The organism is Streptomyces sp. NRRL S-337, assembly GCF_000720175.1.
GTDB lineage: Bacteria > Actinomycetota > Actinomycetes > Streptomycetales > Streptomycetaceae > Streptomyces > Streptomyces siderophoricus.
This window is the reverse complement of the sequence record NZ_JOIX01000050.1, coordinates 1-53,608: the sequence shown is the minus strand read 5'-3', so window position 1 is coordinate 53,608 and position 53,608 is coordinate 1. Positions and strand designations below refer to the sequence as shown.

General features: G+C 73.3%; 44 protein-coding genes and 1 pseudogene. 28 read left to right on the top strand and 17 right to left on the bottom strand.

The features are described from left to right. The first annotated feature begins 50 nt into the window (after positions 1–50). The 7 genes from IG62_RS0128225 to IG62_RS0128195 all read left to right on the top strand — a co-directional run bounded on the left by IG62_RS0128225 (position 51) and on the right by IG62_RS0128195 (position 7,395). Positions 51–842, top strand: coding sequence for a CoA-transferase subunit beta (locus IG62_RS0128225; RefSeq protein WP_078872291.1), 792 nt, complete (start codon positions 51–53; stop codon positions 840–842). Further along, positions 839–2,068: a thiolase family protein gene (locus tag IG62_RS0128220; protein ID WP_030809235.1), complete on the top strand. Its 1,230-nt coding sequence runs from the start codon at positions 839–841 to the stop codon at positions 2,066–2,068. The genes IG62_RS0128225 and IG62_RS0128220 overlap by 4 nt, the downstream gene beginning before the upstream one ends. 196 nt (positions 2,069–2,264) lie before the next feature. Further along, the gene (gene pcaH / locus IG62_RS0128215; protein WP_078872290.1) at positions 2,265–3,128 is read left to right on the top strand and encodes a protocatechuate 3,4-dioxygenase subunit beta; all 864 of its coding nucleotides are present in this window, start codon (positions 2,265–2,267) and stop codon (positions 3,126–3,128) included. Further along, positions 3,128–3,805: a protocatechuate 3,4-dioxygenase subunit alpha gene (pcaG, locus tag IG62_RS0128210; RefSeq protein ID WP_078872289.1), complete on the top strand. Its 678-nt coding sequence runs from the start codon at positions 3,128–3,130 to the stop codon at positions 3,803–3,805. Before pcaH ends, pcaG begins: the two co-directional genes overlap by 1 nt. Positions 3,806–3,905: 100 nt before the next feature. Further along, entirely contained in the window at positions 3,906–5,327 is a 1,422-nt protein-coding gene (gene pcaB / locus IG62_RS0128205) for a 3-carboxy-cis,cis-muconate cycloisomerase (protein ID WP_030809226.1), read from the top strand. After that, positions 5,324–6,160: a 3-oxoadipate enol-lactonase gene (gene pcaD / locus IG62_RS0128200; protein WP_030809223.1), complete on the top strand. Its 837-nt coding sequence runs from the start codon at positions 5,324–5,326 to the stop codon at positions 6,158–6,160. Before pcaB ends, pcaD begins: the two co-directional genes overlap by 4 nt. Further along, the gene (locus IG62_RS0128195) at positions 6,157–7,395 is read left to right on the top strand and encodes a 4-hydroxybenzoate 3-monooxygenase (protein WP_030809220.1); all 1,239 of its coding nucleotides are present in this window, start codon (positions 6,157–6,159) and stop codon (positions 7,393–7,395) included. Before pcaD ends, IG62_RS0128195 begins: the two co-directional genes overlap by 4 nt. Here the strand turns inward: IG62_RS0128195 and IG62_RS0128190 are convergent. After that, the gene (locus IG62_RS0128190; protein ID WP_051798711.1) at positions 7,344–8,381 is read right to left on the bottom strand and encodes a PP2C family protein-serine/threonine phosphatase; all 1,038 of its coding nucleotides are present in this window, start codon (positions 8,379–8,381) and stop codon (positions 7,344–7,346) included. The two genes, IG62_RS0128195 and IG62_RS0128190, sit on opposite strands and share 52 nt — an antisense overlap. A gap of 318 nt (positions 8,382–8,699) precedes the next feature. On the opposite strand from IG62_RS0128190, the pseudogene IG62_RS49130 reads away from it, so the two are divergent. From IG62_RS49130 to IG62_RS0128175, 4 genes and pseudogenes are all read left to right on the top strand, one after another. Beyond that, a pseudogene (locus tag IG62_RS49130) lies at positions 8,700–9,752 on the top strand (NAD-dependent epimerase/dehydratase family protein); the annotation flags it as partial. Further along, positions 9,738–10,481: a glycosyltransferase family 2 protein gene (locus IG62_RS49125; protein ID WP_234326786.1), complete on the top strand. Its 744-nt coding sequence runs from the start codon at positions 9,738–9,740 to the stop codon at positions 10,479–10,481. The pseudogene IG62_RS49130 and the gene IG62_RS49125, both read left to right, overlap by 15 nt. Then, positions 10,478–11,149 carry a TIGR04282 family arsenosugar biosynthesis glycosyltransferase gene (locus IG62_RS0128180; protein WP_030809211.1) on the top strand — a complete coding sequence of 224 codons (672 nt, stop codon included), beginning with the start codon at positions 10,478–10,480 and terminating at the stop codon, positions 11,147–11,149. The genes IG62_RS49125 and IG62_RS0128180 overlap by 4 nt, the downstream gene beginning before the upstream one ends. After that, positions 11,146–11,877, top strand: a complete 732-nt coding sequence (locus tag IG62_RS0128175) for a class I SAM-dependent methyltransferase (protein WP_030809208.1) — start codon at positions 11,146–11,148, stop codon at positions 11,875–11,877. Before IG62_RS0128180 ends, IG62_RS0128175 begins: the two co-directional genes overlap by 4 nt. On the opposite strand, the gene IG62_RS0128170 is transcribed toward IG62_RS0128175, so the two are convergent. Then, a complete protein-coding gene (locus IG62_RS0128170; protein ID WP_051798706.1) occupies positions 11,802–12,359 on the bottom strand; it encodes a hypothetical protein in 558 nt (185 codons plus the stop codon). The genes IG62_RS0128175 and IG62_RS0128170 overlap by 76 nt on opposite strands. Positions 12,360–12,379: 20 nt before the next feature. Next, on the bottom strand, positions 12,380–13,630 hold the full coding sequence (locus IG62_RS0128165) for a molybdopterin-dependent oxidoreductase (RefSeq protein ID WP_030809201.1): 1,251 nt from the start codon (positions 13,628–13,630) through the stop codon (positions 12,380–12,382). A gap of 113 nt (positions 13,631–13,743) precedes the next feature. Between IG62_RS0128165 and IG62_RS0128160 the strand changes: the two genes are divergently transcribed. After that, positions 13,744–15,219, top strand: a complete 1,476-nt coding sequence (locus IG62_RS0128160; RefSeq protein ID WP_107053073.1) for a hypothetical protein — start codon at positions 13,744–13,746, stop codon at positions 15,217–15,219. Between the two features lie 134 nt (positions 15,220–15,353). On the opposite strand, the gene IG62_RS0128155 is transcribed toward IG62_RS0128160, so the two are convergent. Beyond that, on the bottom strand, positions 15,354–15,671 hold the full coding sequence (locus IG62_RS0128155) for a hypothetical protein (RefSeq protein WP_234326783.1): 318 nt from the start codon (positions 15,669–15,671) through the stop codon (positions 15,354–15,356). A 142-nt stretch (positions 15,672–15,813) separates the two neighbouring features. On the opposite strand from IG62_RS0128155, the gene IG62_RS0128150 reads away from it, so the two are divergent. Next, positions 15,814–16,377 (top strand): MarR family winged helix-turn-helix transcriptional regulator, encoded by a 564-nt coding sequence (locus tag IG62_RS0128150; RefSeq protein WP_030809195.1) that lies wholly within the window; start codon positions 15,814–15,816, stop codon positions 16,375–16,377. Positions 16,378–16,431: 54 nt separating this feature from the next. Here the strand turns inward: IG62_RS0128150 and IG62_RS0128145 are convergent, their stop codons facing one another. After that, positions 16,432–17,631: a serine hydrolase domain-containing protein gene (locus tag IG62_RS0128145; protein WP_030809192.1), complete on the bottom strand. Its 1,200-nt coding sequence runs from the start codon at positions 17,629–17,631 to the stop codon at positions 16,432–16,434. 338 nt (positions 17,632–17,969) lie between these two features. Between IG62_RS0128145 and IG62_RS0128140 the strand changes: the two genes are divergently transcribed. Then, on the top strand, positions 17,970–18,608 hold the full coding sequence (locus IG62_RS0128140) for an isochorismatase family protein (RefSeq protein WP_078872293.1): 639 nt from the start codon (positions 17,970–17,972) through the stop codon (positions 18,606–18,608). Between the two features lie 160 nt (positions 18,609–18,768). Here IG62_RS0128140 and IG62_RS0128135 read toward each other — a convergent pair whose 3' ends face one another. Continuing rightward, positions 18,769–19,587 (bottom strand): lipase family protein, encoded by an 819-nt coding sequence (locus IG62_RS0128135; protein ID WP_030809187.1) that lies wholly within the window; start codon positions 19,585–19,587, stop codon positions 18,769–18,771. 270 nt (positions 19,588–19,857) lie between these two features. Between IG62_RS0128135 and IG62_RS0128130 the strand changes: the two genes are divergently transcribed. From IG62_RS0128130 to IG62_RS0128100, 7 genes are all read left to right on the top strand, one after another. Then, complete coding sequence (locus IG62_RS0128130) at positions 19,858–20,244, top strand: hypothetical protein (protein ID WP_030809184.1); 387 nt, start codon at positions 19,858–19,860, stop codon at positions 20,242–20,244. A 271-nt stretch (positions 20,245–20,515) separates the two neighbouring features. After that, positions 20,516–21,181, top strand: a complete 666-nt coding sequence (locus IG62_RS0128125; protein WP_324604653.1) for a (2Fe-2S)-binding protein — start codon at positions 20,516–20,518, stop codon at positions 21,179–21,181. Further along, on the top strand, positions 21,178–22,173 hold the full coding sequence (locus IG62_RS0128120; RefSeq protein WP_030809180.1) for an FAD binding domain-containing protein: 996 nt from the start codon (positions 21,178–21,180) through the stop codon (positions 22,171–22,173). The genes IG62_RS0128125 and IG62_RS0128120 overlap by 4 nt, the downstream gene beginning before the upstream one ends. A gap of 55 nt (positions 22,174–22,228) precedes the next feature. Beyond that, positions 22,229–24,346, top strand: coding sequence for a xanthine dehydrogenase family protein molybdopterin-binding subunit (locus IG62_RS0128115; protein WP_030809177.1), 2,118 nt, complete (start codon positions 22,229–22,231; stop codon positions 24,344–24,346). A gap of 177 nt (positions 24,347–24,523) precedes the next feature. After that, a complete protein-coding gene (locus IG62_RS42420; RefSeq protein WP_030809174.1) occupies positions 24,524–25,024 on the top strand; it encodes an ATP-binding protein in 501 nt (166 codons plus the stop codon). 878 nt (positions 25,025–25,902) lie between these two features. Next, on the top strand, positions 25,903–27,960 hold the full coding sequence (locus IG62_RS0128105; protein ID WP_030809171.1) for a phosphocholine-specific phospholipase C: 2,058 nt from the start codon (positions 25,903–25,905) through the stop codon (positions 27,958–27,960). A 172-nt stretch (positions 27,961–28,132) separates the two neighbouring features. Then, on the top strand, positions 28,133–29,191 hold the full coding sequence (locus IG62_RS0128100; protein WP_030809168.1) for an aldo/keto reductase: 1,059 nt from the start codon (positions 28,133–28,135) through the stop codon (positions 29,189–29,191). 70 nt (positions 29,192–29,261) lie between these two features. On the opposite strand, the gene IG62_RS0128095 is transcribed toward IG62_RS0128100, so the two are convergent. Together IG62_RS0128095 and IG62_RS42415 are read right to left on the bottom strand one after the other, a co-directional pair. Continuing rightward, positions 29,262–30,443 (bottom strand): L,D-transpeptidase family protein, encoded by a 1,182-nt coding sequence (locus tag IG62_RS0128095; RefSeq protein ID WP_234326782.1) that lies wholly within the window; start codon positions 30,441–30,443, stop codon positions 29,262–29,264. 177 nt (positions 30,444–30,620) lie between these two features. Then, the gene (locus IG62_RS42415; protein ID WP_063755405.1) at positions 30,621–31,685 is read right to left on the bottom strand and encodes a DUF6777 domain-containing protein; all 1,065 of its coding nucleotides are present in this window, start codon (positions 31,683–31,685) and stop codon (positions 30,621–30,623) included. A 510-nt stretch (positions 31,686–32,195) separates the two neighbouring features. Between IG62_RS42415 and IG62_RS0128085 the strand changes: the two genes are divergently transcribed. Continuing rightward, positions 32,196–33,524: a streptophobe family protein gene (locus IG62_RS0128085; protein ID WP_030809160.1), complete on the top strand. Its 1,329-nt coding sequence runs from the start codon at positions 32,196–32,198 to the stop codon at positions 33,522–33,524. A 57-nt stretch (positions 33,525–33,581) separates the two neighbouring features. Here IG62_RS0128085 and IG62_RS0128080 read toward each other — a convergent pair whose 3' ends face one another. The 3 genes from IG62_RS0128080 to IG62_RS0128070 are packed head-to-tail and all read right to left on the bottom strand — an operon-like array spanning position 33,582 to position 37,565. Then, positions 33,582–34,640: a serine/threonine-protein kinase gene (locus IG62_RS0128080; RefSeq protein WP_030809157.1), complete on the bottom strand. Its 1,059-nt coding sequence runs from the start codon at positions 34,638–34,640 to the stop codon at positions 33,582–33,584. Then, entirely contained in the window at positions 34,637–35,197 is a 561-nt protein-coding gene (locus IG62_RS0128075; RefSeq protein ID WP_234326781.1) for a hypothetical protein, read from the bottom strand. The genes IG62_RS0128080 and IG62_RS0128075 overlap by 4 nt, the downstream gene beginning before the upstream one ends. Positions 35,198–35,213: 16 nt before the next feature. Next, a complete protein-coding gene (locus IG62_RS0128070) occupies positions 35,214–37,565 on the bottom strand; it encodes an FHA domain-containing protein (protein WP_030809151.1) in 2,352 nt (783 codons plus the stop codon). A gap of 453 nt (positions 37,566–38,018) precedes the next feature. Here IG62_RS0128070 and IG62_RS0128065 point away from each other — a divergent pair, with 453 nt between their 5' ends. After that, the gene (locus IG62_RS0128065) at positions 38,019–39,617 is read left to right on the top strand and encodes a nucleobase:cation symporter-2 family protein (RefSeq protein WP_030809147.1); all 1,599 of its coding nucleotides are present in this window, start codon (positions 38,019–38,021) and stop codon (positions 39,615–39,617) included. 72 nt (positions 39,618–39,689) lie between these two features. Here IG62_RS0128065 and IG62_RS0128060 read toward each other — a convergent pair whose 3' ends face one another. After that, positions 39,690–40,415 carry a transcriptional regulator gene (locus IG62_RS0128060; protein WP_234326780.1) on the bottom strand — a complete coding sequence of 242 codons (726 nt, stop codon included), beginning with the start codon at positions 40,413–40,415 and terminating at the stop codon, positions 39,690–39,692. 655 nt (positions 40,416–41,070) lie between these two features. On the opposite strand from IG62_RS0128060, the gene IG62_RS0128055 reads away from it, so the two are divergent. Then, positions 41,071–43,440 (top strand): glycosyltransferase, encoded by a 2,370-nt coding sequence (locus IG62_RS0128055; RefSeq protein ID WP_030809141.1) that lies wholly within the window; start codon positions 41,071–41,073, stop codon positions 43,438–43,440. Next, entirely contained in the window at positions 43,437–44,630 is a 1,194-nt protein-coding gene (locus IG62_RS0128050) for an acyltransferase family protein (protein WP_199812537.1), read from the top strand. The genes IG62_RS0128055 and IG62_RS0128050 overlap by 4 nt, the downstream gene beginning before the upstream one ends. On the opposite strand, the gene IG62_RS0128045 is transcribed toward IG62_RS0128050, so the two are convergent. After that, complete coding sequence (locus IG62_RS0128045) at positions 44,603–45,433, bottom strand: TetR/AcrR family transcriptional regulator (protein WP_234326779.1); 831 nt, start codon at positions 45,431–45,433, stop codon at positions 44,603–44,605. The two genes, IG62_RS0128050 and IG62_RS0128045, sit on opposite strands and share 28 nt — an antisense overlap. Positions 45,434–45,586: 153 nt before the next feature. On the opposite strand from IG62_RS0128045, the gene IG62_RS0128040 reads away from it, so the two are divergent. Beyond that, a complete protein-coding gene (locus IG62_RS0128040) occupies positions 45,587–45,808 on the top strand; it encodes a hypothetical protein (RefSeq protein WP_030809131.1) in 222 nt (73 codons plus the stop codon). Positions 45,809–45,885: 77 nt separating this feature from the next. On the opposite strand, the gene IG62_RS0128035 is transcribed toward IG62_RS0128040, so the two are convergent. Continuing rightward, a complete protein-coding gene (locus IG62_RS0128035; RefSeq protein WP_030809128.1) occupies positions 45,886–47,868 on the bottom strand; it encodes a hypothetical protein in 1,983 nt (660 codons plus the stop codon). Positions 47,869–48,113: 245 nt separating this feature from the next. Here IG62_RS0128035 and IG62_RS49120 point away from each other — a divergent pair, with 245 nt between their 5' ends. Together IG62_RS49120 and IG62_RS49665 are read left to right on the top strand one after the other, a co-directional pair. Continuing rightward, positions 48,114–48,434, top strand: a complete 321-nt coding sequence (locus IG62_RS49120) for a hypothetical protein (protein ID WP_234326778.1) — start codon at positions 48,114–48,116, stop codon at positions 48,432–48,434. Between the two features lie 18 nt (positions 48,435–48,452). Then, entirely contained in the window at positions 48,453–48,581 is a 129-nt protein-coding gene (locus tag IG62_RS49665) for a hypothetical protein (RefSeq protein WP_267887921.1), read from the top strand. Between the two features lie 34 nt (positions 48,582–48,615). Here the strand turns inward: IG62_RS49665 and IG62_RS0128025 are convergent, their stop codons facing one another. The 3 genes from IG62_RS0128025 to IG62_RS0128015 all read right to left on the bottom strand — a co-directional run bounded on the left by IG62_RS0128025 (position 48,616) and on the right by IG62_RS0128015 (position 53,513). Next, positions 48,616–49,122 carry a hypothetical protein gene (locus IG62_RS0128025; RefSeq protein WP_051798703.1) on the bottom strand — a complete coding sequence of 169 codons (507 nt, stop codon included), beginning with the start codon at positions 49,120–49,122 and terminating at the stop codon, positions 48,616–48,618. Between the two features lie 156 nt (positions 49,123–49,278). Beyond that, positions 49,279–52,143: a SpoIIE family protein phosphatase gene (locus tag IG62_RS0128020; protein WP_078872286.1), complete on the bottom strand. Its 2,865-nt coding sequence runs from the start codon at positions 52,141–52,143 to the stop codon at positions 49,279–49,281. A gap of 149 nt (positions 52,144–52,292) precedes the next feature. Then, on the bottom strand, positions 52,293–53,513 hold the full coding sequence (locus IG62_RS0128015) for an agmatine deiminase family protein (RefSeq protein WP_234326777.1): 1,221 nt from the start codon (positions 53,511–53,513) through the stop codon (positions 52,293–52,295). Positions 53,514–53,608: the final 95 nt, after the last annotated feature.

Genomic DNA, 53,608 nt, shown 5'->3' with positions numbered 1-53,608 from the left:
CCGCCACCACCGTGCCCGCCCCCGCCCCGCCCTGCACCCCCGATGAGCTCATGGAGGTCAACGCGGCCCGGGCGCTGGCCGGAGCGCGGACCTGTTTCGTCGGGATCGGGCTGCCCAGCACGGCCGCCAACCTCGCCCGCCGCACGGTCAATCCGGACCTGGTGCTGATCTACGAGTCCGGCACCCTCGGCTCCAAACCGACCCGGCTGCCGCTGTCCATCGGGGACGGCGAACTGGCCGATACCGCCGACGCGGTGGTGTCCGTGCCCGAGATGTTCAACTACTGGCTGCAGGGCGGCCGGATCGACGTCGGCTTCCTCGGCGCCGCGCAGGTCGACCGGTTCGCCAACATCAACACCACCGTCGTCGACCGCGGCCCCGGCAAACCGGAGGGCCGGCTGCCGGGCGCCGGCGGCGCGCCCGAGATCGCCGCCAACTGCGGGCAGGTGCTGATGGTCCTGCGGCACAGCCGCCGCAACTTCGTCGGCTCACTGGACTTCGTGACCACCCTCGGCCACGGCAGCGGCCCCCGGGACCGGACCGCGCTCGGCCTGCCCGGCGCCGGCCCGACCGCCGTCATCACCGACCTCGGCGTCCTCCGCCCCGACCCCGACACCGCCGAGCTCGTCCTGACCGACCTGCACCCGGGAGTGACGGTCGAGCAGGTACGGGCGGCCACCGGCTGGGACCTCAAGGAGGCGGCCCGGATCGGCGTCACCGACCCGCCCACCGCCGCCGAACTCGCCGCCCTGCGCGCCCTGAAGGCCGCCACCCCCCAGGGCACCCCCGCATCCGGTACGCGCGAGGCGGCCGGCGCACGGAAGGAATCCGCCACCCGATGATCACCGACCGGCCCCGGGACGTATACGTCGTCGACGCCGTCCGCACCCCCTTCGGCAAATACGGCGGCGCGCTGTCCGGCGCCCGCCCCGACGACCTCGCCGCTCACGTCGTCAACGCCCTGGTGGACCGCGCGCCCGGACTGGATCCGGCCACGATCGACGACGTCTGGCTCGGCAACGCCAACGGCGCGGGCGAGGAGAACCGCGACGTGGCCCGGATGGCGGTGCTGCTCGCCGGGCTGCCGGTGTCCGTACCCGGCGTCACCGTCAACCGCCTCTGCGGCTCCGGCATGGAGGCCGTCATCCAGGCCGCCCGGGCCGTCGCGCTGGGCGACGCCTCGGTGGCCGTCGCCGGCGGCGTGGAGTCGATGAGCCGGGCGCCCTGGGTCCTGCCCAAGCCGGACCGCGCCTTCCCCGCGGGGCCGCAGACCCTGCACTCCACCACCCTGGGCTGGCGGCTGACCAACCCCGAGATGCCCGGCGAGTGGACCGTGGCCCTGGGCGAGGGCGCGGAACTGATCGCCGACCGCGACCGGATCACCCGCGACCGGCAGGACGCCTTCGCGCTGGCCAGCCACGAGAAGGCGGCCCGGGCCCGGAAGGACGGCGCCTTCGCCGCGGAGATCGTGCCGTACGGGGACGTGGCCGAGGACGAGGGCATCCGTGCGGACACCTCGTTGGCGGCGCTGGGCAGGTTGCGGCCGGCCTTCCGTACGGGGGGCGAGGCGGTGCCCGGGGCCACCGGGCCGTCGGCCGGCGCGGGCACCGTCACGGCCGGCAACTCCTCACCGCTCAGCGACGGTGCGGCCGCGCTGCTGCTGATGGACGAGCGGGGGCTGCGCGCCTCCGGCTGCACGCCGCTCGCCCGGATCCGCAGCAGTGCGGTCACCGGCATCGAGCCGCAGTACTTCGGGCTCGGCCCGGTGGAGGCGGCCACTCGGGCCCTGGAGAAGGCCGGACGCGGATTCGACGCCCTGCACACCGTCGAGCTCAACGAGGCGTTCGCCGCCCAGGCGCTCGGCTGTCTGTCCCGCTGGCCCGAGCTCGACCCGGGCCTCGTCAATCCGCGCGGCGGTGCGATCGCTCTCGGCCACCCGCTCGGCGCCTCCGGGGCACGGCTCGTCGGCGCGGTCGCCCACCAACTGGCGGCCGCCGGCGCCGGAACGGGCCTCGCGACGCTGTGCATCGGCGTCGGGCAGGGGCTGGCGATGGTGCTCGAAAGGTAGTTACCCGCCCGGCGCCGGGAGCCGCATCCTGCAGGGGCGCCGCGCCACGGACGTGCCGGCGCGCGGCCTCGTCACCGCTCGATGCTCCCGCACCCGTAACCTCCCGCACCGCCCCGGCCCCCGGCCACCCGCACGGAACCGACCACCGGCCGCGACCACCCGCACCGCCCCGACCACCCGCACGGAGAGGGCACCCATGACCCTGACCCCGTTCACCCCGGCGACTCCCACCTTCCTGCCCGGCGCCCCGCTTCGCGGCCCCCGGCCGCTCGTCGCGCCCGCGCCGCCCCTGCCCACCCAGGCCGACATCAGCCGGGAGATCGCCGCGCGGTCCGCCGCCGCCGACCGGGACCGGGTCGGCGGCCTCCCCGCCCCGGCGCACCCCGCGCGGGACTACACCCCGTACCGCAGCAGCACCCCCCGCCACCCCCGGCAGCCGCCGGTCGAGATCGACCACCTGGCCGACCCGGAGGCCGTCGAGCTGACCGGCCCCGCGTTCGGCGTCACGGACGTCACCGACCTCGACGCCGACCTCACCCGGCAGCACCCGGGCGAGCCGCTCGGCGAGCGGATCACCGTCACCGGGCGCATCCTCGACCGCACCGGTCGCCCCGTGCGCGGTCAGCTCGTCGAGATCTGGCAGGCCAACGCCTCCGGCCGGTACGCCCACCAGCGCGACCAGCACCCCGCGCCGCTCGACCCGAACTTCACCGGTGCGGGCCGCTGTCTGACCGACGATCAGGGCCGTTACACCTTCACCACCATCAGGCCCGGCGCCTACCCCTGGCGCAATCACGACAACGCCTGGCGCCCGGCCCACATCCACTTCTCGCTCTTCGGCACGGCCTTCACCCAGCGGCTGATCACCCAGATGTACTTCCCCGGCGACCCGCTCTTCCCCTACGACCCGATCCTCCAGTCGGTCACCGACCCGGCCGCCCGCGCCCGCCTGGTCGCCACCTACGACCACGAACTCTCCTGCCCCGGGCGGACGTTGGGCTACCGCTGGGACATCGTCCTGGACGGCCCGTCCGCCACCTGGACCGAGGAGGGCCACTGATGCCCCGCGCCACCACCGATCCGGCCGCCACCACCGACCCGGCCACCACCACCGACTCGGCCGGCGCCCCCGCCGCGCCGCTGCCCCCGACGCCCTCGCAGACCATCGGCCCGTTCTACGGCTACGCCCTCCCGTTCCGCGGCGGCGAGCAGATCGCACCGGCCGGCCGGCCCGGCACCATCACCCTCCACGGCCTCGTGCGGGACGGGGACGGCGCCCCGGTGCCGGACGCCCTGCTGGAGTTCTGGCAGGCGGGTCCGGACGGCAGCCTCACCGGCGCGCCCGGCTCGCTGCGCCGCGACCCGGTCACCGGGGCGGTCATCGGCCGCCACGGCCTGGACTTCACGGGATTCGGCCGGGTCCCGACCGACGCCGACGGCCGCTACGTCCTGCACACCCTGCCCGCCACCGCCCCGGCCGGCCACCCCGACGCCGCGCCCTACCTCGCCGTCTGCGTCTTCGCCCGCGGACTGCTGCACCACCTCTTCACTCGCGTCTACTTCCCCGAACACGCCGAGGCCCACGCCGCCGACCCGCTGCTGTCCCGGCTGCCCGACCACCGGGCCCGCACGCTGCTCGCCCACCCGGACGGCCCGGACCGCTACCGCTTCGACGTACAGCTGCAGCAGACCGCCGACGGCACCCACGAGGAGACGGTCTTCCTTGCGTTCCGATGACCGCCCCCGCTCCGACGCCCCGCGCCACCAGGACCACCGTTCCGCCACCCACCCGGCCCCCGCCGCCGCACCGCACCCACCTCCCCACGACGACGCCGACCTGGGGCTGCTCGCGCCGTCCCGGGCCGGCTCCGCCGTGGCCGGCGCCACCGGGGACACCGCCTATCTGCGCGCCCTGCTCGACGCCGAGGTCGCGCTGACCCGCGCCCAGGCCGCCGCCGGGCTCGCGCCGGAGGAGGCGGCCGCCGCGGTCACCGCCGCGGCCGCCGAGCCCGGCCGGTACGACCCCGGCACGCTCGCCCGCCGGGCCCGGGCCGCGGGCAACCCCGTCGTCCCGCTCGTCGCCGACCTGACCGCCGCGGTCGCCGCCCGCGCCCCCGAGGCCGCCGGCTACGTGCACCGCGGCGCCACCAGCCAGGACATCCTCGACACCGCCACCATGCTGGTCTGCACCCGAGCGCTGGAGCCCGTACTGGCGGACCTGGCCCGGACCGCCGAGGCGCTGCGCCGGACCGCCGCGGCGCACCGCGACACCCCGATGGCCGGCCGGACCCTCACCCAGCACGCGGTGCCGACCACCTTCGGCCTCAAGGCCGCGGGCTGGCGCAGCCTGGTGCTCGACGCCCACGCCCGGCTCACGGCCGTCCGCGCCGCGCTGCCCGTCCAACTGGGCGGCGCGGCCGGCACCCTGGCCGCCTTCCACGCGTACGCCGAGGCCGAGGGCACCCCGGCCGTCCTCCATGCGCACGCCGAGGCCGACCGCGCACCGGCCACCGCGGGCCAGGACCCCGGCACCCGGCTGCTCGCCGCGTACGCCGCCGAGACCGGGCTCGCCGAACCCGGCCTGCCCTGGCACACCCTGCGCACCCCGGTCGCCGATCTCGCCGGGGCGCTCGCCTTCACCGCCGGTGCCCTCGGCAAGCTCGCCGCCGATGTCCTGACCCTCTCCCGTACGGAGATCGGCGAGCTGTCGGAGGGCAGCGGCGGCGGATCGTCCGCCATGCCGCACAAGGCCAACCCGGTGCGCGCCACGCTGATCGCGGCCGCCGCCCGCCAGGTCCCGGCGCTCGCCGCGGTGCTGTACGGCGCGCTGGCCGCCGAGGACGAGCGTCCGGCCGGTGCCTGGCACGCCGAATGGCAGCCGCTGCGGGACGCCCTGCGGCTGGTGGGCGGCGCCGCCCGGGACGCCGCCGAGCTCACCGGTGACCTCCGGGTGCATCCGGACCGCATGCGGCAGCACCTCGACGCCACCGGCGGCCTGGTCGTCACCGAACGCCTGGTCGCGGTCCTCGCCGCCCGGACCGGCCGCGCCGAGGCCCGCCGCCTCCTGGATGCCGCGGCCCGCCGCACCGCCGAACAGGGCGTCCCCCTGGCCACGGCACTCCGCGACGCCTTGGGCGAGGACATGCCGCCTGAAGGCCTCGGCCAACTCCTGGACCCCACCGCCTACGTGGGATCCGCCGGTGCCCTGGTGGACCGGGCGCTGGAACGTACCGTGCACACCCCGCAGGAGCCCGTATGACCCGCCCGCCCGCCGGCCCGCCGCCGCACCACGCCCTCGACGGTCCGGACGGCGCCCCACCACTCGTCCTGGGCCCCTCCCTCGGCACCGAACTCTCCGTTTGGGACCCTCAACTCGCCGCGCTGGCAGAGCAGTTCCGCGTCGTGCGCTGGGACCTTCCGGGTCACGGCGGCACCCCCTCCGTCGCCACCACCACCGTCCCGGCCCTCGCCCGCGGGGTCCTCGCGCTCGCCGACGGCCTCGGCATCGACCGTTTCTCCTACGCCGGGATCTCGCTCGGCGGCGCGGTCGGCGCCTGGCTCGCCGCCCACCACCCCGAGCGGATCGCCTCGCTCGTCCTGATCTGCTCCTCCGCGCGGTTCGGTGACCCGGAGGCCTGGCACGAACGGGCCGCCCTGGTACGGAGCTCGGGGCTCGGGCCGGTCGCCGACACCGCCGCCGGCCGCTGGTTCACCCCGGACTTCGCCGCTTCCCCGGCGGCCACCGCGCTGCTCGCCACCCTGCGGCGGCGCATCGCCCCCGCCGGCTACGCGGCCTGCTGCGACGCCCTCGCCGGCTACGACCTGCGCGGCGACCTCGCCCGCATCACCGCACCCACCCTCGTCGTCGCGGGCCGCACCGATCCGGCCACCCCGCCCCCGCACGCCCGCGCACTCGTCGACGGCATCCCCGGCGCCGGCCTCCTCGAACTGCCCGGCGCCGCCCACCTCGCGGGCGTCGAACGCCCCGCCGCCGTCCTGGCCGCCCTCCTCGGCCACCTCGCCGCACCGCCGGACGCCCCCGGGGCGGTCCGCGTCCCCGCCTCGTACCTCTCGGAAGGAACCGCGCCGTGACACCCCCACCGCCCGTCCGCCGCACCACCGTCGGCATCATCGGCGGCGGCCCCGCCGGACTGCTGCTGGCCCGCCTGCTGCACCGGTCCGGCATCGACTGCGCCGTCCTGGAGAGCCGCGACCGCGGTTACGTGGAGCGGCGGCAGCGCGCCGGCCTCCTCGAACAGGGCACCGTCGACGTGCTGCGCGGCTGCGGAGCCGGGGCCCGGCTGGACCGCGAGGGCCTGGTGCACGACGGCATCGAGCTGCGCTTCGCCGGGCGGGCCCACCGCCTCGACCTCCCGGAGCTCACCGGCGGCCGCCGGGTGACGGTCTACGCCCAGACGGAGGTCGTCAAGGACCTCATCGCCCTCCAACTCGCTGACGGTGCACCGCTGTTGTTCGGGGCGGAGGCGCTCACCGTCGAAGGGGCGGACGGGGACCGCCCCGCCGTCCACTACCGGTACCAGGGCCGCGTACACACCCTCCACTGCGACTACGTCGTCGGCTGCGACGGCTTCCACGGCGTGACCCGCCGGGCCGTACCGGAGGACCAACGGCGTACCTACGAGCGCGGCTACCCCTACTCCTGGCTCGGCGTGCTCGCCGACGCCCCGCCCTCCGCGGACGAGTTGGTCTACGCCCACTCCGCGCGCGGCTTCGCCCTGTTCAGCATGCGCAGCCCGACCGTCAGCCGGCTCTACCTCCAGGTCCCCAACGGAACCGACCCGGCGGACTGGCCCGACGACCGGATCTGGAACGAACTGGAGACCCGGGCGGCCGTCGACCCGGCCACCGGCGCCGCCCCCTGGAAGCTGGCGCGCGGCCCGATCACCGCCAAGTCGGTGCTGCCCATGCGCAGTTCCGTCACCGAACCGATGCGCTACGGCCGGGTGCTGCTGGCGGGCGACGCGGCGCACATCGTGCCGCCCACCGGAGCCAAGGGCCTCAACCTCGCCGTCGCCGACGTCACCCTCCTCGCCCGCGCCCTGGACCGTCTGCACACGACCGGCTCGACGGAACTGCTGGACGCCTACTCCGCCACCTGCCTGCGCCGCGTCTGGCGCGCCGAGCACTTCTCGGCCTTCATGACGACGACCTTGCACACCGCCCCGGACCAGTCGCCGTTCGACACCCGGCTGCAACTCGCCCAGCTCGACCGGATCGCCACCGCCCCGCACGCCGCGGCCGAACTCGCCGAGAACTACGCCGGACTGCCGCTCCCCGCGGTACCGGCGGAGTGCTCGTCGCGGTAGCGGACCAGCAGCATCGCGGCGTCGTCGTGCAGCGGGCCCTCGGCATGCTCGACCAGGTCCTCGCGCACCGCGCGCAGGGCGGCCTCCGGGTCGGCCTCCTTGAGCAGCGCCGCCCGGTCGTCGAGCGGATAGAAGCGGCCGGCCGCGTCGCGCGCCTCACTGACCCCGTCGGTGTAGAAGAGCAGCTGGTCGCCGGGGCTGAACGGCACCTCGTAGGGCACCGGGTTGTTCGCGGCGTGCCAGGTGAGGCCGAGCGGAAGCGACCGTTCCGGCGGCGCGGGGAAACCGACCGTGCCGGCGGGGCGGACGACCAGCGGCGCCGGATGGCCGTAGTTGAGCAGAGTGGCGTGCGGACCGTCACCGATCTCGGCGAGCACGGCCGTGACGAAGCGTTCGCCGGACAGATGGCGGTTCAGGGCCCGTTCGACGCGCTCGCCGACGGCCGGCAGATCGGGCTCGTCGTACGCCGCCTCGCGGAACGCGCCGAGCACCACCGCCGCGCTCTCCACGGCCTCCAGCCCCTTGCCCTGGACGTCCCCGACGATGATCCGGACACCGGCGGGCGAGGTCACCACCTCGTACAGGTCCCCGCCGATCCGGGCCTCGGCCACCGCCGACGTGTAGGAGACCGCGATCCGCAGGGGCCCGGCGCTGCGCGGCACCGGCCGCAGCAGCACCCGCTGGGCCACCTCGGCGATCGAGCGGACGCTGGCCAGCTCGGCCTCCCGGCGCTGCCGCATCACCGCGGCGACCACCCCGGCCGCGGTCACCCCGGCCACCGACAGCAGCGCGGTCAGCCCGCGCCGGCTCTCGTACACCCCGTTGTAGACGCCCAGACCGAGGCAGAGGACGAACGCGGTCAGCCCGGCCAGTGCGGTCCGCCGCCAGCCGCCGACCAGTCCGGCGAACGCGGGCCCCAGGGACACCAGCGGCAGGAAACCCACACCGGGCCCCGCGGTCAGGTCGACGGCGGTGACCACGGCCATGACCGTGTAGGGGAGCACGGACAGCACACGGGAGCCGGTGCGGCGCTCCCCGTTCTCCACGGCCAAGGCGGTCTCCGACGGTGTGGTGTGAGGTGATCGGGTGGAGGGGCCTCGGCCGTCGGACTGTCCGAAAACGGCCCCCAGACCCCTGACCTGAGCATATGCAACATATGCCGTATCGAAATACCTCACCGAGGCCCGTTACCGAATCGCAGTGGCGGGAACATCCGCCGGTCACGAACGCCCGGATCTTACGGACCCGTGACACGGCGGCCGTGGCGCGGGGCTTCCGGCCCGGCCGCGCTTAGCGTGACCGGCATGCGCGTACTGGTCACCGGCGGCGCCGGATTCATCGGATCACAGGTCGTCGACGCACTGCTGGCCGACGGCCACGAGCCCGTCGTACTCGACGCCCTGCTGCCCACGGCACACCGCGAACCCCCGCCGGCGCGGCCCGGCACCCGGCGGATCGTCGCCGACGTACGGGACCGGCCGGCCGTCGAGGCCGCCCTGCGCGGTATGGACGCGGTCTGCCACCAGGCCGCCATGGTCGGCCTGGGCAAGGACTTCGCCGACGCCCCCGACTACGTCGGCTGCAACGACCTGGGGACCGCCGTCCTGCTGTCGGCGATGGCCACGGCCGGGGTCCCACACCTGGTGCTCGCCGGATCCATGGTGGTCTACGGGGAGGGCCGCTACACCTGCCCGGCACACGGGGCGGTGCGCCCCGGGCCGCGCGCGGTGGCGGACCTGGACGCCGGCCGGTTCGAACCCCGCTGCCCGCACTGCCGCTCCGAGCTGCTGCCGGGCCTGGTCGACGAGGCCGCGCCCACCGACCCCCGCAACGTCTACGCGACCACCAAGCTCGCCCAGGAACACCTCGCCGCCTCCTGGGCCCGGGCGACCGGCGGCCGGGCCGTCGCACTGCGCTACCACAACGTCTACGGCCCCGGCATGCCGCGGGACACCCCCTACGCCGGGGTGGCCTCGTTCTTCCGCTCCGCCCTCGCCCGCGGCGAGCCCCCGACCGTGTACGAGGACGGCGGCCAGCGGCGGGACTTCGTGCACGTCCGGGACGTCGCGGCCGCCAACGTACGGGCCCTGACCACCTTGCCGGACCGGGCGTCCGCCACCCTGACCGCGTACAACACCGGCAGCGGCGTCCCGCACACCGTGGGCGAGATGGCGCGGGAGCTGGCCGCCGCGTACGGCGGACCGGCGCCGGTGGTGACGGGGGAGTACCGGCTCGGCGACGTGCGCCACATCACCGCGTCGTCGCGGCGGATCGCCGAGGACCTCGGCTGGCGGGCGGCGATCGGATTCGAGGAGGGCATGGCCGAGTTCGCCCGGGAGGAGATGCGGACCGCCGCACCCACCGGCACCGGCCCACCCTTCCCCACCGCCCCCCGGCCCGCCCCCGTGGACGTCGTCCTGCCCTGCCTGGACGAGGCCGCCGCGCTCCCGTGGGTGCTGGCGCGCATCCCGGCCGGCTGGCGCGCGATCGTGGTGGACAACGGCTCCACCGACGGCTCCGCCGAGATCGCCCGTGAACTGGGCGCCACCGTCGTCCGCGAACCGCGCCGCGGCTTCGGCGCCGCCTGCCACGCCGGACTGCTGGCCGCCGAGGCGGACATCGTCTGCTTCTGCGACTGCGACGCCTCCCTGGACCCGTCGCTGCTCGTCCCGTTCGTCCGTGCGGTCCGCGACGGCGACCGCGATCTGGTGCTGGGACGCCGACGCCCCCAGGGACGGGGCGCCTGGCCGCCGCACGCCCGGGCCGGCAACCTCGCCCTGGCCCACCTGCTGCGCCGCCGCACCGGACTGCGGCTGCACGACCTCGGCCCGCTGCGCGCCGCCCGGCGCACCGAACTCCTAGGGCTCGGCCTCACCGACCGCCGCAGCGGCTACCCCCTGCAGATGGTCGTGCGGGCCGCCGACGCCGGCTGGCGGATCGAGGAGCGCCCGGTGCCCTACCGGCCGCGCACCGGCCGTTCGAAGGTCACCGGCACCTGGCGCGGCACCTGGCAGGCGGTCCGCGACATGCGCGCCGTCCTCGGTCAGCCCCCGCTGACCGCCCCGGCGCGGGAGGCGGCCCGATGACCCGCCCCGCGGACCGTACGCCGCCCCCGCACGGGCCGACCGCGGTCCTGGTCATCGCCAAGGAACCGGTGCCCGGCCGGGTCAAGACCCGGCTGACCCCGCCCTACACCCCCGACGAGGCCGCCCGGTTGGCCGCCGCGGCCCTGCACGACACCCTCCTCGCGGTCCGCGCGATGCCCGCCCGGCGGCGGACCGTGGTGCTCGACGGACGGCCCGGGGACTGGCTGCCGGACGGCTTCGAGGTCCGGCCGCAGTGCGCCGGCGGCCTCGACGAACGGCTCGCCGCGGCCTTCGCCGCCAGCCCCGGCCCCACCCTGCTCCTGGGCATGGACACCCCGCAGGTGACCGCCGAACTCCTCGCACCCGCACTGGAGTTGACCGCCTGGGAACACCGTGACGCCTGGTTCGGCCCGGCCGAGGACGGCGGGTTCTGGGCGCTCGGCCTCGCCGACCCCGACCCCCGGTTGCTGCGCGGCGTCCCGATGTCCACCGCGGGCACCGGCGCCGCCCAGCGCGCCCGCCTGACCGCGGCCGGACTCCGGATCGGCGACCTGCCGGTGCTCCGCGACGTCGACACCGCCGCCGACGCCCACCTGGTCGCCGCCCAGGCCCCCACCGGCCGCTTCGCCACCACCCTCGCCCGGCTGACAGCGGTGAGGGGCCGATGAGCACCACCGTTCCTGATGCCCCGCCGCACCCCGCGGTCTGGGGTGCGGACGCCTACGCCGAGGCCCTGCGCAACGGCCGCGGCCCGCTCTATCTGCGCCGCACCGACGGCTGGTTGCTGCCGCTGGACGTCGAGCGCTGGTGCGCCGCGGCGGACGAGACCGACCTCGCGGTGCTGGGCCGCTGCGAGGGCAGCGTCCTGGACATCGGCTGCGGCCCCGGACGGCTGGTCGCCGCGCTCACCGCGCAGGGCAGGCGGGTGCTCGGCATCGACGTCAGCCCGGCCGCGGTCGCCCGCACCGCCGCGGCCGGGGGCGCCGCCCTGCGCTGCTCGGTCTTCGACTCCCTTCCCGACGAAGGGAGTTGGGGTACCGCGCTGCTCCTCGACGGCAACATCGGCATAGGCGGCGACCCCCGCGCCCTGCTCGCCCGCACCGCCGCCCTGGTCCACCCGGCCGGGCTGCTCATCGTGGAGACCGTCCCCGCGGACATCGACGAACGGGCCCGGGTCAGCGTCGCCGGCGACCCGTACGCGGGCCACCACACCGCCGACCCGTTCCCCTGGGCCCGGGTCGGCACGCCCGCGCTGCTGCGGTACGCCGACGCCGCGGACTGGACACCCGTCGAGCGGTGGACGGCCGCCGGCCGGAGGAGTCAGTCACCGTCCGCCGCGCGCTGTTTCGTCGCCCTGCGGCGGCGCCGCAGCCTGCCCGCCGCCCGCCGGGGCTGAACCGTACGGCACAGCAACCACAGCGCGGAGACCGCGAACAGCACGGCGGTGATCAGCAGCCAGCGGCCCAGGAACACCCCGGCCGGCAGCCCGGTCGCGGCCTCGTAGTGCACCGCCCAACCGCCCCCCGCCGCATAGGCGATGAGCGGGAGCCACACCAGCAACAGCAGGCCCGACAGCGCGGCGGGCACCCGCACGAACGCCGTCCAGGGCCGATGGCGAGCGGTCCCCGCCGTGCACCGGACCACCGCACGGTCGGCGAGCGCGTACAGCGGCAGCAGCACCAGATCGTGCAGCAGCGCCGCCCCCACGAACCACACCACCACCAGTGGCCACCGCCCGCCGGCCAGCAGCCGCACCCCCGCATAACCGGTGAGTGCGAACGACCCGAGCATCAGCGCCAGGTGCAACGGCCCTTCGCCGTACCAGCGGTGCCGGCGCAGTCGCTGCCACCCACGGACCAGCGCGGCCCGCCCGGGCATCCGTACCCGTCGCACGCCGCTCACCCCTCCCCGAACGAAAGCCGCGCCACCCACTTGGTGTTCAGCACCCCCGGCGCCGCCGGCACGATGATCCGCGCCGGGTAGCCGTGGTCCCGCGAGAGCTCCGCGCCGCCCACCCGCAGCGCGAGCAACGACCGCGGATCGCGCACCTGGCTGCTGCTCAGCGCGGCCCGGCGGAACGCGCCGTGCAACTGGAGCGACTCCACCAGCACGCCTGGCGGCCGGTCGCCGAGGCCCACCAGCGCGGCGAGCTCCCGCAACCGCACCCCGCTCCACAACTGGTCGTCCGTCGACCAGCCCTCCACACAGGCGATCGGCAGCGCCGCCTGGTGCTGCGGCAGCCGCAGCAGATCGGCGCGGGTCAGCCGCACCCGGCGCCCGCCGCCCTCCACCGTCAGCCGCCAGTCGTCACCGGTGTCCTGCGCCCGGATCCCGACGGCAGCCGCGGACTTGTTGATCTGGAACCCGTTCGGCCCGCCGCCCGGATCCGCGCCCCCATGCGGCGCCAGCAGCGCGGTACGCCGCCACCACCCGCCCAGGCTCTGCCCCGCCGTCGTCACCAGCAACAGCAGCGACCCGGCGCCGACCAGCCCCAGCGCGCCCCGCCGGCTCAGCGTCGGCCGGTCCGGACGCACCGCCACCAGCCCGGTCCCGTCGTCCTGCGCCGCCGGATCGGTCCGCTCCCGCAGCGCCCGTACGGTCCGCGGCAGCCGCAGCACCACATGGGCCACGAACGCGCCGATGAACACCCACGCGCCGTAGAAGTGCAGCCGGTAGAACGACCCGGGGAAGAGGTACGCCAGCTGGACGTTGAGCAGCCCGGTGACGAACTCGAACAGCGCCCCGCCGACCAGCAACAGCAGCGACAGCCGCTCCAGTGCGTCGCCCGCCGACCGCGCCGGCGGCATCCGGAACAGCTTCGGGATCACCGACCACAGCTTCGCCAGCAGCACGGGCACGAGGACCACGCCGAGGGTGACGTGCACCCCCTGGGTCAGCCGGTAGAGCCAGCGCGGGCCGGTGGGCCAGCTGAAGAGGTAGAACCCCAGCAGGCCCTTCCCGGGCGTCTGGTCGTTGACGCCGCCGGCCAGGTCGGGGTTGTAGGCGGCGTACGACAGCAGACCGGTGACGAACAGCAGGGTGATCCCGGCCAGCAGGACCACACCGAGCAGCGCGGTCAGCCGCGGGCCGCGCAGCGGACTGCGCCAGAACGACGGGGAGGTGGGCGGAACCGGGCGGGAAGCGGCCATGCGCCGACGGTATGCCGGGACCGCGTCCCGAGCGGGCCGCAACGCATGACGAAAGTCTGACGTCGGCGGAACGGCGCCACCCCGGCCCGGCCGTGGCGTCCTAGCGTGCCGGTGTGACCCACCGTGAGATCCGGCCGGGCCGGGCGAGCGTCCGACCGGAGCCCGACGAGCGCGCCGTGCGCCGCGCCGACCTGCTGGCCGCCGCGGCCGGCGCCCTCCTCGTCGCGCTCGCCGCCGTCATCGGCACCGTCATCGAGCACGCCAACGGCAGCCTGCACGTGAACTGGCCGCCGCTGTACGCCTCGTGGTTCCCGCACCTCGGCCCCGGCACCCCCGCCGCGGTCACCGTCGCCGTCCTCGTGATCGCGTACGGTCCGCCGCTCGCCGCCCGGCTGCCCTGGCGGGCCCTGCTCCTCACCTGCTGGGCCGCCGCCCTCGCCTGGACGACCGCACTGGCCCTGATCGACGGCTGGCGGACCGGTGTCGCCGGCCGGCTCACCACCGCCTACGAGTACCTGACGGTCATCCACCGCTTCGACGACCTCGGCCCGGTACTGCGCGGCTTCACCGGGCACATCCTCAACAACGCCCCGGACCACTGGCCCGCCCACGTCGCCGGACACCCGCCGGCCGCGATCCTCACCTTTGTCGGGCTGGACCGCCTCGGCCTGGGCGGCGGCGCCTGGGCCGGCGTCTGGTGCCTGGTCACCGGCGCCTCCACCGCGGCCGCGGTCCTCATCGCCCTGCGCGCGCTCACCGACGAGCCCACCGCACGCCGGGCCGCGCCCTACCTCGTCCTGGCTCCGGCCGCCGTATGGGTGGGCACCTCCGCCGACGGCTACTTCGCCGCGGTCGCCGCCTGGTCACTCGCCCTGCTCGCGCTCGCCGCCACCGGGCGCACCCGCCCTGGGCCCCCGCGGGGTGGAGGTGCCGGCGGCGGCAGCCGGGGGAGTGTCCCCCTCCGCGCGGCCGCCGCCCTGGGCTCAGGGCTCCTCCTCGGCCTGACCTGTTATCTGTCCTACGGCCTCACCCTCATCGTCCTGATCGCCGCCGCGGTCCTGCTGCTCGCCCGGAGCGCCCGCCCGCTGCCGCTCGTGGCGACCGGGGCGGCGGCCGTCGCGGTGGCCTTCACGCTCGCCGGTTTCGACTGGTGGGAGGGGTACCGGCTGCTGGTACAGCGCTACTACCAGGGCGCCGCGGCGGTCCGTCCGTACGCGTACTGGGTGTGGGGCAACCTGGCCTGCGCCGTGCTGATCACCGGTCTCGCCACCGTCGCCGCGCTGCGGCGCATCCTCGCGGCCGCCCCGGCCGCCGTGCGGCGCCTCCGCCCGCGCACCGACGCGCGCACCGGACCGCCGCCCACGCCCGCCGACCGCCTGACCGTGCTCGTGCTGGCCGCGCTGCTCGCCCTCCTGGTGGCCGACCTCTCCGGCATGAGCAAGGCGGAGACCGAGCGCATCTGGCTGCCCTTCGCGTCCTGGCTGCTGGCCGCCTGCGCCCTGCTGCCCGCGTCCCACCGGCGCTCCTGGCTGACGGCCCAGGCCGTGCTGCCGCTACTGGTCAACCACCTGCTGTACACCGGCTGGTGAGGGCTGCTGTACACCGGCCGGTGACCGCTGCCGTACACCGGCCGGTGACGGCACGGGCGGCGCGCCGAAGGGCCCGGCCGCCGTCGGGCCGGTACGCCGGGGCCGCGGTCAGGCCGGATACGGCGGGGGCGCCGTCAGGCCAGATACGTCCGGGTCGAGTTCACCCGGCCGGGGCGCAGGATGCGGATCGGGCCGAGGTTGCAGGAGGGGCAGTCATTGCGGGTCAGCGGGGACGGAACCCGGATGCCGCGCGCGAAATAGTCGGCCCGTCGGTGGCCCGCCAGATCCGTGGTGTGCCGGATCTCGTACTCCTCCTCCCAGCCGTGCCCGCAGTGCAGACAGACGAACGCGTATGCCTCGTGAACCGTCTCGGTGTCCCGTTCCATGATCACCACGCCCTCTCCCCGGCCCCGCCGTACGGGCGGCGCCGGATGCATGCCGGACCCGGCCATGCCGTACCTCCTATTATTGCGCCGTGCAAAGAGGAGCGCGGGGCCGGATTTCCGGGCCGCCCCGGACCGCGGCCCGGGCCCGTTCGCGCCCGTCGGTACCGCCCGCCACCAGGCACGATGCCGGGACGGGTATAAAGGCGCCATGGGGAACGAGGCAGATCGCGCAAGGCGGCCGGTCGGGCCGGCCACGACCGGGGACGAGCGCGCGCAGCACGGCGACCAGGACCTCGACCAGGACGTCGAGGAGGTCATCGCCGCGGTGCTGACCGCTTCCCGGCTGCTGGTCGCGATCTCGGCCCGGGCGCTGGCCCGGATCGAGCCCTCGCTCACCCTGCCCCAGCTGCGCACCCTGGTCGTGCTCGACAGCCAGGGCCCGATCAAGCTCGCCGCCCTGGCCGCCGCGCTGGGGGTCAATCCGTCCACCGCGATGCGGATGGTCGACCGGCTCGCGGCGGCCGGCAGCGTCACCCGCAAGGCCAACCCCGGCAACCGCCGGGAGGTCGTACTGGAACTGACCGCCGAGGGCCGGGAACTCGTCGCGCAGGTACTCGCCGACCGGCACGCCGAGATCGCCGCGATCGTCGCCCGGCTGCCGGCCGGCCAGCGCGCCGGCCTGGTCCACTCGCTACACGCCCTCGCCGACGCCGCGGACGCCCCACCGGTGCCGCCCCGGCCCGCGCCACCGCCGGAACCGGCCGCTCCCTAGCGGACCGGGCGCCGGGGGCGGTGTGCCGCACGTCCCTGCGCGCCCCGTCCCCGCTCAGCCGCGCCGCCCGTCCAGCGCCTGGTACACCGCCCTGACCAGACCGCCGTTGCGCGGGTCGTCGCCCGCCGTCCCGCCGCCGTACTTGTTCATGGTGTACGCGTACGACAGCCGGTTCTCGGGGTCCGCGAAGGCGTACGAACCGCCGGCCCCACCGTGCCCGAACGCCCTCGGGTTGGGCCCCAGCCGGCACTGGTGGTTGAGCATGTAGCCGAGACCCCAGCGCAGCTCGAATCCCGGCGGCGCGAGCGGCCCTATGGCCAGATCCGGCTCCCCGGGACGGCTCTGCGACCGGCGCATCGCCTCCAGCGTCCCGGCACCGACCACCTTCCCGCCCACCAGCGCGCCGTACACCGTCGCGAGCCCGTGCGCGGAGGCGTGCGCATTGCCGCCCGGGATCTCCGCCGAGCGATAGGCCGCGCTGTTGACGTCGCCGGTCGGGATGGACATCAGGGAGAGCATCACGACGGCCATCGGATGGTCGTCCAGGGACCGGAACGGCGGCCTCGGCGCACCGGGAAGCCGCTCGGCGAGCAGCGCCTCGTCCAACTGCCCGACCATGTCCGCGCAGGAGGCGTGCTCCTCGTCCGGGGTGCCGATGAACACCCGGGCCCCCAGCGGCTCCGCGATCTCGCTGCGCAGGAACGCCCCCAGGGACTGCCCGGTGACCCGCCGGACCACCTCGCCGACGAGATAGCCGAAGGTCACCGCGTGATAGCCCTGGGCGGTCCCCGGCTCCCACCACGGCTCGGTCGCCGCCAGCACCGTACAGACCGCGTCCCAGTCGTAGGCGCGCCCGGGCGGCAGCGGCGTGCGCGGGGCGATCAGGCCGGAGCGGTGGCTGAGCAGCCAGCGCACGGGTAAGTCCTCCTTGCCGGCCTGGGCGAACTCCGGCCAGTAGCGGGCGACCGGCGCATCGAGGTCCAGCTCCCCGCGGTCGGCGAGCAGATGGGCGCAGAGTGCCGTCATCCCCTTGGACGTCGAGTAGACGTTGACCAGGGTGTCGCGTTCCCAGTCCTGCGTCCGGTCGGCATCCTTGTGGCCGCCCCACAGGTCGACCACCGGCTCCCCGTCCAGGGTCACCGTGACCGCGGCCCCGACTTCGCCGTGCCGCCGGAAATTCCGCTCGAAGGCCTCCTGCACGCCCGCGAACTCCGGTGCGCAGTGGCCGTTGACGTTGACGGTGGCTGGTCCCACGGCTGCCTCTTCTCGCGTCGCCCGGTGCGCTCATCCCGTACGCAGGGGTGTGCGTACGTACGCCTGTACCTGCGAAACGGCGTCCCTACGGGATGATCTGCCCAGTTCGATGCCCATGGCAACCATATGGACCCGGACGGCCGAGAACGGCGTGTCAGGGCGGCGGGCGAGATCGGGTCATGACCGGATCGCACCCCCTCAGGCGCGCAGGGGCGCACCCCACCCGCACCATGGTCATCATGACCACCACTTCTGCCGACGAGGCCATCCCTGCCGACGAGGCTTGTACGGGCGCGAGCACCCTCCGCGACGCCGACGCCGACGCGGTTGTCGGCACCATGCGCGGCGGCGAGACCGTGGAGGACGGTGGGGGTGGGGACGCGGGCGCCGGTGCGGCGGTCCGGCCCGTCGAGGCGCTGATCCTCGTCGACATCCAATCGGCCTTCGTCGCGGGCGAGGACGCGGTGCCGGACGCGGCGCGGGTGCTCGACCGGAGCCGTGGCCTGCTGGCCCGGGCCCGCGCTGCCGGGGCCCTCGTCGTCCACCTCCAGAACGACGGCGAACCCGGGACCGTCGACGCACCGCACACGCCCGGCTGGGAACTCCACCTGCCCGTCGCGCCGGGGCCGCGCGAGACCGTGGTCCGCAAGGCCCAGGACGACGGCTTCGAGGGCACGGCACTGGGCGATCTGCTGGAAGCGGCGGACGTCGGAGGGCTGGCGATCTGCGGGGTGCTCTCCGAGATGTGCGTCAGTGCGACCGCCCGTACGGCCCTGGCCCGCGACTACCGCGTGGTCCTGCCGCACGACGCACACGCCACCTACGACATCCCCGCGGCCCCGGGCATCAGCGGGGTCGTCCCGGCCGCGATGTCCTCCCGTGCGGCCGAATGGGCCCTGGGCGACGAGGTCGAGATCGTCGCCCGTGCCGCCGACATCCCCTTCACCACACCGCCCCGCGCCCGCCGAGCGCCCTGACCCGCCGGGCACCCTGACCCGCCGGGCGCCTTGTCCCGCCGAGTGACCTGACCCGCTGGGAACGCTGTCCCGGCGGGAGCGGTGGCCGGCCGCGAGTGGTGACCGGCCGCGAGTGGTGACCGGGCGGGCGCTGGGCCGCCAGGACCACGTGGCGCCGTGGTCAGTTCTGGTTCTTCTCCAGTGCGGTGATGTAGGCCCCCATGAAGTGGTCCCGGACGCCGTCGGACGTGGGCGCGAGCAGGTCGGCGGTGTAGCCCTTGGCGTGGTCGAAGAGGCCGGTGATCACCGGCATGGTGGAGTGGATCTTTCCCGTGGAGTCGATGTAGCGCAGCGCGGAGACGTGGTGGAAGGCGGGCTCCGGCGGGAGCTGGGGCACGACGTCGTTGTTGTTGACGAAGCGGTACATGCGGTCGGTGAAGGCCGCGTCGAACTCCCGCGTCAGCAGCCGGTCGCAGGTCCGCGGCTGCCCGAAGGTGTAGACGCCGGTGGCCCTCAGATACGGCTCTTCGAAGTGCAACCGGGCGCCGGCCAGCATCGCCAGCGCACCGCCCAGGCTGTGGCCGGTGAACCAGACCGTCTGGCCGTTGTCCCGGAACTCGTGGACGGCGGCGTGGACCTGCGGCCAGACGGACTCCAGCGCCTCGCCGAAGCCGTGGTGGATGTATCCCTTGCCGCCGGGGCCCGGCCAGGGCGGGGTCGTCGTGTCGGAGAGCCAGTCGCGCATGTTCGTCGGCTCGGTGCCCCGGAAGGCAGTGATGATCATGTGGCGGCCGCCGAGGGTGTACGCCTGGGTGTCCTCCAGCGGGAACGGCGGCCGGAACGTGGTGTTGTGGTGGCGCACCTGCTCGAAGCCCCATTCCCGGGCGGTTTTGTCGATGGCCGGCTCGTCCTTGTACGCGAGCTCGGCGGCGCGCGCCATGGAGAGCGCATGGCGGACGCTGTAGCTGGTGGCCTTCTGGTCGATGACGGTGCTGGTCAAGGGGGGCTCCTGAGATCGGATTCGAGGGGGTTGACGGTGCCGGACTCGCGGACGGGCGAGGGGCAGTGGGAACGAGGCATGCGCGCGGCGCCGCCGTGGGCGATTACAGAATGCTTACTCTGATTACTGAGCGTAACTCCACGACGGCGCGCCGCGCCGTTGCGTCCGTTTAAACCACTCGTTCGAGCCTCGGGTCGCACAGAGCGGGCCGGGGGGCGAGCCTGGAAGCGTTCGGCTCCCAGAGGAAGGCCCACAGAGGAAGGCCCCACAGTGAACAGCGCGGAACAGGCGTCACACGCGGAACATGTATCGGCCGAGGTGGTGGTGGAGCTGGAGAGCTGCGCGACGCAGGACGCGCATGCCGTCTTCAGCGCCCTGCGGACCGCCTTCGCCTCCGACCGGGCCGCCGACGACGTGCCCGAGGAAATGGCGGGGGCGGGGCCGACGGTGTGGACCTCGACCGTCGACGTGAGCGAGCACAAGGCCGAGCCCGAGCCCCGGAGGCTGACGGCGCCGGTGCTGGTCAGCCTCCAGGGCGGCTACTGGGCCGTTGACCAGCTGTGCAAGGGCCTGGAGCCGGCGTTCAGGGTGCACATCCTCGGCATGGCCGCCGGTGACCAGGAGAAGGAGGTCGAACTCCGCCTGGAGTCCCGCTAGCACGGCCACCGGACCAGGGCGGCGCCTGTAAGCCCGGGGAGGCGACCGGCCCCTTCGACGGGGCGACCGGCCGTCCTCACCCGCCCCCCCGAAGGGGGGTGGGCGGCGGGGAAAACAAACGCCACGGAATACGCCACAGCAGAACGCCAAGGAGAACGCCGAAGCAGAACGCCACGAGTACGCAGGCCAGGAGGCAACCGAAGCAAGGGGGCAACCGGAGCCAGCGGAAAGCGGAGCCAGGGGGAACCGGAGCGAGGAAAGGCAGAAGCGAGTGCAGCCCACCAATCAACCGGCGGACGCCGGAGGGGCGCGGGCGGCGGGCGCCGCGCGTTCCGGGACCGGTGCCGGAACGCATGCAGGTACGGCCACCGCCCGCCCCGCCCGGCCCGCCGAGGCGGCGGCCGAGCAGAGTTCAGCGCTGGTTCTGCACGTCAACGGAACGGCGTACGAGCTGACCCTGGATCACCGGACCACGGTCCTGGACGTGCTGCGAGAGCACCTCGGTCTCACCGGGGCCAAGAAGGGCTGCGACCACGGTCAGTGCGGCGCCTGCACGGTGCTCGTCGAGGGCCGGCGCGCCAACAGCTGTCTGATGCTGGCGGTGGCCCAGGACGGACGGCACATCACCACCATCGAGGGGCTGGCGGACGGGGAGCGGCTGCATCCGCTCCAGGAGGCGTTCGTGGAGCGGGACGCGCTGCAGTGCGGCTACTGCACCCCGGGCCAGATCTGCTCGGCCGTGGGAGTGCTCCAGGAGGCGGCGGACGGCTTTCCGTCCCATGTCACCCCCGCCGACGCACCCCAGGGTGGGCCGGTGCAGCTGACCGTCGAGGAGATCCGCGAGCGGATGAGCGGCAACCTGTGCCGCTGCGGGGCGTACCCCCGGATCGTCGAGGCGGTCCATGACGTGTCCACCGACCAGGGGGTGGCGTCATGAAGCCGTTCGGATACGTGCGGGCGACCAGCGTCGAGGAGGCCGTACGGGCCGCCGAAGGCCAACCAGGAGCCCGCTTCCTCGGCGGGGGCACCAACCTCGTCGACCTGATGAAACTGGGCGTGGAGCGGCCCGGTCTGCTCATCGACGTCACCCGGCTGCCGCTGGACCACATCGAGGAACTGCCCGACGGCGGGCTCCGCATCGGGGCGATGGTCAGCAACAGCGCCCTGGCCGCGGCGACCCCCGTGCGCGAGCGCTACCCGGTGCTGTCGCAGGCGGTGCTGTCCGGCGCCTCGGGCCAGCTGCGCAACACCGCGACCACCGGGGGCAATCTGCTGCAGCGCACCCGCTGCCTGTATTTCCAGGACGTCTCCAAGCCCTGCAACAAGCGTGAGCCGGGGACCGGCTGTCCGGCCCGTGAGGGCGTCCACCGCGACCTCGCCGTACTGGGCCACTCCCCGCACTGCGTCGCCACCCAGCCCTCCGATATGGCGGTGGCGCTGGCCGCACTTGACGCGACCGTCCACCTGCACGGCCCGGACGGCGACCGGAGCGTGCCGGTGACCGAGTTCCACCGGCTGCCCGGCGACCACCCCGAGCAGGACACCGTGATCCGGCCCGGCGAACTGATCACCGCCGTGCAGCTGCCGCCCGCGGACCGCGGGGCGCGGTCCCGCTACCGCAAGGCCCGCGACCGCGCGTCGTTCGCCTTCGCGCTCGCCTCCGTCGCCGCCGTGCTGGACGTCCGGGACGGTGTCGTACGGCGTGCCGCGCTGGCGTTCGGCGGGCTCGCGCACCGGCCGTGGCGGGCCCGCACGGCCGAAGAGGTGCTGCGGGACGCCCCCGCCACCGAGGACACCTTCGCCCGCGCCGCCGAGGCCGAACTCGCGGCCGCCGAGCCGCTGCGCGACAACGGATTCAAGGTCCCGCTGGCCCGCAACCTCGCCGTCGCCGTCCTGACCGAACTGGCGGCCCCACCCGCCCACAGCTGACCTCCACCCACCCCACGGACCCACCAGGGTCTCCAGGAGCACCCAAGGACCCGCCATGAGCCCCCGCACCTTCCCGCTCGGCCCACCCCCGTACCCCCTGGGCGAACCGCTCGTCCGGCGGGAGGGCCGGGAGAAAGTCACCGGTGCCGCCCGTTACGCGGCCGAACACACCCCGCCGAACTGCGCCTACGGCTGGCCGGTCGCCGCGGGCATCCCACGCGGCCGGGTCGCCGCCGTGGACACCGCGGAGGCGCTCGCGCTGCCGGGTGTGATCACGGTGCTGACCCACGAGAACGCCCCCCGGCTGGCCGCCGCCGAGGACCCCACGCTGTCGCTGCTCCAGGAGGACCGGGTGCCGCACCGCGGCTGGTACGTGGCCCTCGCGGTCGCCGACACGATCGAAACGGCGCGGGCGGCCGCCGAGGCCGTCCGGGTGACGTACGAGACCGACGACGACGCCGACGTCCTGCTGCGGGCCGACCACCCGCGGATGTACGAGCCGGAGAAGGTCAACGGCGGGTACCCGGGGACGCGGGAACGCGGCGACTTCGAGGGGGCGTTCGCCGCCGCGCCGGTCACCGTGGACGCGACCTACCACGTGCCCCCGCTGCACAACCACCCGATGGAGCCGCACGCCTCGACCGCCCACTGGAGCGAGGGCCATCTGACGGTCCACGACTCCAGCCAGGGGGCCACCAAGGTGTGTGAGGACCTGGCCGCCCTCTTCAAGCTCGACACGAGCGAGATCACCGTCGTCTCCGAACACGTCGGCGGCGGCTTCGGCTCCAAGGGAACGCCGCGCCCGCAGGTCGTCCTGGCCGTGATGGCCGCGCGCCACACCGGGCGGCCGGTCAAGGTCTCGGTGCCGCGCCGGGAGATGCCCGCGGTCGTCGGCCACCGCGCCCCGACGATCCAGCGGGTCCGCCTGGGCGCCGGCAACGACGGCGTGATCACCGCGCTGTCCCACGAGATTGCCACCCACACCTCCACCGTCACGGAGTTCGTCGAGCAGGCCGCGGTGCCCGCCCGCGTCATGTACGCCTCGCCGAACAGCCGCACCGTGCACCGCGTCGTCCCGCTCGACGTACCGACCCCCTCGTGGATGCGCGCCCCGGGCGAGTGCCCCGGCATGTACGCCCTGGAGTCCGCCATGGACGAACTCGCCGTCCAACTGGGCATGGACCCGATCGAACTGCGGATGCGCAACGAACCGGACACCGAGCCGGACAGTGACCGGGCCTTCAGCAGCCGGCACCTGGTGGGCGCGCTGCGCGACGGCGCCGAGCGGTTCCGCTGGCTGCCGCGCGATCCGCGGCCCGGCGTGCGCCGCGAGGGCGATCTGCTGCTCGGCACCGGTGTCGCCGCGTCCACCTACCCCGTTCTGATCGCCGCTTCCGCCGCCGAGGCGCACGCCGACCGCGACGGCACCTTCCGGATCCGGGTGAACGCCACCGACATCGGCACCGGCGCCCGCACCGTCCTCGCACAGATCGCCGCCGGTGCGCTGATGGCCCCGGAGGACCGGGTCCGCATCGAGATCGGCAACAGTGATCTGCCGCCCGCGATGCTGGCCGGCGGCTCGGCCGGCATCGGCTCGTGGGGCTGGGTGGTCCACAAGGCGTGCACGGCGCTGCGGGCGCGGCTGCGGGACCATGTCGGGCCGCTCCCGGCCGACGGGCTCACGGTCGCCGCCGACACCCGCCAGGAGACCTCCGAGCGGTCCCCGTACGCCCGGCACTCGTTCGGCGCCACCTTCGCCGAGGTGCAGGTCGACACGGTCACCGGGGAGATCCGGGTGCGCCGCCTGATGGGAGTGTTCGCGGCCGGCCGCATCCTCAACCCCCGCACCGCGCGCTCCCAGTTCATCGGCGGCATGACCATGGGCCTGGGCATGGCGCTCACGGAGGACAGCGAGGTGGACCCGGAGTTCGGCGGCTTCGCCGGGTGCGATCTGGCCGGCTACCACGTACCGGCCTGCGCCGACGCGCCGCGGATCGAGGCGTACTGGGTCGAGGAGGAGGATCCGCACCTCAACCCCATGGGCAGCAAGGGCATCGGCGAGATCGGCATCGTGGGCACAGCGGCGGCCGTCACCAACGCGGTGTGGCACGCGACTGGAGTAAGGCTGCGCGACATTCCGCTCACCCCCGACAAGGTGCTGCCCCACTTGTGAGAGGGCCGTATCAGGTGAGCGCCGGGGGCCCCGGCGGCCATGAGCTGTTGCGGGCCCCGGGTGGCCGGGTCAGCATGACAGATGACCCATACGTACCAGATGCTCACTCTTCGTGTTCGGGGTTCGTTGGTCCAACGAGGTGAAGGACGTGAGCCTCTCGCGGTGAGGAGCCACGACATGAGACTTCCCAGCGACCGGCACTACACGGTCGAACTGCATGCTTCGGCGGAGCGCGTGCCGCAGATCCAGCGGATTCTTGCCGCGCACCTGAGGTATTGGGACCTCGAGCTCCATATCCCGCCCGTATGCCGGGGAGTGGCGGAACTCCTGACCAACGTCCATCGCCACATCGGCCCGGAGGCCCGCTGCGTCGTCGAACTCCGCTGGTCCGGCCGCAATCTGACGACCTCCGTCGCCGACGAGGGCCCGCGGCTGCCGAAGCTGCTGAGCGCCGCCGGTGGCGGGCTCTCCCGGGTCGCCGCGCTCAGCGACAGCTGGGGCACCTGCGGCACCCCCGACGGCAAGGTCATCTGGTTCACCCGGCGCGTCGAGGCGACCCGCAGGACGCCGCTGGCCGGCCGCGCCCCGCTGCGCAGCGTGCCCGACGAGAAGGGGCAGCCGGTGGTTCCGCCGGCCGTGCCGGTCGAGCCGCTCGCCGAGCCCGCCCGCCTCGCCTGATACGTCCGCGACAGGGCGGGGCCACGGTCACCGAATCCGGCGGGGCGTCCGCCACGGCGCGTCCCGGCACGCCTCGCCCACCGGCCGACAGCCGCCCCCGCAACGGCAGTTGAGCCGGAGGCCGGCCGTCCGTCGCGGTGCCGAGCGCGGCACGGCAACGGCCCGGAGCCCCAACCGCGCGCGACGGCCCCGCTCTTGGGCGGCCCGTTCCCGCTGCCTCTCCGGCCGGCCCCAGCAGGGCGGCCCGCCGGCGTCCCCGTGCGCCCGCCCGCTGACCGGCCCGACCCGGACCGCGCCGGTACCGGTCCGCGTCGGCCGCCTCCCCGGCACCTTCCGCCGCCCTTCCGCCGCCCTTCGCCGTCCTTCCGCCGCCGAGCGGCGCCCCCGCCTCCGTCGTGCAGAGTAGGTCCGGATTCCGGCCACGTCCGGACCCGGGCCCTGCCGTCGCCGGGGCCGTTCCCGCCTGCCCGCCGTCCTGAGCGCCCGCCGTCCTGAGCGCCCGCTCCGACCGCCCCGCGGCGGCAGCCCTACGGAGGCCCCGCGCCCTGCCGCGCCCTCGTCCCGTCCCGCGCGCCGTCCCGCAGGCCGTTCCGTGCGCCGTCCGCCTCCCGCTCCGGACAGCCCGGATTCCGGTACGAACCGGGCGGCCGCCGGCCCCGGTCACCGAGCGGTTTGCACGCCCGTCTCTCCCTACCGCTCCGACCAGGGAGTTCGCTGCCCGTACGGCGATCCGACACACATCTGACACCCCCCCTTCCCTGACGCTCGTTCCTCTTGGAACACTCTGCTGACGCTGTCATCGCACAGCACCTCACACAACCGAACAGCACCGCCCCAACTCACCAGCATTCCCCCCATATCGCGAGGTCCCCAGACTCATGCCTGAACTCAATCGGCGGCGATTCCTCCAGATCGCCGGTGCCACCGCGGGCGTCTCGGCGCTGTCCAGCAGCATCGCCCGCGCCGCCGCCATCCCCGCCACCCGTAGCTCCGGTTCCATCAAGGACATCGAGCACGTCGTGGTGCTCATGCAGGAGAACCGTTCCTTCGACCACTACTTCGGCTCGCTGAAGGGCGTACGCGGCTTCGGTGACCCGCGTCCGGTCATCCTGGAGAGCGGCAAGTCCGTGTGGCACCAGCCGGACGGCGGCAAGGACGTCCTGCCGTACCACCCCGACGCCGACAACCTCGGCATGCAGTTCATCGAGGGCCTCAACCACGACTGGGCCGGCGGCCACAAGGCCTGGAACAACGGTAAGTACGACAGCTGGATCCCCGCCAAGGGCACCGGCACGATGGCCTATCTGACGCGCAAGGACATCCCGTTCCACTACGCGCTGGCCGACGCGTTCACCATCTGCGACGCGTACCACTGCTCGATCATCGGGGCCACCGACCCCAACCGCTACTACATGTTCTCCGGCCACGTCGGCAACGACGGCTCCGGTGGCGGCCCGGTCCTGGGCAACGAGGAGGCCGGCTACAGCTGGACGACGTACCCGGAGCGGCTGGAGAAGGCCGGGGTCTCCTGGAAGGTCTACCAGGACATCGGCGACGGCCTGGACGCCAACGGCAAGTGGGGCTGGATCGAGGACGCCTACCGCGGCACCTTCGGCGACAACTCGCTGCTCTTCTTCAACCAGTACCGCGACGCCAAGCCCGGCGACCCGCTCTACGACAAGGCCCGCACCGGCACCAACGCCAAGCAGGGCGACGGCTACTTCGACCAGCTCAAGGCCGACGTCAAGGCCGGCAAGCTGCCCCAGGTCTCCTGGATCGCCGCGCCCGAGGCGTTCTCCGAGCACCCCAACTGGCCCGCCAACTACGGCGCCTGGTACGTCTCCCAGGTCCTGGACGCGCTCACCTCCAACCCCGAGGTGTGGAGCAAGACCGCCCTGTTCATCACGTACGACGAGAACGACGGGTACTTCGACCACGTCATCCCGCCCTACCCGCCGGCCTCCGCCGATCAGGGCCTGTCCACCGTGGACACCAAGCTCGACTACTTCGGCGGCAACGCCTCCTACTCCGCGGGCCCCTACGGCCTCGGCCAGCGCGTGCCGATGCTCGTCGTCTCCCCCTGGAGCACCGGTGGTTACGTCTGCTCCGAGACGTTCGACCACACCTCCATCATCCGGTTCCTGGAGCGCCGCTTCGGGGTGCACGAGCCCAACATCTCGCCCTGGCGGCGGGCCATCTGCGGCGACCTGACCTCGGCCTTCGACTTCTCCCTGGAGAACACCAAGCCGGCCGCGCTGCCGGACACCGACGGCTACCAGCCGCCGGACAAGGACCGGCACGACAGCTACGTCCCCAAGCCGCCGGCCAACCCCGTGCTGCCCAAGCAGGAGCCCGGCTCCCGGCCGTCCCGCCCGCTGCCGTACGCACCCCTGGTCGACGGCGCCGGGACCGCGTCCACCGGGCGCTTCACGCTCACCTTCAGCGCCGGCGCCCGTGCCGGTGCCTGCTTCACCGTCACCGCGGGCAACCGCACCGACGGCCCCTGGACGTACACCACGGAGGCCGGCAAGAAGATCTCCGACACGTGGAACACCGCCTACTCCAAGGGCGTCTACGACCTGTCCGTCTTCGGGCCGAACGGCTTCCTGCGCACCTTCAAGGGCGACGGGAAGAAGAAGGGCCCCGAGGTGACCGCCCGTCATGACGCGACCACCGGGCGCCTGGTCCTCACGCTGACCAACCCGGGCACCACCGACGCCCACCTCACGGTCACCAACGCCTACGGCGGTGCCGCCCAGACCTACCCGGTCCGCGCCGGCGCCACCGTCAAGCAGGAGATCGACCTGCGGGCGAGCAAGCGCTGGTACGACCTGTCGGTCACCTCCGACACCGACAAGACCTTCCTGCGCCGGTTCGCCGGCCACGTCGAGAACGGCCAGGTCGGCGTCAGCGACCCGGCCATCATCACCGGCTGACCGGGACCGGCCGGGGCGCCCGCCGCACACGCGGGCGCCCCGGCACGGCACCGCCCACCGGGGCGACGCCCGGTGACACGCGCACCCCCACACGCCGATGACTTGCCCTCAAGCGCACTCCAGCTCCTAGCGTGGCGACCACGACCGGCCAGCGCGGACCGAAGGGAACCACGTGCGCTACACACTGTTCGGCAGGACCGGCTTGCGGGTGAGCGAGCTGAGCCTGGGCACGATGACGTTCGGCGAGGAATGGGGCTGGGGCACCCCCAAGGAGACCAGCGCCCGGATCCTGGACGCCTACGCCGACGCGGGCGGCAACTTCCTCGACACCGCCAACAACTACACCGGGGGCTCCTCCGAGCGGATGCTGGGGGAACTTCTGGAGGGCCGCCGGGACGCCTTCGTCCTGGCGAGCAAATACACCTGTGTCACGCGCAAGGGCGACGTGAACGCGGCGGGCAACCACCGCAAGAACCTGATCCGTTCGGTCGAGGCCAGCCTCGCGCGGCTGCGGACCGACCACCTCGACGTGCTGTGGGTGCACGCCCGGGACAACTTCACCCCGGTCGAGGAGGTCATGCGGGCGCTCGACGACGTGGTGCGGGCGGGCAAGGTGCTCTACATCGGCGTCTCCGACTGGGCGGCCTGGGAGATCGCCCAGGCCAACACCCTCGCCGAACTGCGCGGCTGGACCGCCTTCGCCGGCTCGCAGCTGCGCTACAACCTGCTGGAGCGGACCCCGGAGCGGGAACTCCTGCCGCAGGCCCGCGCCTTCGACCTGGCGGTCCTCGCCTGGGCGCCGCTGGCGGCCGGCAAGCTCACCGGCAAGTACCGCCGCGGCGAACAAGGCCGGCTCACCACCGTCGATTCCGAGGTCGCCCGCGACCACAACGCGGACGAGACCATCGGCACGGTGCTGGAGATCGCCGAGGAGGGCGGCTGGAGCCCGGCGCAGGTGGCGCTGGCCTGGCTGCGCAGCCGGCCCGGCAACATCGTCCCGATCATCGGCGCCACCAAGGAGAGCCAGCTCGCCGACAACCTCGCCAGCGTCGACGTCGAGCTGGACGCGGACGCCACGGCCCGGCTCGACCGGGTGAGCGCGGTGCCGCTGGGCTTCCCGCACGACTTCCTCCGGGAGCCGGGCATCCTCGACACCGTCTACGGCGACCGCTGGCCCGACATCGAGGACCGGCGCTCGACCTACCGCCGTACGGCCGACGGGATCCGCTGACCGTCGCGCCTTCCGGCCCGGACGGTGCCGGTGCCCGTACCGGTGCCGGAAGGCGCGCTTTTCCCGGTGGCTACTTCAGGGCGCTCCGCTGCTGCCACTGCTGCCAGCTCTCCTGCCAGACCTCCAGGCCGTTGCCGACGTCGGTCTTGTTGGGGTTGGAGGTGCCCTTCACCTCGACCGTGGAGCCGATGGTCAGGAAGTCGTAGACCTTCTTGGCGTCCGAGGTGGTCATGCCGAAGCAGCCGTGGCTGTTGTTGACCACGCCGAGGGACTTGTTCCAGGGGGCGGAGTGCAGGAAGGTGCCGGACGCGGTGAGGTGGGTGACCCACTGCGAGTCGAGCATCCACTCGTCGCCGTGGCCGATGGTGGCGGAGTCCATGGTCTCGGCGGCGTTCTTGCTGCGGACGGTGTGCACGCCGCCGCGGGTCGGGTCCTGCGGGGAGCCCGCGGAGCCGGTGATGCTGCCGACGTCCTTGCCGTTCTCGTACATCGTCAGGCGGTGCGCCGGTACGTCGATGACGGCCTTGTGGTCGGCGCCTATGGTGAAGCCGAAGTTGTAGTCGCGGGCGAACCAGCCGCCCGCGTCGCCCGAGTTGACGCCGGACAGCGCGCCCTTCACCGAGACCTTCGTGCCGCTCGGCCAGTAGTCCTTGGGACGCCAGTCGATGCGGTCCTTGCCGGAGTAGTCCTTGACCCAGCCCCAGGCGCCGGTGACCTTCGGCTGGGTGGTGACCTTCAGCGCCTTCTCGATCTCGGCGCGCCGGTCCTTGGCTATCGGGTGGTCGAAGAGGATCGATATCGGCATTCCGGTGCCGACGGTCTGGCCACCGCCCGGGGTGTTGGTGAGCTTGTTGATCCTGTCGGCCTTCTCGGTGGTGAAGGTCGAGCTGGCCGCGGCCTTCCGGCCCTGGTCGGAGGTCGTCCGGGTCCGGACGGTGTAGGTGGTCGCCGGCTTGACCTTGCCGTTGGAGGTCCATGACGTGCCGTCACCGGACAGCCGGCCGTCGACCGTGCCGCCCTTGTCGTCCTTGACGTCGACCGAGGTCAGCTTGCCGCCGGCGGCCCGCACGGATATCGCCGAGCCGAGCTTGGCCGCCTTGCTGCCCGCGGCCGGCGTGACGCTCACCTTGGCCGGCGGCTCGTCGGCCTTCGTCGATCCGGCACCGCCACCGCCGCACGCGGTCAGCAGACCGGCCGCCGCGGCGAGGACGGGTATCAACCGGGCGGGGTGGCGGCGGAGTGCGGGGTGCACGGGGGTCCCTCCAAAGCAGAACGCTGACAGTGGCGGGGCCCGGCCCTGGTAAGGGGGGAACCGTCAAGGCTGCCCATGCACCCGCCGCCTATGCAGAGGGTGTGTCCGCTGTGGAGGTTGTCCGCCGCGCCGGAATTTCAGGACACGGTTCGATATCGAGCGGTGTGCGCCGGGGCGTCAACTGGCCGGGGCCGGGGTCTCCCCGCTCGGGTGGGACTCGTTGCCCGACGATCCGCCACCGGGGGTGGAACCGCCCGGTGTGGAGCCGCCCGGTGTGGACCCGCCAGGGGTTTCACCGCCCGTGGACGACTCACCGCCGGTCGTGCCCTCACTGGGGACGCTCGGTGTCTCGGGCGTCGTCCCGCCCTCGGAACTGGAGCCGCCGGTACTGCTCTCCGGCGGAGACGAACCACCGGAGGGTGGCGTGCCGGGTTCCGTCGTCGGGGAGCCCGGTACGGTCTCGCCCGGTGCGGGCGGTCCGGACGGGCGCATCGAGGACGGGGGACCGCTGGGCGTCTCCTTCGGCGGGGCCGACGGGTGGTCCGCGGCCGCGCCGGTCTCACCCTTGGGGCGCTTGAACCACTGGCCGGTCTTCGGGTTGCGCAGGGTGAATTCCTGGACCTCGGAAGGGGCGGGCGTGACGACGACCGCGTTGGTGGGCTGGTAGCCGGGCCAGGTCTGACCGGTCGTCCTGGCGCCCTTCGCCAGGGCCTCCGGCCCGGTCAGCGGGTTGCCGCACTTGCAGCGCACCCGCGGTACCCCGTAGCTGTCGACGAGGACGGCGGTGCCGGCCTGCAGGACCGACTGGAAGGGGTACGCCTTGCCGTCCTTGTAGCCGTGGTTGGTGACCCGGGTGTCGTAGCCCAGCTGTACCGGCGTCATCGACCGCAGGTACGACGGGATGTCACCGGGCGCCTTGTCCAGCGCCCCGGCGAACGCCTGGCGCTTCGCCGGCTGGCTCTCCAGGTACGTGATCTGCTTCTCGACGTTGCAGCTCGCGGTGTGCTCGGTGCCGCCGTAGAGGCCCGGCATCGAGCCGGGGATCTGGCTGTTGGTGCCCTGGGAGGGCTTCACGGGGCGGACCGACGGGGCCGCGCTGGACTCGTTCGCCGTGGACTTGGTGACCGGGTTCGGGCCGGTCGAGGCGGCCGGTTCGGCGAACACCTCGGCCGAGGCGGAGCCGCCGCCCGGCCGGGTGAGGACGATGGTCAGGATCACCGCCGCGACGACGGCCGCGGCCACGATGGCGACCTTGGGTGCGGAGCGCCACCAGGGGCCGCCGCCCCCGGCTCCGCCGCCCCAGCCCCCACCCCCGCCGCCCCTGCCCCGGCCGCCCGGGGGCCTCGGCCCTTCCGGTCTGCCGGGTTGCGGCTGGGGCAGCCCGGGCCCGGAGCCCACCTGCGTCGGCTCGCGCGAGGGGCCGGAGGGCCGGCCCGAGAGGGGACCGGTGGGCGGCCCCGTGGGGTGGCTGTCGGGCGGCGGTGGAGATGTCACGGGTCCCTCTTCCGGCACAGGGCCATCCGGCTACACGGATGCGGTGCTGTTTGTTCCCCTTATAGGTAATTGTCTGCCTCAGGTCGGCGCCGTCCGCAAGCGGGGCGACGAGGGCGCGCACGTGGCCAGGACGCGTACGCGACGGGGCGCGCACGTACGGCAGGGGGCGTGCCTTCGGTGGCGGGCGCGTTCGACTGATGAGGTAATTGCGGCAGTTGTCGCAATGACTGAATGCCGGGGAAGGCGAGGAGGCAGCGCGTGAGCCAGATCCGAGGCCCCGCCCCGGCCGGTCCCGGACCGGTCCCTCCCGGCGGCGTACCGGCCGCCCTCCGGGCCTGGGGGCAGGCCCTCGGGGCGGCCGCGGCCGGATTCCTGACCATGATCGTGGTCGCCGCGATCGGCCTGTGGGCGGCCGGCGCCACGGGCCTGCCGGGCGGGGCGTTCCCCTCCGTCGTGGCGGCCGCCGTCGTGGTCGCCGCCGGCGGCTCGATCGGCCTGACCGGTGACGCCGGGATCATCGTCCAGGCGGACGCCGCGCTCGACGTCGTGCCGCTCTCGGTCACGCTGGCCGGTGCGCTGGTGACCGCCTCCGTCTTCCTGCTGCCGCTGCGCCACCGGGCGGTGGCCGGCACGGCGGAACTGCTCGCCCGGGTCGCCCGTACGGCCGTGTGCTGGCTGGTCCTGCTCCTGCTGATCGCGCTCGCCGCCCGGCACAGCTTCCGGATCTCGGTGGGCAACGACCTCGCCGACGAAATCGGCGCCGAACTGGGCACCACCCCCACCGTCGGCTTCCGCCCCGACCTGGGCGCGACGCTGGGCTTCGGGCTGCTGTGGGTGCTGGCGGTGCTCGCGCTGACCTTCCTGGTCGCCCGCCGCGCCCCGCTCTCCTCCCGGCTGCTGCATTACCAGGACTCGCTCCGGCCGCCGGCCTTCGCCATGGTGCTGACCATGCTGGTCTACGCGGCGATCGCGCTGGTCATCGCCGTCATCGAGCTGATCACCGGCGACCACCCCACGAACACCCTCGCGGTGGTCTTCCTCGGGCTGCCCAACCTCGCCTGGATGGCGCTGGGCATCGGGACCGGCGGCGGCTGGACGGGCCATGTCGACAAAGCCATCGGACTGCCCCTGCCGCACGCCCTGGACCGGGTGCTGCGCACCCATGAGCAGGGCACCCTCGACCTCGGGTCGCTCGCCGAACAGGACGGCCGCGCCTGGTGGCTGCCGGTGATCGCGGCGGTGGTCCTGCTGACCGCCGCGTTCCTGGCCGCGGTCCGCTCCCCGGCCCGGCGGCCGGCCTGGCGGCACGCCGTGGACCTGGCGGTGGCCCTCGCGCTGACCCTGTTCGTCGTCGGCATGCTCACCCGGGTCTACGCCCACTACGGGCTCTCCCTGATCGGCATCGGCGACCTCGGCGGCAATCTGGGCGGCAAGGTCACCCTGCAGCCCCAGCTCCTCCGGCTGGTGGGCGTGGGCGCCGCCTGGGGACTGGTCACCGGCTTCCTCGGCAGCCTCCTGGCCCGGGGGGTACGGCACCGCGGCGAGGTACGGAACGACGGCCCGGGCCACCGCCCTCCGGGCCGCTAAGGCCTGAGAGCGTGCGTGCCAGGCGTCGCGAGGCAGGCGGGAGTTCGACGACCGGGCCTAGTGCGTCCGGCCGCGGAACACCGGGGCTGCCCAGCGCGGCGGGGGCGGCGGTGTGCCGCGCCGGTCGCTCCCACCCGCCTGGCCGCCGGCCACGACCGGCCCGGTGTCCACCTGGGTCCGCTGATGATCCTCCGGCGGCGGCGTTTTCTTGGGGGGCGGCACGGTCCGCCCGGCCGCGCGCAGCGCCGCCACGAAGCCCCGGCAGGTCTCGTACCGGTCGTCCGGCGTCTTGGCGAGTGAGCGGGTGAAGACCGGGTCGACGGCCGGCGGCAGATCCTGCCGCAGGGTGGTGAGGACCGGCGGCGCGGCGTTCATGTGGGCCCACAGCAGCGCCATGTCGTCCTCCCGCCGGAACGGCGGCGCCCCGGTCAGCATCTCGAAGACCACACAGGCCAGGCTGTAGACATCGCACCGGCCGTCCACCGGGCGGCCCGAGATCTGCTCGGGCGCCACGTAGTCCAGCGTGCCGACGAACTGGCCGACCCTGGTGAGCCCGGTCAGCGACAGCGACTTCTTCGTCAGCCCGAAGTCGGTCAGATAGGCGTGCTCGGGGCGGTCGGTGTCGGTCCCCTCGGCGATCAGGATGTTGCCCGGTTTGACGTCCCGATGGACCAGGTCGTGCGCATGCGCGGCGTCCAGCGCGGAGGCCACCTGCAGCGCGATCCGGCACGTGGTCTCCAGCGAGAGCGGCCCCTCCCGGCTCAGCAGTGCCGCCAGGTCCTTGCCCTGGACGTACCGCATCGCGATGTAGAGCATGCCCTCGGTCTCGCCGGCCTCGAAGACCGGCACGATGTGTGGATGGTCGATCGCCGCGGCCACCCGCGACTCGTGCGCGAACCGCTGCCGGAAGCTGTCGTTGCGGGCGAGCTCGGGCGCCAGCAGCTTCACCGCCACGGTCCGGCCGAGCCGCAGGTCCTCCGCCCGGTAGACCACCGCCATCCCGCCCCGGCCGATCTCGTCCTGCAGCAGGTACTCGGCGATCCGCCGCCCGCGCAGCCCCGACGAGTCGGGCGCCGTGGTGCGCGACCGGTCCCGCTCGTCCGGCGCGCCGTTCACCGGTACTCACCCGGCGGGGGAGTGGCCGGCTGGTGGGAGGTGGCCGGCGTGTCGTCCTCGCCGCTCCGGGACGACGGCTGGGACCCCACCGCGTACGTCTGCAACGACACCCCGTCGCAGTAGCACCACCGCTCGTGCCGGGCGTCGTACAGCCAGAGCGCGTCGCCGTCCACGACCACCCCGACCCGGTGGCCCCGGGTCCGCTCGGTGAACGTCTCTCCGTCCAGCTGACCCGCCGCCAGCTCCTCGACCAGCCGCCGGAAGCGGACCAGCGCTCCCTCCGCCGCGCCCAGCAGCGGGCGCGGGTCGGCGGTCCGGGCGGCGGGCTGCGCGGCGGACGGCGGATCGCGCGGGATCGCCAGCAGCAACCGCCCGTCCACCCAGGCCGACCAGCCGTTGGAACACAGCGCCAGGGCCCAGTCGCCGCGCCGCTCCAGGACCTGGACCGGCAGCAGCGGATCGAGCGGTGCGCTCGGCATGGTCGCGTCCGGTGCCGACCACGTCGCCATACCCTCCGGCGGGACGACATGGCTGGGGAGGAACACAGGGGCGGTCACAGGCGGCTCCTCGCTGCTATTCGCGCATGATCTCGGGTTCGTGCCGCCGCAGCAGCCGGATGACCACGAAGCCCGCGACCAGCGAGAGCACGACCATCATGCCCATGTCGAGCAGCCAGATCCCGGCGGTGTGCCGGAACAGCGGGTCCGCGGTGCTGGGGTCCGGCAGCAGCCGGTGCAGGTCGATGGTGCCCGCCATGGCGCCCAGCGCCCACCGCGAGGGCACCAGCCACGCCAGCTGCTCCAGTCCCGGTACGCCGTTCAGCTTGAGCAGCGCACCGCAGAACACGACCTGGACGATCGCGAGGAGGACCAGCAGCGGCATGGTGACCTCCTCCTTGCGCACCAGCGCGGAGACCATCAGGCCGAGCATCATGGCGGTGAACGCCAACAGCGCGACGGCGAGGATGATTTCGATCAGGGCGGGCAGCAACACCCCTTTGCCACCGGGTACGTTCAGCTTCACCCCGGTCAGGGCGACCAGCGTCAGCACCACCGCCTGGACGACCGTGATCAGCCCGAGCACCAGCACCTTGGACATCAGGTACGCCGAGCGGGACAGGCCGACGGCTCTCTCCCGTTGGTAGATCGTCCGCTCCTTGACCAGTTCGCGCACCGCGTTGGCGGCGCCGGTCAGCACCGCCCCGACGCACAGGATCAGCAGGGCGTTGAGCGAGGTGTCCGGCGTGAGCGAGGACCCGGCCAGGGCGTGCGCCATCGCCCCCATCACGAACGGCAGCGCGACCATGATGATCAGGAAGGTCCGGTCGGCGGTGAGCGCCGCCGTGTACCGGCGCACCAGCGTGTTCAGCTGGGCGCCCCAGCTCTGCGGCTTGTGCGCGGCCACCGATCCGGTCGGTGCCTCGGGGGCGTGCGGCGGCTGGTGGGTGTCCATCGCGATGTAGCGCCGGTGCTGCGGCGAGGCCCGGTACGTGCCCGCCCAGTCCCGGTCGACTTCGTTCTCGAAGGCCTCGAACGCCTCCGGCCACTGGGTGAACCCGAAGTACGGCAGCGCCTCCTCCGGCGGCCCGTAGTACGCGATGGTCCCGCCCGGCGCCAGGACCAGCAACCGGTCGCAGACGTCCAGGCTGAGCACGCTGTGGGTGACGACGATGACCGTGCGGCCGTCGTCCGCCAGGCCGCGCAGCATGTGCATCACCGACCGGTCCATCCCGGGGTCGAGTCCGGAGGTCGGCTCGTCGAGGAAGAGCAGCGAGGGCTTGGTGAGCAGCTCCAGCGCCACGCTGACCCGCTTGCGCTGCCCGCCCGAGAGGCTGTGGATCGGCTGGTCCACCCGGGCGTCCAGGCCCAGCTCGTGGATCACCTCGTCCACCCGGGCCTGCCGTTCGGCCTTCGCGGTGTCCTCGGGGAAACGCAGCTGCGCCGCGTAACCGAGCGCCCGGCGCACGGTCAGCTGCAGGTGCAGGATGTCGTCCTGCGGCACCAGACCGATGCGCTGGCGCAGTTCGGCGTAGTCGCGGTAGAGGTCGCGGCCGTCGTAGAGCACCGTGCCGTCGTCCGCGGGGCGCAGCCCGGTCAGCGCGTTGAGCAGCGTCGACTTGCCCGCGCCGCTCGGGCCGACCACGGCGAGCAGCGTCCGCTCACCGACCGGGAACGACACCCGGTCCAGCAGCGTCTTCTCCGTCCTGTGGCCGCCGTCGACCCGGACGGTCAGGTCCTGGACGTCCAGCGAGACCTCGCCGGTGTCGATGAACTCCTGCAGTTCGTCGCCGACCAGCGCGAACGCGGAGTGGCCGATGCCGATGATGTCGCCGGGGATCAGCGGCGCCCGGTCGACCGGCTGGCCGTTGAGGTAGGTGCCGTTGTGGCTGCCCAGGTCGACGATCTCGAAGCCCTCCGGGCCGGCCCGCAGCTCGGCGTGCCGGCGGGAGACCGACAGGTCGTCGACGACCAGGTCGTTGTCGGGTGCGCGGCCGATCCGGGTGGTCCGGGCGGCCGGGATCGGCCGTACGGAACTGGGGCTGCGGAAGGTGTGGGTGCCGGCGGGGTGCGAGACGGCGGACGGCCGTCGGACCGGCTCCGGGCGGGGCACCGGGGAGAGCACCGCGCACGGCCCGTCGGCCGGGTTGCCGAACCGGATCACGCTGCCCGGTCCGACCCCGGACTCCTCGACCCGCCGCCCGTCCGCGAAGGTGCCGTTCGTACTGCCCTCGTCCCGCACCGTCCAGTGGCCGGCCTCGGCCTGCAGCACCGCATGGTGCCAGGAGACCCGGGCGTCGCTCAGCACGACCTCGCTCTGCGGGTCCCGCCCCACGTGGTAGATCCGGGCGGGATTCATGACCTGGGTGCCGCCGTCGGACTCGACGACGAGCTCGGGCGCGGTAGGCGTCTCCGGCCGCTCAGCCATACCTGGATTTTACGGCGGCGGCCCGGGCCCCGCCCGTCCGCGCCCGAGCCGCGGCCGTGGTCCATATCGCCGCCATCGCGACAAAGGCCCCGGCAAGGCTGCCACTCAAAACGGAAATTCAAGCGGTGATCCCGCTTTATATCCGCGAAGGCCTGCTTTATGAGGGCTTTATGCGAGCGAACGCCGCCGGTTACTCGCGAGGAGGGTCGAAGGTCAACTAAGGTGAGCGATCCGATTGGCCGCCACCCGCAAATTCCAAGGAAATGCCGGACATTGCCGCGCTGATCGAAGGAAGTCCTGCCGAACCAGGACGCAATGTGCAGCGCAGGGCTACGTGGTGTCGGCAACACCGGTTCGACGTCGGCTTTGTAAGACCCAGCCGGCCCGTCCGTTCACCGGGACGCGACGGCGCCGGTCCTTCTTATTCACCTACCTCCTGAAGGCAAGGCAGAGATGGCACGAGTCTCCCGACAACATCACCCGCAGTTCCCGAACCAGAGCACGCATCCGGTCGACGAGGTGCTCCCCGTCGGCAAACTCACCCTTTACGGTTTCCAGCACGTCCTCGCCTTCTACGCGGCCGCGGTCATCGTCCCGATCCTGCTCGGGAACGCCCTGGAACTCTCCCACGAACAGCTCGTCTACCTGATCAACGCGGACCTGTTCACCTGTGGCATCGCCTCGATCATCCAGGCCCTGGGCGTCTGGAAGATCGGCGCCAGGATGCCGCTGGTCCAGGGCGTCACCTTCACCGCGGTCTCCCCGATGATCGCCATCGGCCAGGGGGCGGGCGGCGGCACCGCGGGACTGCTCGTCGTCTACGGCGCGGTGATCACCGCGGGCATAGCGACCTTCCTCTTCGCGCCGTTCTTCAGCAAGCTGGTGAAGTACTTCCCGCCGGTCGTCATCGGCACCATCCTCACCATCATCGGCATGACGCTGATACCGCAGGCCCTTCAGGACGCGGCCGGCGGTGCGCAGTTGATCGGGAAGCCGGAATACGGCGACCTGAAGAACCTCGGATACGCCCTGGGAACCCTGCTGTTCATCCTCGCCGTGGTCCGGATCGGCAAGCCGTATCTGAGCAGCCTCGCCGTGCTGCTCGGCCTCGTCGGCGGTACCGCGGTCGCCTGGGCCTTCGGCGACGTGGATTTCAGCGCGGTGCAGCACGCCGACTGGTTCGGCGTCAGCACGCCCTTCCACTACGGAATGCCGAAGTTCGAGCCGTTCCCCATCATCGCGATGGTCGTCGTCATGCTGATCACGATGGTGGAAACCACCGGTGACGTCTATGCCATCGGGGAGATCACGCGGAAGCGGGTGGACAACGACACGGTCGCCCGGGCGCTGCGCGCGGACGGTGTCGCGACCGTTCTCGGTGGTCTTTTCAATTCCTTCCCCTACGTGGCATTCGCCGAGAACATCGGTCTGGTGCGGATGTCCCGGGTCATGAGCCGGTTCGTCGTGGTCGCGGCCGGTGTCTTCATGATCGCCCTGGGCCTGCTGCCGAAGGTCGGCAGCCTGGTCGCCGCGATCCCGCACCCGGTGCTCGGCGGTGCGGCGATCTCCATGTTCGGCATGGTCGCCACCGTGGGCATCCAGATCCTCGGCAAGGCGGACCTGCGCGAGGAGCGCAACGCACTGATCCTGGCGGTCAGCCTCGGCGCCGCGATGCTGCCGACCGCCGTCGCCCCGTTCTTCGATCGGATGCCGGAGGGCGTCCGGGCCGTCCTCAACAGCGGTATCACGCTGGGCGGTCTGACCGCGATCCTGCTGAACCTGCTCTTCAACGTCTTCACCCGCCGCAACGCGGTGGAGATCGACTGGGACGAGATGGAGGACGACGGGGAGCCGGCGGACGCGGCGTACCCCCCGCCGGCCGACCAGGACCCGGCAGGCGCCGCCGACCCCCTGGGCGTCCCCGGCCCGGCGGCCGCCCCGTACGACCCGCAGCGCCCGGCCAGGCACTTCCCGCCGCCCGGCCCGGCCCGGCACTTCCCGCAGCACCCGCAGGCCCCCCAGGGCCCGCACTGGGACATGCCGACCCATTGAGCGCGGCCCCGGACGCGCGGTGGGCGGGGAAGGGCCCGCACCCCTCCCCGCCCGCCGCGCTCCCGGGGCCGTCTAGTAGGCGGTCACGGTGTTGAACGGCGGCGCCTCGCCGGCCTCGCCGATCAGCTCCCAGAAGTGGTCGGCCAGCCGGCGCAGGTACGCCGACCGTTCGGCCGCGACCTCCTTGAGGCGGGAGTCGTCGTTGCGTGCCACCAGGTGTCCCATGTAGCGCTCGGAGAACTCGGCGAACTCCGCGTGCATGGTGCGCAGCGCGTCGCTCACCCGGGTCTTGTTCAGCGTGGTGATCTCGATGACCGGTCCGACGTGTGCCTTCCAGCGGCCCTCGATGGCCGACCGCAGGTGCCCGGCGAGTTCCTCGTCCCGTCCCATCACGCCGATCAGCTTCCGCAGCGACAGGCCCAGCGCCTCCACCAGTGCCTTGGTCTGGCGGTAGTCACCGTTCCACCGGTTCGCGGCCTCCGCCGCCCGGTAGGCCGCCGGGTCCATGCCGATCAGCTGGGCCAGCCGGTCCACGCCGATCTGACGGGACATGCGGTGTTCGGCCAAGGTCCGCGGCTCGACGCCCATCAGCACGGTCGGCGGGCACCACAGGACGTCTGCGAGGGCAAACAGCTGGGTCTCGGTGGGGACCTGGGAGCCGTACTCCCAGGCCTCGATGAGCTCGGGCCGGACCGGCGCACCGCAGGCCGTCATGGACTGGGCGACCTGAGCCGTGGTCAGGCCCACGCGGGCCCGCGCGGATCTGGCCTCGGCAGGGGAAAACGGAGTGCTGTACACGTGCGGGACACCTCGCTGCACCCGGCGCTGGAGGGTGCTTTGGGGGAGGGGAGATGGAGGAACATCCAGGAGCGGGCAGATTAACAGATCGTCCATAGGTACGAACCTCCATTTCCCCTTCGACTCGAAGGCGCCGGGACCGTGCGAGGCGTCGGTGCGTCAGAAGTGCACGATCTGTCCCATTTCCCTCATCAACTCGCTTACTGGGTATAGCCGATAGCCCGGTGCTTACCGGGCGGTAGCGCACAACGAATCGGCTCGGACGGCGCGGCGTAATAAGAGCGTTACGCAGATGAAGGTGGGGTGTCACAGTGAACCCCGAGGCTGGCGTTGCCGACCGGACCGCGTGGCGGACCGGCCGGCCGCACCACCCGACATCCGGTCCTCCCCCCACAATCCGATCAGGATGGGACCCTTCATATGCGAGCAATGCAGGAACGCCACGATGCGTTCCGAGGCTTGGAGGCTGCGTTAGCAGCCGTGCGTCCGTGCGTCGTCGTCCGTCCCGCGGAGAGACGGGCATCCCGAACGACCGCGGCGATGCGCATGTCATGCATCTGACAGCCGACTGAACCGGCTGACGGTCCGGGGCCGCCGCACGTCCGGCGCCCGGGCCCGCTTTCGCATGTCTCCTTGCACGAAAGGACATTCCCAGGTGCTCACTTCGCACCACGCCAACCACCAGGGCTCACCCACGGCCCTGCTCGACGACGCAACCGACCCGACGACGCACGTACTCGTCGTCGGCGCCCCAGGACCGCGCCTGGAGCGCCTCACCCGGACCCTGCGCGCCACCGGCCACGCCGTCACCCACGCCCCACCCGGCGAGGTCGACCGGCGGATGGGCCACGCGCACCCGGACGCCGTCGTCGCCCTCGACGACCCGTACGGGTACGCCGCTCCCGGCACGGCCGCGGACCACGAAACCGGCCTGGAGGTGATCCGCGAGGTCCGCACCGCCCCCGCCGGGCGGGCGCTGCCGCTGCTCATGGTCACCGCCACCCCGGAGCCCGCCGACGTCGTCGACATGCTCCGCCAGGGCGCCGACGACTGCATACCCGAGGCCTCCGACCCGGTCGAACTCTCCGCCCGGATCGAGGCCAAGCTCCGCCGCGTGCCGGTCCCCGTCGAGAGCCTGCTGCGCGACCCGCGCACCGGCCTCTACTCCCAGCCGCACTTCCTGGACGAGCTCGACCGCGAGCTCCAGCGCCCGGAGGCCGCCCGGCACGGTGGGGTGCTCGCCGTCGTCGGGGTCGCCGAGATGGCCGCCCTGGAGGCCCGGCTCGGGCCCCGGGTCCGCCGGGAGGTCGCCGAGCGGCTGGCCGGGGTGGCCGAGCGGCTCGGCAGCTTCTGCGACCGGCTCGGCCGGGACGACGACGGCCATCTGCTGATGCTGCTGCCCGGCGTCGACGAGGAGACCGCCCACCGGGCCCTGACGAAGTTCGCCGCCACCGTGGCCGGTACCCGCTTCATCGTCGCCGACGAGAACGTCCGCCTCACCCCGGCCATCGGCTGGCTGCCGCTCACCGGCTGCGCGGACGGCACCCAGGCCACCGCGCAGGCCCTGGACGCCGTTCAGGAGGCGCTCCGCCACCGGGACCTGCGGCCGGTCCGGTACGCGCCGTGGATGCGCGGCACCCCGCACCGGCACCGCCGGCCGCCGCTCGGCGCGCTGATCCGGCCCGCCCTCTCGGCGCTCTCCCCGGTCCTGGCGCTGCTGCTCGGCGTCGCGGTGCCGTTCGTGCTCTACCAGCAGGCGTACACGCTCGGCTGGGACCTGGGCTCGGCCATGTACTGGGTGGTGGTGGGCGGACTGGTGCTCTCCGCGCTGCTGATCGTCCTGGAGTGCCTCTTCTCGCTCGACGCGACGGCCCGGCCGGCGGAACCCGGCGCGCCCTATCCACCGGCCAGCGCGGTCATCGCGGCGTACCTGCCCAACGAGGCCGCCACCATTGTCGACACCGTGGAGTCGTTCCTCCGCCTCGACTACCCCAACGAGCTGGAGATCGTGCTGGCGTACAACACGCCGCACCCGCTGCCGGTCGAGGACACCCTGCGCGAGATCGCCGTCCGCGACCCGCGGCTGGTGCTGCTGCCGGTCGCCGGCTCGACGTCCAAGGCGCAGAACATCAACGCCGCGGTCACCCGGGTCCGCGGCGAGTTCGTCGGCATCTTCGACGCCGACCACCACCCCGCCCCGACCGCCTTCAAGGACGCCTGGCACTGGCTGTCCAACGGCCACGACGTGGTCCAGGGCCACTGCGTGATCCGCAACGGCGAGAGCTCGCGGGTGGCCGAACTGGTGGCGGTGGAGTTCGAGGCGATCTACGCGGTCAGCCACCCGGGCCGCACCCGGCTCTACGGCTTCGGCGTCTTCGGCGGCTCGAACGGCTTCTGGCGCACCGACCTGCTCGCCCGCACCCGGATGCACGGCTCGATGCTCACCGAGGACATCGACTCGACGCTGCGTGCCCTGGGCGAGGGCGCCCGGTTCGCCGTCGACCGCACCCTGATCTCCCGCGAGTTGGCGCCCACCACCCTCAAGGCGCTGTGGAACCAGCGCTCCCGCTGGGCGCAGGGCTGGCTCCAGGTCTCGCTCAAGCACCTGTGGCGGGGCCTTGCGTCACCGGTGTTCACGGCCCGTCAGAAGCTCGGCCTGTTCGTGCTGCTGGGCTGGCGGGAGGTGCAGCCCTGGCTGACCCTGCAGATCCTGCCCATCCTGCTGTACTCGGCGTGGAAGGCCGGCGGCTTCACGCACCTCGACTGGGCCGTGCCGGTGTGCGTGCTGGCCGTGCTCTTCACCCTGGCGGCCGGCCCGGTGCAGGCGCTCTTCGCCTGGCGGCTGGCGGTGCCCGAACTCCGCTCGCGCCGCCGCTGGTTCTGGTCGTACTTCCTCGTCTCGACGGTCTTCTACAGCCACTTCAAGAACATGGTGGCCCGCCAGGCGCACCTCAAGGAGGCGCTGGGCGACCGGCAGTGGCGGGTCACCCCGCGCGCCGCCGCGAAGGCGGTGGCTCCCCGATGAGCACACCGGCCGCCGCGCCGCCGCGCAACCGGGCCGGCGCCATCGACGGCTTCCGCGGACTGGCCGCACTGAGCACCGTCGCCTTCCACGTGTGGCAGCAGTACTTCCGCTACGACGCCGGCGGCAGCCATCCGCCGGTCGACAACCCGCTGGTGGGTGCGGCCCTCTCGCTCGAAGTCATCGACCTGTTCTTCGTGCTGTCCGCGTACCTGCTGACGCTGTCGTACGCGCGGGCCGCGATCGACGGGCGCTCGCTCCGCCCGGCCCGGCTGTTCCTCTTCCGGCGCGCGATCCGGATCCTGCCGCTGTACGTGCTGGCGGTCCTCGTCGTCTGGGCGAGCCGTAACCCGTCCCTGCCGGGCAACTGGCGGGACCTGGTGGAACACCTCACCTTCACCCATGTCTTCGACCAGCAGCGGATCTTCTACACCTTGGGCCCCACCTGGTCGCTGTCGCTGGAGGTGCTGTTCTACGCCGTGCTGGTGGCGCTGGGACCGCTGGCCGTACGGGCCTGCCGGCCGCTGCGGCGGCGCGGCAGCCGGGTGGCGCTGTGCGCGGCGGGCTGCGCGGTGCTGTACGCCGCGCCGCTCGCCTGGATCGCCGTCGCCCACTACGGGTTCGGGGTGCCGCACACCGACTGGGTGGTGTACTTCGGTCCGCAGGCCCGCTTCGGCGGGTTCGCGGCCGGGATGGGGCTGGCTGTCGCGACGGCCGCGCTCGGTGACCGGGGCCGGCTGGGCCCGCGCGCCGCGCTGCTGCCGGCCGGGCTTGCGCTGGCCGGTCTGTTCGCGCTCTCGCTGGACTCCGGTCCGGAGAACTTCACCTTCACCTTCTACCACCCGATCGCCTCGGTGCTGTGGGTGGTGCTGATCTTCAGCACCCTCCACGTACGCCAACCCCCGGTCTGGCACCGGCTGTTGACCGCCCGCTGGCTGACCGCCGTCGGGCTGGTCAGCTACAGCATGTTCATCTGGCACGAACCGGTGATGCTCCAGCTGCACAACGCGGGGCTGCTGCCCGGCGGCCGGGCGGGCTTCTGGCCCGCCCTGCTGATCGTGTTCCTGGCGGCGCTGCCGGTGGCCGCCGTGAGCTACTGGCTCGTCGAGTACCCGGCGAGCCTGCTGGGCCGGCTCAAGGACAGCCGCGGGCGGCCGCGGGAGTTCTATCCCGAGCCCGCCACGTCACGCTGACCGCCCTTGCCCGGACCTTCGCCGGGGACCCGCGCCGTATGCGCCCGGTCCCCGGCGAAGATCCGTTCCAGGTGGTAGTCCAGGGTGCGCCGGACGTCCTGAAGCGAGCGGCGGTGGTGCAGTACGTCGCCGCCCAGCCCGATCGCCCCGGAGACCAGCAGATCGGCCTCCCGCCACGGGTCGAGACCGGGCGCGGTCCGCCCCGCGTCGCGGGCCGCGCCGATCAGGTCCGCCACCAGCCGCTCCAGGGGCTGCTCGGCGGCCAGGAAGACCGCGGCGAGCGCCGGATCGGTCAGGCTCCGGGCGTAATAGGCCGCGAACACCCGTAGCGCGGTGGCCCGTTGGGCGTCCAGCGGCAGGAACTCCTCCAGGACGGCACGGAGTACGGCGCGCGGATCGGCCGGGTCCTGGCGGAACCGGGACCGGGCGATCCGCTCGTTCTCCTCGTGCAGCAGGTGCAGCGCGTCGACCAGCAACCGGTGCTTGGACCGGAAGTGGTACTGGACGGCGCGCAGCGACACCCCGGCCTCCGTGGCCACCTCCCGCAGGCTCGCCGCGTGCAGCCCCCGCTCGGCGGCGATCCGCCAGAGCGCCTCGGCGATCTGCCGGCGGCGCCGGGCGTGCGCGGCGGAACCGGCCGGCGGCGCGGCCGGGGGAGCGGGCGGCTGCTTGCGCCGCCGGTACGCCTTGGCCTGGCAGCTGCGCGAGCAGTACACCGCCGGCCGCCCGCGCCCGGCCGGCGCCATCCCCGTACCGCACATACGGCACGCACGACCGGCCACCCGGTCCTTTTCGTCACGCACAATTCCCCTCCACGGCACCTGAAAATGTGTGACGGAATGCGAATTCGGCTGTAATTCCAAGGCGATTCGCCAATTTCCCAATGGTACGTTCGTAACGTCCCACTGCGGGACGGAAATTGCTGGACCACGCATACGAGGGGGACGTGCACACCCATGAAGTACGACATCCTGCAGATCATCGGGGCGGCCACGATGGTGGTGTTCACGCAGGGGGCGATCCGGCTGCTCGTCGACCACGGGAACACCGGACTGCTCGGCTGGCTCGGCGCCGGTTTCGGCGGCACGCTGGCCGTGCACGGACTGCTCGTCGCGGTGGGCCTGCTGCTGACCGGCTGGTCCCACACCCGCGCGAAGGCCCTCGGCCGGCGCGGCTGACGGTGCCGCCACGGGAGACGCCCGGCCCGCACGGTGCGTGCGGGCCGGGCGTCAGAGGTTTTCCTGCCGGTGGGCCGCTAGCCCACGTGCACGCGCGGACGGCGGCGCGGGTCCGGCTCGGCGCGGCGCAGGACCTCGCGGGTCACCGGCGCGACCTCACCGTCACCGAAGACCAGGAACCGCAGCAGATGGCTCAGCGGATGGCCCTCGGTCCAGTTGAAGTACGCGTGCGGCACCTGGCCGGTGCGCTCGCGCAGCTGCATCAGCACGGCGGCGATGGTGTTCGCCACACCGGCGCCCTCCACCCGCAGGATCTGCGCGCCGTACTCCTCCGCGCCCCGCACGTGCAGGTTCGTGGTGAAGTCCGAGGAGTCGGTGACCGTCACCTCCAGGAACAGCACCGGCCGCCCGTCGGGTATGTGGGTCTCCTCGCGCTGGCTGTACTCCTTCTGCCGGTACTCCTGGGCGTCCCGCTCCTGCGGCTCGTTCGCGATGACCCGCAGCGGCCCGGCCGCGATCGCCGTGTCGATCAGCCGGCTCGCGGTCTCGTCGAAGTCGACCTGTACGGCGCGGAGTTCGAAGGCGCGGTGCACCCGGGACGCGAACGAGGTCAGCAGCATCCCGAGGATGAACAGCAACGCGATCTTCAGACCGTCCGGCCGCTCGATCACATTGGTGACCAGGGTGTAGCCGAAGACCAGGGTGATCGCGCCGAAGCCGACGGCGGCCGCCCGGTGCCGCCGGTGCCGGGCCGCGACGGTGGAGGCGAACGACGCCGACAGCATCAGCACCAGCACACCCGTCGCGTACGCCCCGCTCTGTTCGTCGACGCTGGCGTTGAAGACGACGGTGATGCCGAAGGCGATGGCCAGGAAGATCAGCACCAGCGGGCGCACCGCCCGGGCCCACTCCGGGGCCATACCGTAGCGCGGCAGATAGCGCGGTACGAGATTGAGCAGCCCGGCCATCGCCGAGGCACCGGCGAACCAGAGGATGGCGATGGTGGAGATGTCGTAGACCGTGCCGAACGCCTCGCCCAGGTACCGGTGCGCCAGATAGGCCAGCGCGCGGCCGTTCGCCGAACCGCCGGCCTCGAACTCCTTCTGCGGGATCAGCAGGGTGGTGGCCAGGCTCGACAGCAGCAGGAAGCCGCTCATGATCAGCGCCGCGGTGGTCAGCAGCCGGCGGGTGCCGCGGATCCGGCCGGCCGGCTTGGCCGCGGTGTCGGTGGCCTCACCGCGGATCTGCGGCATCACCGCCACACCGGTCTCGAAGCCGGACATGCCCAGCGCCAGCTTCGGGAAGACCAGCAGCGCCACTCCGACGATCGCCAGCGGTGAGGAGTGCTCGGCGGTCATCGCGCCCCACCAGTCACCGACCACCACCGGGTGCGCCAGCACGTGCCAGGCCGCGGTGCCCAGCACGACGACGTTCAGCGTCAGGTACAGCCCGACGAGCCCGACGGCGATGCCGATCGCCTCGCGGAAGCCCTTGAGGAACACCGCGCCCAGCGCGGCCAGCAGCAGCAAGGTGATCCACAGGTTGGCGCCGTGCAACACCGGCGGCGCGAACGGGTTCTCCACCACGTGCGCCGAGGCGTCGGCGGCCGACAGCGTCATGGTGATGACGAAGTCCGTGGCGGCGAACCCCAGCAGCACCAGCACCAGCAGCTTCCCCGCCCACCAGGGCAGCAGCCGCTCCAGCATGGCGATCGAACCCTCGCCGTTCGGGCTTTCCTTGGCCACCCTGCGGTACACCGGCAGGGCACCGAGCAGGGTCAGCGCGATCAGCACGAGGGTGGCGAACGGCGAGAGCAGCCCGGCCGCCAGCGCGGCGATACCCGGCTGATAGCCCAGCGTCGAGAAGTAGTCGACGCCCGTGAGGCACATGACGCGCCACCAGTGGTGCCCCTTGTGCTCGGCCGGCGGCGTGCCGTGCGGCCCGGGGTGACGGGCGGCATGGCTGCTCAGTCCGTCCAGCAGCCAGCCGCGCCACCGTTGGCCGGGTACGGCCGGGGCGGCAGGCGGGGGCTCGGCCTCGGCCTCGGTACGCGTGCTCATGCGGGTTCGTCCTGCCGTTCATCGGTCGTCGGTTCGGGCAACGAGGAGCGAGTATGCATCACCTGACACCGCCCGTTTCTGCCACCCTGGCCACTTCTGCCCGCTCCGTGCGCCAACCCGGCGTCAGGATCGCGTCAAGATGCCGCCGCCGCCCGTACACACGGTGTCAAGGCACCCCGCACGGCGGCCGCGTGCCTGCCGTGACGCGCACGCTGGCAGGAGTTCCGACGGCAGGAGGGGTTCTTGTGGTCACCCTGCATCCCCCGACGTCCTGGGGCCGCCCGCACCTCCCGCAGTCCACCCGCGGCCCCACACGCCCCCGCCCGCGCACCGCGGCGCCGCCCCGTCCGCCCCGCCTGCACCGGGCCCCGCCGGACCGCACCCTCGGGGCCGAACTCGCCCTGCCGCTCGGTGCCGTCGCCGCGGCGCTCCTGGTGACCGTCCTGCTGCTGGCCGGCGGCGGCGCCCACCCGGCGGTCGCGCTCGCCCTCCTCGCGCTGCTGACACTGCTCGCCGCCGTGCCGGCCCGGCCGGTGCTGCGGCCGGCCGTGGCCCTGGTGTCCTGACTGTTCTACGACGGTTTCGTGCTGAACGGCCACTCCGACCTGGCCTTCCGGTCACCGGATCGGACCGGCCTGCTGGTCCTCCTGCTCGCCGCGCTCGCGGGCGCGGGCTGCGCCGTCGCGCTGCGGCTCGTACGACGGCACCCGTAGGCCGCGCCGCGGGCCCGCCGGCACCCGCCTTCCCTCACCAGCAGCGGCACCGGACGTGCCGGCGCGCCGCCTTGTGGCCGTAGTGGCGGTGGCCGGGCCCGCACCGGTGGCCCCGTGCCGCGCGCCGCCGCTTGCCCGGTGCGGCCAGCAACCCCAGCCCGGTTCCCAGCATCCAGACGTCCTTGGCCAGCGGAAGCCCTTCCTGGGTCGGCCGCGGGCTGCCCGGCTCGTGCATCCCCGGGGTCCGCAGGTACATCCCGACCAGCCCGCCGGAGAACCCGGTCAGCGCCAGTCCGGCCAGCCGGGTGGGCACGAACGGCGCCAGCAGTGCTCCGCCGACCGCGACCTCCGCATACGCCAGCAGCCGGGTGAACCGCTCGGCGGGGATCCGCTGCAGGAAGGGATACGCGGTGCAGGCCATCCCGTGCACGCCCTCGGCGGTGCCCTGGTCGGCCTTCAGCATCGTCAGCCCGGCATTGAGGATGAACGCGCCGGTGGCCAGCCGCGGGGCCACATCACGCACGTCGGGCAGCAGCACCATCGGAGCCTCCCTGATCGGGTCGTCGGCCCCCCGACCGAGCTTAGCCACGGGCCCACGGACGGGCATCCGGGCACGGCCCACCGGCGGGCATCCGGGCGCGCAAGCGACGACGGGTGTCCGGCCGAACGAAGAAGGACCGGGCACGCGGCCCCACAGTCACAGCGCCGGTACGTCGTCCCACTGGTCGAGGATGTCCTCGGCCGAGTCCGGGCCGCCCTCCCGCTGCCCGTCGTCGAGCGACTGCTCGGTCCAGATGACCTTGCCGCCCGGGGTGTAGCGGGTGCCCCAGCGCTGGGCGAACTGGGCGACGAGGAACAGCCCGCGGCCGCCCTCGTCGGTGGTGGCGGCCCGGCGCAGGTGCGGCGAGGCGCTGGTCCCGTCGGAGACCTCGCAGATCAGCGTGCGGTCGTGCAGCAGCCGCACCTGGATGGGCTGGGCGCCGTACCGGATGGCGTTGGTGATCAGCTCACTGAGGATCAGCTCGGTGGTGAACTCGATCGCTGCCAGCCCCCACGACTCCAGCTGCCGCATGCAGGCGGCCCGGATCGGTGCCACGGCGGCCGGGTCGGAGGGCACGTCCCATTCGGCCACCCGGGACGGACCCAGCAGCTGCGTACGGGCCACCAGCAGGGCGATGTCGTCGCTGGGGTGCTCGGGCAGCATCGCGTCGAGGACCGCCGCACAGATCCCGTCCGGGTCGCGCCGCCCACCGGACGCCAGGGCGCTGTGCAGCATCGCCAGCCCCGTGTCGATGTCGCGGTCGCGGTCCTCCACCAGCCCGTCGGTGTACAGCACCAGCCGCGAACCCTCGGCCAGCGTCAGCTCGGCGGTCTCCACGGGCACGCTCGCGCCCAGCCCCAGCGGCGGGGAGACCGGAACCTCGGGGAACGTGACGGACCCGTCCGGGTGAACCAGCGCCGGGCCCGGGTGCCCGGCCCGGGCCACCGTCGCCCGGCCGGCCACCGGGTCGTAGATGGCGTACAGACAGGTGGCGCCGGTGATCCCGGTCCGGCCACCGTCGGACCGTCCCCCTTCCGTATCGCTGCCGATGCCCGGCCAGGCCACCGCGTCGCCGTCCGTGCCCCCGGGCCGCCGGCCCGCCGCCCGGGCCTCGTCCGTGTCGATATGACTGACCAGCTCGTCCAGATGGTTGAGCAGCTCGTCGGGCGGCAGGTCGAGCGCGGAGAAGTTGTGCACGGCGGTGCGCAGCCGGCCCATGGTCGCGGCGGCGTGCAGCCCGTGCCCGACGACATCGCCGACGACCAGCGCGACCCGAGTGCCCGGCAGCGGGATCACGTCGAACCAGTCGCCGCCCACCCCCGCCTGCGCGGGCAGGTAGCGGTGCGCCACCTCCAGCGCGGACTGCTCGGGGAGGGCCTGCGGGAGCAGGCTGCGCTGAAGGGTGACGGCGGTGGTGTGCTCGCGGGTGTAGCGGCGGGCGTTGTCGATGGAGATCGCGGCCCGCGCGGCCAGCTCCTCGGCGAAGGTCAGGTCCTCGTCCTCGAAGTCGTCGGACCGGTCCGAGCGCCAGAAACTGGCCACGCCCAGCACCACGCCCCGGGCCTGCAGCGGCACGCTGATCAGCGAGCTGATCCGGGCGTCCAGCACCCGCTGGGCGGCCTCCAGGTCCTGCCGCCGCCACTCCTCCGACCGGCGCAGATCGGGCACCAGCACGGTCCGGCGGCTCTCCAGGCTCGTCGCCATGGGCGTACCGGGCACGAACCGCAGCACCTCCCCGACCCGGTAGATCGCCGAGCCCTCCGGCACGCCCCGGACCGCCATCCGCCGCAGCTCGGTGTTCAGCGCGGCCTCCGGCTCGTCGCCGCGCAGCACCGGCTCCAGCAGCTCGACGGTGACCACGTCGGCGAACCGCGGCACCGCCACATCGGCCAGCTCCGCCGCGGTCCGCCCGACGTCCAGCGTCGTCCCGATCCGCAGCCCCGCGTCGTAGATCAGCTTCAGCCGCTCCTGGGCCACCTCGGCCCGGCCGGCCAGCACCCGCAGTTCGGTGGTGTCCCGCAGGGTCACCGCCAACCCGGCCGGACCGCCGAACGGCGCGGTCGGCCGGACGTTGACCGCGAGCAGCCGGTCGCCCGCCAGATACACCTCGTCGGTGGCTTCCCGGCCGGACGCCAGCAGGGCGCCGAGCCGTGGCTCCAGCCCCAGCTCCGCGACCGGCCACCGTTCCTGTTCCGCGTCCTCGGGCAGGTCGAGCAGCCGCCGCGCCTCGTCGTTGGCCAGCACCAGCCGCCCGTCACTGCCGATGATGAGCACGCCCTCCCGTACGGCGTGCAGCACCGCGTCGTGGTGGTCGTACATCCGCCGCATCTCGGCCGGGTCCAGCCCGTGCGTCTGCCGCCGCAAACGGCGGTTGACCAGCACTGCCCCGCCGCTGACCAGCAGCAGCGCGCCCGCGGCGGACCCGAGCAGCAGCGGCAGTTGGTGCTCCACCCGCTGGTTCGCCCGCTCGGCCCGGATTCCCACGGACACCAGCCCCACCACCGATCCGTCCTTGTCCTTGACGGGCACCACGGTGGCCACGGCGGTCCCCAGGGCGGACGTGAAGGTGTCGGTCAGCATCCTGCCCTTCAGCGCCTCCCGGAAGCCGGGCCCGGCCACCCGTTTCCCGATCAGCCGCGGATCGGGATGCGTCCAGCGGACCCCGTCGGGCCGGAACGCCACGATGTAGTCGACCCCGGTCGCCTTCCGGGTCGCCTCCGCCTGGGGCTGCAGCACCGCGCTCGGATCCGCGGACTTCATGGCGGCGAGGGTGCCGGGCGCGTGCGCGAAGCCCTCCGCCCCGACGAGCGAAAGCTGCCGGGCGTCGTCCATCACCGAACTCTGGGCCTGGAAGACCAGCGCCACGACAGCGGCGACGATCAACAGCAGCACGAGGGCGAGCTGCACCACGAACACCTGGCCCGCCACACTGTGCGCCGTCACCAGCGCCCGGAGGCGGCCCCCGACGGACGGCGACGAGCCCTGCGACCCGTCACCGTCTCGCCGGAAATTTTCCCTCATGTCCCATATTTAGCATTCCGTTCCCGTGCCGGCGGGACGGCCGGTGACGGCAGCGGCCTGCGCCGCACCCGCCCGAGGGCGGGCGCGGCACAGTCCGTGCGGCGACCCGTTCGCTGAATCGGCGCAGGGAACCGGCTCAGGGAATCGGCTCAGCCCGTCCGCGGGATCTGCTGGGTGATGCAGTGCACCCCGCCGCCGCCCCAGGCGAGGGTACGGGCGGAGACGCCCACGATCCGCTTGGTGGGGAAGAGGGACTGGAGGGTGGCCAGGGCCGCCGTGTCGGACGCCGCGATGTCCGTCGTCGGGACCACGACGCCGGTGGCCGTCGGGTAGTAGTTGGTGTAGCTGAAGGTGATCACCTCGTCCGTGCCCACGGTGAAGGTGGGCAGTTGGTTCATCTCGGTCAGGGTGAAGTGACGGCCCTGGGCGTCCGTGCTGGCCTGCAGCACGCTCTTGTTCTCGGCCAGCCGCGCGTAGTTGGGGTCCCCGGTGTCGGACGGCAGATTGATCAGCAGGCGGGCCGGACCGGCGTAGGCGGCGACGAGGTCGACATGGCCGTTGGTGACGGTGTCCCCGTACATCCCGTACGGCAGCCAGATCATCTTGGTCGCCTGATAGGCGTCGAGCAGTTTCGCCTCGATCTGGGCCTTGGTCAGGTCCGGGTTGCGGTTCGGGTTGAGCAGACACTCCTCGGTGCCGATGATCGTGCCCTGGCCGTCCTGGAGGAGCGCACCGCCCTCGAAGATCATGTCGACGGGCAGCCGCGGGACCCCCAGGTGGTCGCAGACGCCTATCGGGAGGTTGTCGTCCTTGTCGTACGGGAACTTGTTGCCCCAGCCGTTGAAGCCGAAGTCGAGGCCGAGGAGCTTCCGTCCGCTGCGGTCGACGCCGAAGATGGGGCCGTTGTCGCGCGGCCAGCAGTCGTTGATGGGGTATTCGATGACGGTGACGGTCGGGCCGACCTGCTGCCGCACGAAATCGGCCGTGCCGGTGTTCGCCACCATGGTGACCGGCTCGAACTGAGCGATCGCGCGGGCCACATTGGCGACCTCGTTCTGCACCGCCGGAAGCTTCTCACCCCAGTTGTCACTGGCGTCCCACGGGAAGGCCATGAGGCAGCCCGCGTGCGGAGCCCACTCGCCGGGGACGGTATACGTCGTCCCGTTGTACGTGGCGGCGGCGGCGCGCCCGGCACCGGCCCCGAGGAAGGCGGCCGAGGCGGCGGCCATCGCGGAGGCGGTCATGAAGCCGCGCCGGCTGAGCGCCGACTTCCGGGGGATTCCGGCGCCGCTGCCGGATGCGGCGATGGTGCCGGAATCGGATGCGCTCGTTTCGTCCGGGCCGGAGGCGGGTGCGCTGGGTTCGGTCATGCGGAACTCCTCACGTGGGTGGTGGCGTGGGGGGCGGGCACTGGGGCTGTCTCTTATACACATCTCCGAGCCCACGAGACGGACTCCTATCTCGT

What these genes read in the sequence shown, in the direction of transcription:
- IG62_RS49125 (WP_234326786.1), top strand. Translation starts at nt 9,738, where the DNA reads ATGCGGACCGCCGCACCCACCGGCACCGGCCCACCCTTCCCCACCGCC.
- IG62_RS0128120 (WP_030809180.1), top strand. Translation starts at nt 21,178, where the DNA reads ATGAAGCCGTTCGGATACGTGCGGGCGACCAGCGTCGAGGAGGCCGTA.
- IG62_RS0128220 (WP_030809235.1), top strand. Translation starts at nt 839, where the DNA reads ATGATCACCGACCGGCCCCGGGACGTATACGTCGTCGACGCCGTCCGC.
- IG62_RS0128155 (WP_234326783.1), bottom strand. Translation starts at nt 15,671, where the DNA reads ATGGCCGGGTCCGGCATGCATCCGGCGCCGCCCGTACGGCGGGGCCGG.
- IG62_RS0128225 (WP_078872291.1), top strand. Translation starts at nt 51, where the DNA reads ATGGAGGTCAACGCGGCCCGGGCGCTGGCCGGAGCGCGGACCTGTTTC.
- IG62_RS0128025 (WP_051798703.1), bottom strand. Translation starts at nt 49,122, where the DNA reads ATGGTGCTGCTGCCCGACGTGCGTGATGTGGCCCCGCGGCTGGCCACC.
- IG62_RS0128180 (WP_030809211.1), top strand. Translation starts at nt 10,478, where the DNA reads ATGACCCGCCCCGCGGACCGTACGCCGCCCCCGCACGGGCCGACCGCG.
- IG62_RS42420 (WP_030809174.1), top strand. Translation starts at nt 24,524, where the DNA reads ATGAGACTTCCCAGCGACCGGCACTACACGGTCGAACTGCATGCTTCG.
- IG62_RS0128065 (WP_030809147.1), top strand. Translation starts at nt 38,019, where the DNA reads ATGGCACGAGTCTCCCGACAACATCACCCGCAGTTCCCGAACCAGAGC.
- IG62_RS0128070 (WP_030809151.1), bottom strand. Translation starts at nt 37,565, where the DNA reads ATGGCTGAGCGGCCGGAGACGCCTACCGCGCCCGAGCTCGTCGTCGAG.
- pcaG (WP_078872289.1), top strand. Translation starts at nt 3,128, where the DNA reads ATGCCCCGCGCCACCACCGATCCGGCCGCCACCACCGACCCGGCCACC.
- IG62_RS0128170 (WP_051798706.1), bottom strand. Translation starts at nt 12,359, where the DNA reads ATGCCCGGGCGGGCCGCGCTGGTCCGTGGGTGGCAGCGACTGCGCCGG.
- pcaD (WP_030809223.1), top strand. Translation starts at nt 5,324, where the DNA reads ATGACCCGCCCGCCCGCCGGCCCGCCGCCGCACCACGCCCTCGACGGT.
- pcaH (WP_078872290.1), top strand. Translation starts at nt 2,265, where the DNA reads ATGACCCTGACCCCGTTCACCCCGGCGACTCCCACCTTCCTGCCCGGC.
- IG62_RS0128165 (WP_030809201.1), bottom strand. Translation starts at nt 13,630, where the DNA reads ATGGCCGCTTCCCGCCCGGTTCCGCCCACCTCCCCGTCGTTCTGGCGC.
- IG62_RS0128105 (WP_030809171.1), top strand. Translation starts at nt 25,903, where the DNA reads ATGCCTGAACTCAATCGGCGGCGATTCCTCCAGATCGCCGGTGCCACC.
- IG62_RS0128020 (WP_078872286.1), bottom strand. Translation starts at nt 52,143, where the DNA reads ATGAGGGAAAATTTCCGGCGAGACGGTGACGGGTCGCAGGGCTCGTCG.
- IG62_RS0128190 (WP_051798711.1), bottom strand. Translation starts at nt 8,381, where the DNA reads ATGGCCGTGGTCACCGCCGTCGACCTGACCGCGGGGCCCGGTGTGGGT.
- IG62_RS0128140 (WP_078872293.1), top strand. Translation starts at nt 17,970, where the DNA reads ATGCGCGGCGGCGAGACCGTGGAGGACGGTGGGGGTGGGGACGCGGGC.
- IG62_RS0128015 (WP_234326777.1), bottom strand. Translation starts at nt 53,513, where the DNA reads ATGACCGAACCCAGCGCACCCGCCTCCGGCCCGGACGAAACGAGCGCA.
- IG62_RS0128040 (WP_030809131.1), top strand. Translation starts at nt 45,587, where the DNA reads ATGAAGTACGACATCCTGCAGATCATCGGGGCGGCCACGATGGTGGTG.
- IG62_RS0128115 (WP_030809177.1), top strand. Translation starts at nt 22,229, where the DNA reads ATGAGCCCCCGCACCTTCCCGCTCGGCCCACCCCCGTACCCCCTGGGC.
- IG62_RS0128050 (WP_199812537.1), top strand. Translation starts at nt 43,437, where the DNA reads ATGAGCACACCGGCCGCCGCGCCGCCGCGCAACCGGGCCGGCGCCATC.
- IG62_RS0128150 (WP_030809195.1), top strand. Translation starts at nt 15,814, where the DNA reads ATGGGGAACGAGGCAGATCGCGCAAGGCGGCCGGTCGGGCCGGCCACG.
- IG62_RS0128175 (WP_030809208.1), top strand. Translation starts at nt 11,146, where the DNA reads ATGAGCACCACCGTTCCTGATGCCCCGCCGCACCCCGCGGTCTGGGGT.
- IG62_RS0128035 (WP_030809128.1), bottom strand. Translation starts at nt 47,868, where the DNA reads ATGAGCACGCGTACCGAGGCCGAGGCCGAGCCCCCGCCTGCCGCCCCG.